This is a genomic window from Pseudomonas sp. UMAB-40 (genome assembly GCF_900095275.1).
GTDB classification, from domain to species: Bacteria; Pseudomonadota; Gammaproteobacteria; order Pseudomonadales; family Pseudomonadaceae; genus Aquipseudomonas; species Aquipseudomonas mandelii_B.
Window position 1 is genome coordinate 57,087 of the sequence record NZ_LT607551.1, and the last position, 56,410, is coordinate 113,496.

53 protein-coding genes and 2 pseudogenes (1 of these 55 running past the window's edge) are annotated in these 56,410 nt (G+C 59.7%); 22 read left to right on the forward strand and 33 right to left on the reverse strand.

Features of this window, described 5'->3' with window-relative positions:
- Positions 1–199, reverse strand: a 199-nt coding sequence (locus K0F88_RS32185) for an Mpo1-like protein (RefSeq protein WP_374039692.1), incomplete at its 3' end; no start/stop codon positions are given.
- Between the two features lie 84 nt (positions 200–283).
- On the opposite strand from K0F88_RS32185, the gene K0F88_RS00290 reads away from it, so the two are divergent.
- Positions 284–970 carry a Crp/Fnr family transcriptional regulator gene (locus tag K0F88_RS00290; RefSeq protein ID WP_219093166.1) on the forward strand — a complete coding sequence of 229 codons (687 nt, stop codon included), beginning with the start codon at positions 284–286 and terminating at the stop codon, positions 968–970.
- 104 nt (positions 971–1,074) lie between these two features.
- Positions 1,075–1,440, forward strand: coding sequence for a response regulator (locus tag K0F88_RS00295; RefSeq protein ID WP_094469694.1), 366 nt, complete (start codon positions 1,075–1,077; stop codon positions 1,438–1,440).
- Between the two features lie 154 nt (positions 1,441–1,594).
- On the opposite strand, the gene K0F88_RS00300 is transcribed toward K0F88_RS00295, so the two are convergent.
- Positions 1,595–2,599, reverse strand: a complete 1,005-nt coding sequence (locus tag K0F88_RS00300; RefSeq protein WP_219093168.1) for an AraC family transcriptional regulator — start codon at positions 2,597–2,599, stop codon at positions 1,595–1,597.
- Positions 2,600–2,699: 100 nt separating this feature from the next.
- Here K0F88_RS00300 and K0F88_RS00305 point away from each other — a divergent pair, with 100 nt between their 5' ends.
- The 8 genes from K0F88_RS00305 to K0F88_RS00340 all read left to right on the forward strand — a co-directional run bounded on the left by K0F88_RS00305 (position 2,700) and on the right by K0F88_RS00340 (position 10,149).
- On the forward strand, positions 2,700–3,773 hold the full coding sequence (locus K0F88_RS00305) for a fatty acid desaturase (protein WP_219093171.1): 1,074 nt from the start codon (positions 2,700–2,702) through the stop codon (positions 3,771–3,773).
- Positions 3,774–4,158: 385 nt separating this feature from the next.
- The gene (locus K0F88_RS00310) at positions 4,159–4,740 is read left to right on the forward strand and encodes an alpha/beta hydrolase (RefSeq protein ID WP_219093173.1); all 582 of its coding nucleotides are present in this window, start codon (positions 4,159–4,161) and stop codon (positions 4,738–4,740) included.
- A gap of 59 nt (positions 4,741–4,799) precedes the next feature.
- Positions 4,800–5,732 carry a sigma 54-interacting transcriptional regulator gene (locus tag K0F88_RS00315; protein ID WP_219093174.1) on the forward strand — a complete coding sequence of 311 codons (933 nt, stop codon included), beginning with the start codon at positions 4,800–4,802 and terminating at the stop codon, positions 5,730–5,732.
- A gap of 161 nt (positions 5,733–5,893) precedes the next feature.
- Positions 5,894–6,676: a MetQ/NlpA family ABC transporter substrate-binding protein gene (locus K0F88_RS00320; RefSeq protein ID WP_219093176.1), complete on the forward strand. Its 783-nt coding sequence runs from the start codon at positions 5,894–5,896 to the stop codon at positions 6,674–6,676.
- A 528-nt stretch (positions 6,677–7,204) separates the two neighbouring features.
- Positions 7,205–7,870 (forward strand): amino acid ABC transporter permease, encoded by a 666-nt coding sequence (locus K0F88_RS00325; RefSeq protein ID WP_219093178.1) that lies wholly within the window; start codon positions 7,205–7,207, stop codon positions 7,868–7,870.
- A complete protein-coding gene (locus K0F88_RS00330; RefSeq protein WP_219093180.1) occupies positions 7,851–8,510 on the forward strand; it encodes an amino acid ABC transporter permease in 660 nt (219 codons plus the stop codon). The genes K0F88_RS00325 and K0F88_RS00330 overlap by 20 nt, the downstream gene beginning before the upstream one ends.
- On the forward strand, positions 8,507–9,289 hold the full coding sequence (locus K0F88_RS00335) for an amino acid ABC transporter ATP-binding protein (RefSeq protein WP_219093182.1): 783 nt from the start codon (positions 8,507–8,509) through the stop codon (positions 9,287–9,289). Before K0F88_RS00330 ends, K0F88_RS00335 begins: the two co-directional genes overlap by 4 nt.
- Positions 9,286–10,149 (forward strand): transporter substrate-binding domain-containing protein, encoded by an 864-nt coding sequence (locus K0F88_RS00340; protein ID WP_219093184.1) that lies wholly within the window; start codon positions 9,286–9,288, stop codon positions 10,147–10,149. Before K0F88_RS00335 ends, K0F88_RS00340 begins: the two co-directional genes overlap by 4 nt.
- Before the next feature lie 144 nt (positions 10,150–10,293).
- Here the strand turns inward: K0F88_RS00340 and K0F88_RS00345 are convergent, their stop codons facing one another.
- The gene (locus K0F88_RS00345) at positions 10,294–11,454 is read right to left on the reverse strand and encodes an AAA family ATPase (protein WP_219093186.1); all 1,161 of its coding nucleotides are present in this window, start codon (positions 11,452–11,454) and stop codon (positions 10,294–10,296) included.
- A gap of 244 nt (positions 11,455–11,698) precedes the next feature.
- Here K0F88_RS00345 and K0F88_RS00350 point away from each other — a divergent pair, with 244 nt between their 5' ends.
- Genes K0F88_RS00350 through K0F88_RS00360 form a run of 3 tightly spaced genes read left to right on the forward strand, consistent with a single transcriptional unit; the run spans position 11,699 to position 16,913 of the window.
- The gene (locus K0F88_RS00350) at positions 11,699–12,802 is read left to right on the forward strand and encodes an efflux RND transporter periplasmic adaptor subunit (RefSeq protein ID WP_094469688.1); all 1,104 of its coding nucleotides are present in this window, start codon (positions 11,699–11,701) and stop codon (positions 12,800–12,802) included.
- Positions 12,799–13,866 carry an efflux RND transporter periplasmic adaptor subunit gene (locus K0F88_RS00355; RefSeq protein ID WP_219093188.1) on the forward strand — a complete coding sequence of 356 codons (1,068 nt, stop codon included), beginning with the start codon at positions 12,799–12,801 and terminating at the stop codon, positions 13,864–13,866. The genes K0F88_RS00350 and K0F88_RS00355 overlap by 4 nt, the downstream gene beginning before the upstream one ends.
- Entirely contained in the window at positions 13,863–16,913 is a 3,051-nt protein-coding gene (locus K0F88_RS00360) for an efflux RND transporter permease subunit (protein WP_219093190.1), read from the forward strand. Before K0F88_RS00355 ends, K0F88_RS00360 begins: the two co-directional genes overlap by 4 nt.
- A gap of 144 nt (positions 16,914–17,057) precedes the next feature.
- On the opposite strand, the gene K0F88_RS00365 is transcribed toward K0F88_RS00360, so the two are convergent.
- The 13 genes from K0F88_RS00365 to K0F88_RS00425 form a co-directional block, all read right to left on the reverse strand.
- Entirely contained in the window at positions 17,058–17,684 is a 627-nt protein-coding gene (locus K0F88_RS00365; protein WP_219093192.1) for a bifunctional 2-polyprenyl-6-hydroxyphenol methylase/3-demethylubiquinol 3-O-methyltransferase UbiG, read from the reverse strand.
- Between the two features lie 157 nt (positions 17,685–17,841).
- Positions 17,842–18,195, reverse strand: coding sequence for a DUF6124 family protein (locus K0F88_RS00370; protein ID WP_094469684.1), 354 nt, complete (start codon positions 18,193–18,195; stop codon positions 17,842–17,844).
- A 448-nt stretch (positions 18,196–18,643) separates the two neighbouring features.
- The gene (locus K0F88_RS00375; RefSeq protein ID WP_219093194.1) at positions 18,644–19,288 is read right to left on the reverse strand and encodes a methionine ABC transporter permease; all 645 of its coding nucleotides are present in this window, start codon (positions 19,286–19,288) and stop codon (positions 18,644–18,646) included.
- Positions 19,278–20,438: a methionine ABC transporter ATP-binding protein gene (locus K0F88_RS00380; protein WP_219093196.1), complete on the reverse strand. Its 1,161-nt coding sequence runs from the start codon at positions 20,436–20,438 to the stop codon at positions 19,278–19,280. The genes K0F88_RS00375 and K0F88_RS00380 overlap by 11 nt, the downstream gene beginning before the upstream one ends.
- A gap of 2 nt (positions 20,439–20,440) precedes the next feature.
- Positions 20,441–21,250 carry a MetQ/NlpA family ABC transporter substrate-binding protein gene (locus K0F88_RS00385; protein ID WP_219093198.1) on the reverse strand — a complete coding sequence of 270 codons (810 nt, stop codon included), beginning with the start codon at positions 21,248–21,250 and terminating at the stop codon, positions 20,441–20,443.
- Positions 21,251–21,368: 118 nt separating this feature from the next.
- A complete protein-coding gene (locus tag K0F88_RS00390) occupies positions 21,369–22,727 on the reverse strand; it encodes an LLM class flavin-dependent oxidoreductase (protein WP_219093200.1) in 1,359 nt (452 codons plus the stop codon).
- Positions 22,727–23,920 (reverse strand): SfnB family sulfur acquisition oxidoreductase, encoded by a 1,194-nt coding sequence (locus tag K0F88_RS00395; RefSeq protein ID WP_219093202.1) that lies wholly within the window; start codon positions 23,918–23,920, stop codon positions 22,727–22,729. Before K0F88_RS00395 ends, K0F88_RS00390 begins: the two co-directional genes overlap by 1 nt.
- Before the next feature lie 23 nt (positions 23,921–23,943).
- Positions 23,944–25,185: an SfnB family sulfur acquisition oxidoreductase gene (locus K0F88_RS00400; RefSeq protein ID WP_219093204.1), complete on the reverse strand. Its 1,242-nt coding sequence runs from the start codon at positions 25,183–25,185 to the stop codon at positions 23,944–23,946.
- Between the two features lie 375 nt (positions 25,186–25,560).
- The gene (locus tag K0F88_RS00405) at positions 25,561–26,325 is read right to left on the reverse strand and encodes a hypothetical protein (protein WP_094469677.1); all 765 of its coding nucleotides are present in this window, start codon (positions 26,323–26,325) and stop codon (positions 25,561–25,563) included.
- Between the two features lie 488 nt (positions 26,326–26,813).
- Positions 26,814–27,569, reverse strand: coding sequence for an L-cystine ABC transporter ATP-binding protein TcyN (gene tcyN / locus K0F88_RS00410; RefSeq protein ID WP_219093206.1), 756 nt, complete (start codon positions 27,567–27,569; stop codon positions 26,814–26,816).
- A 4-nt stretch (positions 27,570–27,573) separates the two neighbouring features.
- The gene (tcyL, locus tag K0F88_RS00415; protein ID WP_010464804.1) at positions 27,574–28,239 is read right to left on the reverse strand and encodes a cystine ABC transporter permease; all 666 of its coding nucleotides are present in this window, start codon (positions 28,237–28,239) and stop codon (positions 27,574–27,576) included.
- Entirely contained in the window at positions 28,239–29,039 is an 801-nt protein-coding gene (tcyJ, locus tag K0F88_RS00420; RefSeq protein WP_219093208.1) for a cystine ABC transporter substrate-binding protein, read from the reverse strand. The genes tcyL and tcyJ overlap by 1 nt, the downstream gene beginning before the upstream one ends.
- 306 nt (positions 29,040–29,345) lie before the next feature.
- Positions 29,346–30,338, reverse strand: a complete 993-nt coding sequence (locus K0F88_RS00425; RefSeq protein ID WP_219093210.1) for a D-cysteine desulfhydrase — start codon at positions 30,336–30,338, stop codon at positions 29,346–29,348.
- Between the two features lie 190 nt (positions 30,339–30,528).
- Here K0F88_RS00425 and epsC point away from each other — a divergent pair, with 190 nt between their 5' ends.
- Both epsC and betT read left to right on the forward strand, forming a co-directional pair.
- The gene (gene epsC / locus K0F88_RS00430; RefSeq protein WP_219093212.1) at positions 30,529–31,455 is read left to right on the forward strand and encodes a serine O-acetyltransferase EpsC; all 927 of its coding nucleotides are present in this window, start codon (positions 30,529–30,531) and stop codon (positions 31,453–31,455) included.
- A 537-nt stretch (positions 31,456–31,992) separates the two neighbouring features.
- Positions 31,993–33,948 (forward strand): choline transporter BetT, encoded by a 1,956-nt coding sequence (betT, locus tag K0F88_RS00435; RefSeq protein ID WP_219093848.1) that lies wholly within the window; start codon positions 31,993–31,995, stop codon positions 33,946–33,948.
- An 18-nt stretch (positions 33,949–33,966) separates the two neighbouring features.
- On the opposite strand, the gene K0F88_RS00440 is transcribed toward betT, so the two are convergent.
- Both K0F88_RS00440 and K0F88_RS00445 read right to left on the reverse strand, forming a co-directional pair.
- Entirely contained in the window at positions 33,967–34,227 is a 261-nt protein-coding gene (locus tag K0F88_RS00440) for a hypothetical protein (protein ID WP_094469670.1), read from the reverse strand.
- 68 nt (positions 34,228–34,295) lie between these two features.
- A complete protein-coding gene (locus tag K0F88_RS00445; RefSeq protein WP_094469669.1) occupies positions 34,296–35,036 on the reverse strand; it encodes an SDR family oxidoreductase in 741 nt (246 codons plus the stop codon).
- Between the two features lie 130 nt (positions 35,037–35,166).
- Here K0F88_RS00445 and K0F88_RS00450 point away from each other — a divergent pair, with 130 nt between their 5' ends.
- Both K0F88_RS00450 and mgrA read left to right on the forward strand, forming a co-directional pair.
- Complete coding sequence (locus tag K0F88_RS00450; RefSeq protein ID WP_219093214.1) at positions 35,167–36,057, forward strand: LysR family transcriptional regulator; 891 nt, start codon at positions 35,167–35,169, stop codon at positions 36,055–36,057.
- 179 nt (positions 36,058–36,236) lie between these two features.
- Positions 36,237–37,274 carry an L-glyceraldehyde 3-phosphate reductase gene (gene mgrA / locus K0F88_RS00455; protein ID WP_219093216.1) on the forward strand — a complete coding sequence of 346 codons (1,038 nt, stop codon included), beginning with the start codon at positions 36,237–36,239 and terminating at the stop codon, positions 37,272–37,274.
- Between the two features lie 163 nt (positions 37,275–37,437).
- Here mgrA and tauD read toward each other — a convergent pair whose 3' ends face one another.
- The 7 genes from tauD to K0F88_RS00490 all read right to left on the reverse strand — a co-directional run bounded on the left by tauD (position 37,438) and on the right by K0F88_RS00490 (position 45,829).
- Complete coding sequence (gene tauD / locus K0F88_RS00460) at positions 37,438–38,280, reverse strand: taurine dioxygenase (protein WP_219093218.1); 843 nt, start codon at positions 38,278–38,280, stop codon at positions 37,438–37,440.
- A gap of 65 nt (positions 38,281–38,345) precedes the next feature.
- Entirely contained in the window at positions 38,346–39,179 is an 834-nt protein-coding gene (tauC, locus tag K0F88_RS00465; protein WP_219093221.1) for a taurine ABC transporter permease TauC, read from the reverse strand.
- Positions 39,176–39,970, reverse strand: coding sequence for a taurine ABC transporter ATP-binding subunit (gene tauB / locus K0F88_RS00470; protein WP_219093222.1), 795 nt, complete (start codon positions 39,968–39,970; stop codon positions 39,176–39,178). The genes tauC and tauB overlap by 4 nt, the downstream gene beginning before the upstream one ends.
- A 16-nt stretch (positions 39,971–39,986) precedes the next feature.
- Complete coding sequence (gene tauA, locus K0F88_RS00475) at positions 39,987–40,964, reverse strand: taurine ABC transporter substrate-binding protein (RefSeq protein WP_219093226.1); 978 nt, start codon at positions 40,962–40,964, stop codon at positions 39,987–39,989.
- Positions 40,965–41,267: 303 nt separating this feature from the next.
- Positions 41,268–42,851 (reverse strand): glutamate--cysteine ligase, encoded by a 1,584-nt coding sequence (gene gshA, locus K0F88_RS00480; RefSeq protein ID WP_219093228.1) that lies wholly within the window; start codon positions 42,849–42,851, stop codon positions 41,268–41,270.
- A 270-nt stretch (positions 42,852–43,121) separates the two neighbouring features.
- Entirely contained in the window at positions 43,122–43,505 is a 384-nt protein-coding gene (locus K0F88_RS00485; RefSeq protein ID WP_094469662.1) for a PaaI family thioesterase, read from the reverse strand.
- On the reverse strand, positions 43,505–45,829 hold the full coding sequence (locus tag K0F88_RS00490; protein ID WP_219093230.1) for a Tex family protein: 2,325 nt from the start codon (positions 45,827–45,829) through the stop codon (positions 43,505–43,507). Before K0F88_RS00490 ends, K0F88_RS00485 begins: the two co-directional genes overlap by 1 nt.
- 360 nt (positions 45,830–46,189) lie before the next feature.
- Between K0F88_RS00490 and ompR the strand changes: the two genes are divergently transcribed.
- Positions 46,190–46,930, forward strand: coding sequence for a two-component system response regulator OmpR (gene ompR / locus K0F88_RS00495; RefSeq protein WP_010464774.1), 741 nt, complete (start codon positions 46,190–46,192; stop codon positions 46,928–46,930).
- A gap of 101 nt (positions 46,931–47,031) precedes the next feature.
- Positions 47,032–48,345 carry an ATP-binding protein gene (locus tag K0F88_RS00500; protein WP_219093232.1) on the forward strand — a complete coding sequence of 438 codons (1,314 nt, stop codon included), beginning with the start codon at positions 47,032–47,034 and terminating at the stop codon, positions 48,343–48,345.
- Positions 48,346–48,429: 84 nt separating this feature from the next.
- Here K0F88_RS00500 and rimK read toward each other — a convergent pair whose 3' ends face one another.
- The 3 genes from rimK to K0F88_RS00515 all read right to left on the reverse strand — a co-directional run bounded on the left by rimK (position 48,430) and on the right by K0F88_RS00515 (position 50,609).
- Positions 48,430–49,335, reverse strand: a complete 906-nt coding sequence (gene rimK / locus K0F88_RS00505) for a 30S ribosomal protein S6--L-glutamate ligase (protein WP_007949201.1) — start codon at positions 49,333–49,335, stop codon at positions 48,430–48,432.
- Positions 49,332–49,751, reverse strand: a complete 420-nt coding sequence (locus K0F88_RS00510; protein WP_229801818.1) for an ATP-dependent zinc protease — start codon at positions 49,749–49,751, stop codon at positions 49,332–49,334. Before K0F88_RS00510 ends, rimK begins: the two co-directional genes overlap by 4 nt.
- A 78-nt stretch (positions 49,752–49,829) precedes the next feature.
- Positions 49,830–50,609, reverse strand: coding sequence for an EAL domain-containing protein (locus K0F88_RS00515; protein WP_219093850.1), 780 nt, complete (start codon positions 50,607–50,609; stop codon positions 49,830–49,832).
- A 116-nt stretch (positions 50,610–50,725) separates the two neighbouring features.
- Between K0F88_RS00515 and K0F88_RS00520 the strand changes: the two genes are divergently transcribed.
- Positions 50,726–51,133: an RNA-binding S4 domain-containing protein gene (locus tag K0F88_RS00520; protein ID WP_094469655.1), complete on the forward strand. Its 408-nt coding sequence runs from the start codon at positions 50,726–50,728 to the stop codon at positions 51,131–51,133.
- Between the two features lie 170 nt (positions 51,134–51,303).
- Here the strand turns inward: K0F88_RS00520 and K0F88_RS00525 are convergent.
- Positions 51,304–51,516 (reverse strand): annotated as a pseudogene (locus K0F88_RS00525) (phosphoesterase); the annotation flags it as partial.
- A gap of 102 nt (positions 51,517–51,618) precedes the next feature.
- On the opposite strand from K0F88_RS00525, the gene hslO reads away from it, so the two are divergent.
- The gene (gene hslO, locus K0F88_RS00530; RefSeq protein ID WP_219093234.1) at positions 51,619–52,521 is read left to right on the forward strand and encodes an Hsp33 family molecular chaperone HslO; all 903 of its coding nucleotides are present in this window, start codon (positions 51,619–51,621) and stop codon (positions 52,519–52,521) included.
- A 182-nt stretch (positions 52,522–52,703) separates the two neighbouring features.
- Entirely contained in the window at positions 52,704–54,245 is a 1,542-nt protein-coding gene (locus K0F88_RS00535; protein WP_219093236.1) for a phosphoenolpyruvate carboxykinase, read from the forward strand.
- A gap of 62 nt (positions 54,246–54,307) precedes the next feature.
- Here the strand turns inward: K0F88_RS00535 and K0F88_RS00540 are convergent, their stop codons facing one another.
- From K0F88_RS00540 to K0F88_RS32190, 4 genes and pseudogenes are all read right to left on the reverse strand, one after another.
- Entirely contained in the window at positions 54,308–55,162 is an 855-nt protein-coding gene (locus K0F88_RS00540; RefSeq protein ID WP_219093852.1) for an EamA family transporter, read from the reverse strand.
- Between the two features lie 187 nt (positions 55,163–55,349).
- Positions 55,350–55,787 carry a helix-turn-helix domain-containing protein gene (locus tag K0F88_RS00545; protein WP_219093238.1) on the reverse strand — a complete coding sequence of 146 codons (438 nt, stop codon included), beginning with the start codon at positions 55,785–55,787 and terminating at the stop codon, positions 55,350–55,352.
- A 64-nt stretch (positions 55,788–55,851) separates the two neighbouring features.
- The gene (locus K0F88_RS00550; RefSeq protein WP_094469651.1) at positions 55,852–56,223 is read right to left on the reverse strand and encodes a DUF1493 family protein; all 372 of its coding nucleotides are present in this window, start codon (positions 56,221–56,223) and stop codon (positions 55,852–55,854) included.
- 101 nt (positions 56,224–56,324) lie between these two features.
- A pseudogene (locus tag K0F88_RS32190) lies at positions 56,325–56,410 on the reverse strand (transcriptional regulator) (its annotated part continues 34 nt past the right edge of the window); the annotation flags it as partial.

The following is a 56,410-nucleotide window of genomic DNA, read 5'->3' on the forward strand; positions in this document are numbered from 1 at the left end:
CCAGGCGCAGGTAAAACCATGCCGAGGCCAGTGCCACCAGCACCGCCGGTGAAACCCAGCCTCCAACCCATTGCGGCCGTGACAGCAACACCGCCACGGCCACCACAATCAGTGGAATCCCGATAAAGTGGCTGGCAATGTTGCGCGGGTCACGGTGGTAAGCGGCGTATTGACTGAGATGGTCAACGAGGCTTTTCATTGTTATTCCTCCTGTAGGGTGATTGATCATGCCTCGGGTTCACGTTTCGCTCTGTCAGGCAGGCGACAATCTCCAGGAGTTTAAATGGACATGCAGGTTTGGCGTTCGCGCCTGGAGTCGGGGCAGTGGTTCAGTCATTTACCTGTTCCACTACAGGATAGTCTGCTGGCAGCGGCCCGGCTGCGACGGTTGTCGACGGGGCAATTGTTGTTCAAGCGCGGTGACCCGCCGTGCGGGTTGTATGCGGTGCTCGAAGGCTCGGTGCGCATCGGCGCGGTCAGCGAACAGGGCAAGGAAGCGTTGCTGAGCCTCGTGGAGTCGCCGCATTGGTTCGGCGAAATCTGTCTGTTCGATGGCCAGCCGCGCACCCACGATGCTTTCGGTGTGGGCCAGTGCACGCTGTTGCACATCCCACAGACCGCGCTGCTGGCGTTGCTCGACGAACAACCGGTGTATTGGCGGCAGCTGGCATTGCTGATGAGCCACAAACTGCGCCTGACCTTCATCAACCTCGAACAGCTGAGCCTGATGCCGGCCCCGGCACGCTTGGCTCACCGCTTGCTGATGATCGCCGAGGGCTACGGCGAATACGATCCGCCGCGCCGGGTGCTGCAACTGCCCCAGGAACAATTGGCATCGATGTTGTCGCTGTCGCGCCAGACCACCAACCAGATCCTCAAGGACTTGCAGGGGCAGGGGGTTCTGAATTTGAAGTATGGCGAGATCGAGATTGTCGATGCCGAGCGGTTGCGGGTTCTGGCGACAATCTGACGTGTTGAACACTCGCTCCCACAATTGATCAGGGTGAAAAAAATATTTGATGGGCAACCGCTGCGAAGGCGCCTAGCCTGTGATGACGATAATCGAGGTGTGCCATGCGTGTGCTGTTAGTAGAAGACGAACCGGAGATCGCCAAACGCCTGGCCAACGGCCTGAACGAGGCGAGTTATACGGTCGATGTGGCGCTCAACGGTATGGACGGGCGTCGCTTTATCGAGTCCGGCGAATACGAACTGATCATCCTCGACGTGATGCTGCCGGGGCTCAACGGCTGGCAGTTGCTGCAACAGATCCGCAAGCTCGGCGAAACGCCGGTGCTGTTGCTGACCACCAAGGATGGCATCGAAGATCGCCTGCGTGGGTTGGAGCTGCATGAGGATGATTACTTGCTCAAGCCGTTTGCCGTGAGTGAACTGGTGACGCGGGTGCGCAAGTTGTTGCGGCGGGATCGGGGGCGTTAAGTATTTCTGCGGTGTCTGGAAAAACGCCATCGCGAGCAAGCTCGCTCCCACAGGGGGTTCGTGTTTACCAATAAGTCCGCGCCTGGCACAAATCCCTGTGGGAGCGAGCTTGCTCGCGATGAGGCCGGAACAGGCAACCCACCTTTCGGATCTATCACCGCAACCCATCCCGAAACTGCCCCGGTGTCATCCCGGTCCAGCGTTTGAACGCGCGGCTGAAGCTGCTGGTATCGGCGAACCCCAGCAAATAACTGACTTCACTCAACGAGCATTGCGGGTCACGCAGGTGCAGCAGCGCCAGGTTTTCGCGGCTTTCATTGAGCAACGTGTCGAATCGACAACCTTCGTCTGCCAGATGCCGTTGCAGACTGCGCAAGCTCAGGTGCAGGGCCTTGGCGATGTGTTCGGCGCTCGGTTCGCCTTCGGGCAATTGTTCTTCAATGGCATCGCGGACCTTGCGTTCCCACGTCAGCGGCTTGAGTTGCGCCAACGTGCGCTTGAGCACCGCTTCGTTGTGTTCGGCCAGTTCCGGGTTGGCATCGTCCAGGTGACTGTCGAAGTCCACGAGGGCAAATTCCAGTCGGTCCTCGTCGGCGGCGAAGTGCACTGGCGAACGAAAGACTTTGTGCCATTGATGCGGGTCGGCCGGTTCCGGGCGGCGCAGGTACACCGCCAGCGGGGCATATTCGCGGCCCAGGCGATTGCGGCAGGTGCGCACGTAAATCGCCGTGAAGGCATCGATGGCTTCGAACGCGGGGGCCGGGTTGCCGGCAGGGATTTTCAGGCAGAAGCGGTAGCGATCTTCAGCGCGGGTCAGCTCCAGTTCCAGCGCATCGCTGACCACTTGGTGATAACGCACGATGCGCTCGAACACTTCGCGCAGGCTGCCGCTGGCCACCAGCGCATAACCGAGCGCATGGAACGTGGTCGGGCTGACAAAGCGTGAGACGCGCAAGCCAATCGCCGGGTCGCCGCTGACCTGCACCGCGATTTCCCACAGGCGCGTGGTGCCCGACAACGGGTAACGGGCGTTCGGGTCGTCCATCAATTGCGGATCGAGCCCCGCCTGTTGGCACAGGGCGGTGCTGTCGAGGCCTAGCGCATCGAGTTGCTTGCGCAGGGCACGGGTCCAGCTGGCGAGGGAGGTCGGTTCAGTCATGCTGATTGGCGCTTCCGGTCAACAGGTTGGCGTTCACGGCTACCGCGTTGTGAGGCTTCACAAGGCAAGATGCGAACATCAATAACCAGAGGATGGAAGCATGGACGGTACTTCTGCAAGTCCCCAGCGACTGAATGCAGCCCAACGATCAGCCCATATTCGCGAAGTGGTGTTGGCCAGAGGGGTCGAACTGCGCAAACGCTACCCGATTCTTAACCATCAGGACGCCTTGGGCGCGGGCATTCTGGCCTTCGCCCTGGCTGGAATGATCGGTTCAGCGGCGCTCTACCTGACCGGGCACATGGCCTGGTGGGCGTGCCTGTTGCTCAACGCGTTCTTCGCCTCGTTGACCCACGAGCTGGAGCACGACCTGATTCATAGCATGTACTTCCGCAAACAACGGGTGCCGCACAACCTGATGATGGGTCTGGTGTGGCTGGCGCGCCCGAGCACGATCAATCCATGGATTCGCCGTCATCTGCACCTCAATCATCACAAGGTGTCCGGTACGGAAGCCGACATGGAAGAGCGCGCGATCACCAACGGCGAACCTTGGGGATTCGCGCGGTTGTTGATGGTCGGCGACAACGTGATGTCGGCATTCATTCGCATGCTGCGAGCCAAGACCTGGGCGCATAAATTCAGCATCATCAAACGCACGCTGAAGGTCTACGCGCCGCTGGCGCTGGTGCATTGGGGTGCCTGGTACGTGTTCCTCGGTTTTCATGGGGCGAATGGCATTGCCGATCTGCTGGGTACGCCGATCGAATGGTCGACGACCACGTTGTCGGTGATGCAGGTGATCGATATCGCGGCGGTGGTGATCATCGGCCCGAACGTGTTGCGCACGTTTTGCCTGCACTTTGTCAGTTCGAACATGCATTACTACGGTGATGTGGAGCCGGGTAACGTGATTCAGCAAACCCAGGTGCTGAACCCTTGGTGGATGTGGCCGATGCAGGCGTTCTGCTTCAACTTCGGCAGCAGCCACGGGATTCATCACTTTGTGGTGAAGGAACCGTTTTACATCCGCCAGATGACCGTGCCAGTGGCGCATAAAGTGATGCGCGAGATGGGTGTGCGGTTCAATGATTTCGGGACGTTTGGGCGGGCGAACCGGTTTGTGCGCAAGGAAACAGCAGAGGCGCAGGAGGTGCGTGCCGCTCAGGCTTGATCGATATTCTCGGAAACTCAAAACGGCAAAGGCGCCCGTCATCAATCTGACCCAAAGGGGCGGTATGTTATGACCCAGGCAGGATGGCTTGGTAGTTGTTGTATCGCTGATCTACATATGCATTTTGGATCTAGTAAAGTAATTAAATATTCCTTTATTGGATAAGCGTTTCAGTCAATCATCGCATCCAGTGATGTTGATTAGCGATAGCAGATTTTGAGTTTCCGGGGCCGTCTCCTTGGCAGGGTGCGGTCCCTTTTTTTATCCATTCAAAACGGCTTCATATTCCTTATGGGTCTTAATAAATAGCTTCTTATTCCTTAACGAATATAACTCTCCTCCCTATACTCGACCGGGAACAGACACGCAGCAGGAGAGTTCCCCCATGCGCAACGAATCAATTCGCTACCTGATTGTGCCGGGCTGGCAAGGATCGCCGGAAGATCATTGGCAAAGCCACTGGCAGAACAGTCTGCCGAATAGCGCGCGGGTGGAGCAGGCCGACTGGCTGACGCCGCGTCGTGAAGACTGGGTCGCGGCGCTGGCCGAAGCGATTGCTGCCGACAGCACGCCGGTGATCTTGATTGCGCACAGTCTGGGTTGCATTACGGTCGCCCATTGGGCCGCCACTGCGCCGCTGCATTTCTTGCGTCAGGTGCGTGGCGCCTTGCTGGTCGCACCGGCGGACGTTGAACGTCCGGCATGCGCTCCAGCCTTGCGCAACTTCGCACCGATTCCCACAACTCTTTTGCCCTTCCCGAGCCAGGTCGTCAGCTCCGACAACGACAGCGCCGTGAGTGCGCCGCGAGCCCTTGAACTGGCCCGCAACTGGGGCGCGGAGGCGGGGATTCTGGCGGGTGCCGGACACATCAACGTGAAGTCCGGGCATCAGCGCTGGGAGCAGGGCTTTGCCTATCTCTATCGCCTGCAAAACCGAATGGAACACCACGCCCTGCGACGCGCTTGAACCTTTTTATTTTTTAGCACGCCTACCCGTCTCCCGGCGGTTTTGGGCGGGAGTCTGCCATGAGTTTTGAAGCCTTCGGCCAGCCACTGCTGACCTTTCCCGACGCAGAAAAAAGCCCCCTGAGCATTCGCGCCAAGGCGCTGGTGTTTGTCGATCCACGGTCCCGGCAGTTGCGCCAGGAGCTGGAACAACTGGCGCCGCGCTCGATCTCGGTGTTGATCCGTGGTGAAACCGGCAGCGGCAAGGAATTGCTCGCGCGGCACATCCATCGTGCGAGTGATCGCGGCGGGTTGTTCGTCTCGGTCAATTGCGGCGCCATCAGCCCGACCTATGCCGACGCCGAACTGTTCGGCTATGCCGCCGGCAGTTACAGCGGATCGGCCAGTAGTCGCGCGGGGTGGTTCGGTTCGGCCAACGGCGGCACGCTCTATCTGGATGAGATCGGCGACTTGCCGCTGCCGATCCAGATCAAATTGCTCGCCGCCCTGGAAAACCACGAAGTCACCCGCGTTGGCGCTCAGCAACCGAGCCCGGTGGACGTGCGTCTGGTGGCGGCCACCAGTATCGATCTGGCCCAGGCGGTGGCGGCCGGGAAATTCCATGAGCGGCTTTATCACTACCTCAGCGAAGGCCAGCTCGAACTGCCGGCATTGCGCGAGCGGGTCGGCGATATCCTTTCGTTGTCCGAATATTTTCTCGGCATCTACAGTCAGCGCCTCGACCTGCCGGTGCCGCTGATCAGCGAGGCTGCGCAGCTTGTACTGGAGCGGCACAGTTGGCCGGGCAATACCCGGGAGCTGGAGAATGTCATTCACTTCGCGCTGCTGGTCAGCACCGGTGACGAGATTTTGCCGGAGCATTTGAATCTGCCTGAAGTACCTGTGTCGTTGGTGCAGATCGAGTGGCAAATCGCGCAAGTGAGCAAAAATGGCACGGCTGAAGAGCGTTCGGCACTCAAGCGTTTGCTGGAAAGCCTGACCCAGACGCTGTAGTGATCTTTATGAACAAAATGGAATATGAAAGTGAATAAAAGATATTGTTCGGGAATAAAAAATCCCGGTATTGTCCGCTTCACGCCAGCGATAGCACTTCACTGGCACACGTACTAATAGCCGTCGTCGATGACGACCGTGATTTTCGATAAGGACACTGCATGAAAAAGGTTCTGTTGTTCACCGCACTGGCGGCTGCCCTGACCGCGGGCCTGGCCCAGGCTGGCGAGAAACTGGTGGTTGCGGCGACCCCGATTCCACACGCCGAGATTCTTGAACTGATCAAGCCAACCCTCGCCAAAGAAGGCGTGGACCTGGAAATCAAAGTGTTCACCGACTACGTTCAGCCGAACGTGCAGGTCGCTGAAAAGCGTCTGGATGCCAACTACTTCCAGACCAAGCCGTATCTGGATAGCTTCAACAAAGGCAAAGGCACCAACCTGGAAACCGTCATCGGTGTTCACGTTGAACCGTTCGGCGGCTACTCGAGCAAATACAAATCCCTGGCCGAGCTGCCAAACGGCGCGACCATCGCTCTGCCAAACGAAGGCAGCAACAGTGGCCGTGCCCTGCTCCTGCTGCAGAAGGCTGGACTGATCGAGTTGAAAGACCCGAAAAACGCCCTGTCCACTCCGAAAGACATCGCCAAGAACCCGCACAACTTCAAGTTCAAGGAACTGGAGTCGGCCATGTTGCCGCGCGTTCTTAAGGAAGTGGATCTGGATCTGATCAACACCAACTACGCGCTGGAAGCAGGCCTGAACCCGGCTAAAGACGCGCTGGTCATCGAAGGTGCCGATTCGCCTTACGTGAACTTCCTGGTGGCTCGTCCGGACAACAAGGACAGCGTTGCCATCCAGAAACTGGCCAAAGCCTTGACCAGCCCGGAAGTGAAAGCATTCATCGCCAAGAAGTACAGCGGCGCGGTACTGCCGGCGTTCTGATTCGCGAGGTAAACCCCTTCAAGGTTTCGAACGCCGACGGCTAGCAATAGCGTCGGCGTTTTTTTGCGTGCGAGAAACCTGTGGCGAGGGAGCTTTTGTGGCGAGGGGGCAAGCCCCCTCTCCACAGGGGAATCTGCTCGCCTCACGAGCGTTAGGCCGCCCTGGCCTCCAGCGCCCGGCGCAACGCCACCAATAACTTCACGATTTCCTGCGGATCCAACCGCTTTGGCACTTTCAAGTCAGCCATTTTTCTCTTCCTTGTGAGGGTTCGGCCAGGGAGTCTGGCCAAAAGCTGTGCGTCCTTGGAGGGTCTTTTTGAAAAAAAGATCCCTCCTACAGCTGCAAGGAAAATAGTCGTGTTCCTTCGCCACGGCAAATCCGCAGGATAGTTTTTTGCGTGATATCAATATGCTTTAACGGTATTTAAATTCTTCTTTTTATACCTTTAAAGTCGGTGTCTGCCGGGAAGTTATCCACTGCCCATGGACTGCACCACCGTCGCTTACCCCGCGACGTCCAGGATGTTCAATGAACTTCGATTACGCATTTATCCTCAGCACCCTGCCGGCGTTTCTCAAAGCCGTGGGCGTGACGCTGCAGGTCGGCTTTATCGCCATCGGCACATCGCTGCTGGTGGCCTTGCTCAACGCAACGATTCTGGTGTTTCGCACGGCCTACCTGCAGCGGTTGGTCGGGCTCTACGTCGAGTTGGCGCGCAACACGCCGCTGCTGATCCAGTTGTTTTTCGTTTACTTCGCCTTGCCGGCACTGGGCATCAAGGTTTCGGGGTTTGCTGCGGCGATCATCACCATGACCTTTCTCGGCGGCGCTTACCTGACTGAAGTACTGCGCGCCGGGGTCGATGCAGTGCCGCTGGCTCAACTCGAATCCGGCCGCTCCATCGGCTTGTCCCGAGGGCAATTGCTGCGCTACGTAATCCTGCCGCAAGCCGGGATTCTCAGCCTGCCGTCGCTGTTCGCCAATTTCATCTTCCTGCTCAAGGAGACCACCGTGGTCTCGGCGGTGGCGGTGCCGGAGATTCTCTACACCACCAAGAGCTACATCGCGCTTTACTACAAAACCTACGAAATGCTCGCCGTGCTGACGCTGATTTGCGTGCTGCTGTTCTTGCCACTGTCGCTGCTGCTCAGCCGCCTGGAAAGGAGGCTCCAGCATGGCCAGTTCGGGTCTTGAGTTGCTCTGGGTGTCCTTGCCGCAACTGGGCAAGGGTGCGGCGCAAACCTTGTCGATCTCTCTTCTGAGCATCGCCATCAGCACCGTCGGCGGCGTGCTCTACGGTGTGTTGCGCACACTGAATGTCAAATGGCTGAACGCGATCCTGCGGGTCTACCTGGAATTGTTCCGGGCGATCCCGGTGCTGGTGTGGCTGTACCTGCTGTTTTTTGGCCTGCCGATTTTTTTCGGCCTGAGCATTCCGAGCTTCTGGTGCGCGGTGCTGGTGCTGTCGCTGTGGGGCGCCAGTGAAGTCGGCGAAGTAGTGCGTGACGCGTTGCATTCGTTGCCACGCGGGCAGCGTGAAGCGGGGTTGTCGATTGGCCTGGACGGCCCGCAACTCTACGGTTACGTGCTGCTGCCCCAGGCGCTGAAACGCATGACGCCGCCGACCATCAACGTCTACACGCGCATCATCAAGACCAGCTCCCTCGCAGTGCTGATCGGCGTGGTGGACGTGATCAAGGTCGGCCAGCAAATCATCGAACGCACTTACGAATCCGTGCTGATCTACGGCGCGTTGTTCCTGTTTTTCTTTTTCATCTGCTACCCGCTGTCGGCCGCCTCGCGTGTGCTGGAGCGGCGCTGGACGCAAGCATGAGCGCATTGATCGAGTTCAAGGGATTCAACAAGTTTTTCGGCGACCAGCAAGTGCTGGACGGTATCGACCTGCACGTGAAGTCAGGCGAAGTGATCGTCATCCTCGGCCCCAGCGGCTGCGGCAAAAGCACCTTGCTGCGCTGCCTCAACGGCCTGGAAGTCGCGCACAGCGGCAGCTTGAAATTCAACGACCGCGAGTTGCTGGACAAGGGCACCGACTGGCGCGAAGTGCGCCAGCAGATCGGCATGGTGTTCCAGAGTTATCACTTGTTCCCGCACATGAGCGTGCTCGACAACCTGCTGCTCGGCCCGGTCAAAGTACAGAAACGCGACCGCCGCGAAGCTCGCGATCAGGCCGAAGCCTTGCTGGCGCGCGTGGGCCTGCTGGACAAGCGCGATGCCTTCCCGCGTCAGCTCTCCGGTGGTCAGCAGCAACGCATCGCCATCGTCCGTTCGCTGTGCATGAACCCCAAGGTCATGCTCTTCGACGAAGTCACCGCCGCCCTCGACCCGGAAATGGTCAAGGAAGTGCTGGAAGTCATTCAAGGCCTGGCCCGCGAGGGCATGACCCTGCTGATCGTTACCCATGAAATGGCCTTCGCCCGCGCCGTGGCAGACCGAATTGTGTTCATGGATGCCGGGCGAATCCTCGAACAAAACCCACCCGAGATTTTCTTTACGAACCCGCAAACCGCACGAGCGCAGCAGTTCCTGGAGAAGTTCTCCTATGTCGCCGCTTTACCCAAAACGACTCAAACAAAGGAACTGGAACCGCTATGAAAACTGCCAAGACTTCACTGCTGCTACTCCCGCTGCTCGGCCTCGCTTTGCTGGCCGGCTGCAACAAAACCGAAGAACCCGCCAAGCCTGCGGCCACCGCCAGTTATCTGGAAAAAATCAAGGCTCGGGACAAGCTGATCGTCGGCGTCTTCACCGACAAACCGCCGTTTGGTTTCGTCAATGAAGCCGGGCGTTATGTGGGTTTCGATACTGACATTGGCCGTCAATTCGCCAAGGACCTGTTGGGCGACGAGAACAAAGTCGAGTTCGTCGCGGTGGAACCTGCCAGCCGGATTCCCTTCCTGCAAAGCGACAAGGTCGACCTGATCCTGGCCAACATGACTGTCACCCCGGAGCGCAAGGAAGCGGTGGAATTCACCAACCCGAACCTCAAGGTCGCGGTGCAGGCGCTGGTTCCGCAAGCCAGCACGGTGAAGAACCTCGATGACCTGGCGACTCGCACCACCATCGTCACTACGGGCACCACGGCCGATATCTGGCTGACGAAGCATCACCCGGACTGGAAACTGCTGAAATTCGAGAAAAACTCCGAGTCACTGCAAGCGCTGGCCAATGGGCGCGGCGATGCGTATGCGCAGGACAATCTGGTGCTGTTCAGCTGGGCCAAGCAGAACCCTGGCTATCGCGTGCTGAGCCAGACGTTGGGTGCCGAAGCACCGATTGCACCGGCGGTGAAAAAGGGCAACATCGAGCTGCGTGATTGGGTGAATGCCGAGCTGGCGAAGCTGGGCGAGGAGAAGTATTTGCTCAAGCTGTATGACCAATATGTGCGTAAAGAGCTGAGCGATGACACCAAGCCTGAGAGCGTGATTGTTGAAGGTGGGAAGTGGCAGGGGTGAGTCACTGACCTTTTCAGCGATCTTTCGGTCCTCATCGCGGGCAAGCCCGCTCCCACAGTGATCTTCAGTGGACACAAATTCTGTGACCAGACCCAAATCCTGTGGGAGCGGGCTTGCCCGCGATAGCGGGTTGTCAAACGCCGACTAATCCGGCCAATGCCAGGCTGGTTCATCCAGCATCCGCTGACCCACGATCCCCGTCTGGCCCAATGTCTTCTCCAACACAATGCAATTGCACTCCAGGTCCTCCTGCAACGCCGAAATCAACCGCCGCGCATGGGACACCACCCACACCTGACACTGCTCCGACGCTCGGATAATCAACCGGGCCAACGCCGGCAACAGGTCCGGGTGCAAACTGGTTTCCGGCTCGTTCAGCACCATCAGCGTCGGCGGCCGAGGCGTCAGCAGCGCCGCCACCAGCAGCAAATAGCGCAAGGTCCCGTCCGACAACTCGGCCGCGGACAACGGTCGCAGTAACCCTTCCTGGAAAAACTCAATCGCAAACCGCCCACCCTGCAACGGCGCGATGTTCAGTCGTGCGCCGGGGAATGCGTCGCTGATTGCGGACTGCAACGCCTCGGGGTCGCCGATTTCACGAATCGTCTGCAACGCAGCGGCAAGGTCGCGACCGTCGTGGTGCAACACCGGCGTGCGGGTGCCCAATTGTGGTTGGCGCACCGGCGCATCGGCATCGCTGCGAAAGTGATCGTAGAAGCGCCAGCGGCGGATGAATTCTCGCAGGTGCATGACTTCCGGGGAGGTACGGAAGCTGCCGACCTGATCGAACAGGCTGTCGAAATTCGGCGTGTGGTGGGCCAGCACGTCCCAGCTGCGACCGGCCCGGATGCGGATCATCGGGCCGTCGCGATCCACCAACAGACTGGCCGGGCGGTAAACCGGGCCGTTCCAGATGCATTCCTTCTTGATTTCCGGGTCCAGGGAAAACGCGGATTCGCTCGGCTCCGGCAAACCCAGCGCGATCGAGTAGCTGAAATCCTCACCGGCAAACCCCAGGCGCAGGCGTTTGACGCCGTGGCGCACGGTTGCCTCGATCGGGACTTCACCATTACGCATGCGCCGGGTGATGGTTTCCGGCCCGGCCCAGAACGTCGAATGCAGCCCGCCCTCGCGGGCCAGGGCATTGACGACGCCGCCCTGAGCGGTTTCCGCCAGCAGGCGCAACGCGCGGTACAGGTTGGACTTGCCGCTGCCGTTGGGGCCGGTGATCAGGTTCAACCGACCGAGCGGAATCACCAACTTGTTGATCGAGCGGTAATTGGCCACCGCGAGGGTTTTGAGCATGGGAAGCTTCCTGCTGCGTAGTCGGCCAGTTTGCCTTATTGTCGCAAACACCGTGATCCCCTGTGGGAGCGAGCTTGCTCGCGATAGCGGTGTATCAGCCAACATTGATGCCGACTGAAACTCCGCCATCGCGAGCAAGCTCGCTCCCACGGTATGTATGGCAAACCTGTGCACCCGTGGAACCCTGTTCTAAGCTCACAGTCGTATCGCCATTGGCACGTCCGTACAACGCAAAGGAGTCTGCATGGCTGGTCCCGGATTGAACATAGTGGTTGGTCTGAGCCTCCTTGCGCTGCTGACCGCGTGCGGCGATAAAAAACCGGTCGAGAAGGACCGTCCACGGGTTTTCGTCCAGGAGGTCAAACCCTTGGATTACGCCGCGTCGGTGACGCTCACTGGCGATGTTCAGGCCAGGGTCCAGACCGAATTGTCGTTCCGCGTGGGCGGCAAGATCATTCAGCGCATGGTCGATGTCGGTGACCGGGTGTCGGCCAGACAAGTGCTGGCCAAGCTCGATCCCAAGGACCTGCAGACCAACGTCGATTCGGCCCAGGCCCAAGTCACCGCCGAACAGGCCCGGGTCAAACAGACCGCCGCCGCGTTCGTCCGCCAGCAAAAACTCCTGCCCAAGGGCTACACCAGCCAAAGCGAATACGATTCCGCGCAAGCCGCCTTGCGCAGCAGTCAGAGCGCGTTGACCGCTGCCCAGGCGCAATTCGCCAACGCCCGTGAACAGCTCGGCTACACCGCGCTGATTGCCGAGGCACCGGGTGTGATTACGGCGCGTCAGGCCGAGGTCGGCCAAGTGGTGCAGGCGACGGTGCCGATTTTCAGCCTGGCGCGCGATGGTGAACGTGATGCGGTGTTCAACGTCTACGAATCGCTGCTGGCCGAGGCGCCGGAGGATAAAACCATCGTGGTCAGCCTGCTCGACAACCCGGCGATCAAAACCACCGGCACCGTGCGGGAGATCACACCGGCGGTGTCCGCACAGACCGGCACCGTGCAAGTCAAAGTCACCCTGGCCAGCCTGCCCGAGGGCATGCAACTGGGCTCGGTGGTGAGCGCCACGGCCAAGACGCCGGGCAAGTCCGCCGTGGAACTGCCGTGGTCGGCGCTGACCAAAAACCTCAGCGATCCGGCGGTATGGCTGGTGGACGGTGAAGGGAAGGCGCAACTGCACACCGTCACGGTCGGTCGTTACCTGACCGGCAAAGTGATCATCAGCGCCGGCCTGCAGGGCGGCGAAAAAGTCGTCATCGCGGGCGGTCAGTTGCTGCACCCCGGCGTGAAAGTTGAAATCGCCGAAAACACCTACAAGGATCTCGCTGTGGAAGCCCAGCCATGAAGCGTCTGTTACTGGTGTGCACGGCGGTGATGCTGGCGGCCTGCTCGGAAGAAGAACCGCCACCGGAGCCGATACGCCCGGTGCTGTCGGTCAAGGTCCAGTCGCTGGACGAGGAAAATCTCGGCCGCTTCGCCGGCAGCATCCAGGCCCGCTATGAAAGCAATGTCGGGTTCCGCGTGCCGGGGCGCATCGCCAGCCGTAACGTCGATGTCGGTGCCGAAGTGGAAAAGGGCGCGCTGCTCGCCACCCTGGACCCCACCGATCAGCAGAACCAGTTGCGCTCCGCTCAAGGCAATCTGGCCAGCATCCAGGCGCAATTCATCAACGCCCAGGCCAACGCCCGGCGTCAGCAGGCGTTGTTCGATCGTGGCGTGGGTGCCCAGGCGCAACTCGACTCCGCACAGACTGACCTCAAGACCACCCAGGCCTCCCTCGATCAAGCGAAGGCGGCGGTCGATCAGGCCAAGGACCAGCTCAACTACGTCGAACTGCGTTCCGACCACAAAGCCGTGGTCACCTTGTGGAATGCCGAGGCCGGGCAAGTCGTCACGGCCGGCCAGCAAGTGGTGACCCTGGCGCAACCGGACATCAAGGAAGCCGTGATCGACCTGCCGGACACCCTGGTCGACCAACTGCCGACCGATGTCGTGTTTCAGGTCGCGGCGCAACTGGACCCGAGCATCAACACCACCGCCATCGTTCGTGAAATCGAGCCCCAGGCGCAGAGTGCGACCCGAACCCGTCGAGCCCGCCTGACCCTGACAGACACACCGCCCGGTTTTCGCCTGGGCACTGCGATCAGTGTCACCCTCAGCTCCGCGATCAAGCCGCGTATCGAATTGCCGCTGAGCGCGCTGCAGGAGATCGATGGCAAATCGCGCATCTGGGTGATCGATGCGCAGACCCAGACTGTTTCCCCACGGGACGTCAGCCTGGTCAGCCGCACGGATTCAACGATGATCCTGGCCAGTGGCGTGAAGTCCGGTGAACGGGTGGTCAGCGCGGGTGTGAACAGCCTGAAACCCGGGCAAAAAGTGAAAATCGACGAGGACAACCCCCAATGAAAGGGAGTTTCAACTTATCCGAATGGGCTCTCAAACATCAGTCGTTTGTCTGGTATTTGATGTTCGTCGCACTGTTGATGGGCGTGTTCTCGTACATGAACCTGGGCCGCGAGGAAGACCCGTCGTTCACCATCAAAACCATGGTCATCCAGACCCGCTGGCCGGGCGCGACCCAGGAAGAAACCCTCAAGCAGGTCACTGACCGCATCGAGAAAAAACTCGAAGAGCTCGACTCCCTCGACTACGTGAAAAGCTATACGCGGCCCGGGGAATCGACGGTGTTCGTCAACCTGCGCGACACCACCAGTGCCAAGGACATCCCGGAAATCTGGTACCAGGTGCGCAAGAAGATCAACGACATTCGTGGCGACTTCCCCCAGGGCCTGCAAGGGCCGGGGTTCAACGACGAATTCGGTGATGTGTACGGTTCGGTCTACGCCTTTACCGCCGACGGCTTGTCGATGCGCCAGTTGCGCGATTACGTGGAACAGGTTCGCGCTGAAATTCGTGAAGTGCCGGGGCTGGGCAAGGTCGAGATGGTCGGTGAGCAAGATGAAGTCCTGTACCTGAACTTCTCCACCCGCAAACTGGCGGCGCTGGGCATCGATCAGCGCCAGGTGGTGCAAAGCCTGCAAACCCAGAACGCGGTGACCCCGGCCGGTGTGATCGAGGCCGGTCCGGAGCGCATCTCGGTGCGCACCTCGGGGCAGTTCGCTTCCGAGAAAGACCTGGCCAACGTCAACCTGCGGCTCAATGACCGCTTCTACCGCCTGGCCGACATCGCCGACATCAGCCGTGGCTACGTTGACCCGGCGACCCCGGAGTTCCGTTTCAACGGCCACCCGGCCATTGGCCTCGCCATCGCCATGAAGAAGGGCGGCAACATCCAGGCGTTCGGCAAGGCGTTGCACCAGCGCATGACCGACCTGACCGCCGACTTGCCGGTGGGCGTCGGTGTGCACACGGTGTCCGACCAGGCCGAAGTGGTGGAAAAAGCCGTCGGCGGCTTCACCAGTGCCTTGTTCGAAGCGGTGGTGATCGTCCTGATCGTCAGTTTCGTCAGCCTCGGGGTGCGCGCCGGGCTGGTGGTGGCGTGCTCGATCCCGCTGGTGCTGGCCATGGTGTTCATCTTCATGGAATACAGCGGCATCACCATGCAGCGGATTTCCCTCGGCGCGCTGATCATCGCCCTCGGCCTGCTGGTGGACGATGCAATGATCACGGTCGAAATGATGGTCACGCGCCTGGAGATGGGCGAGACCAAGGAGCAGGCGGCGACGTTTGCCTACACCTCTACGGCGTTCCCGATGCTCACCGGGACGTTGGTGACGGTGGCCGGTTTCGTGCCCATCGGGTTGAACGCCAGCTCGGCGGGCGAGTACACCTTCACCCTGTTTGCCGTTATCGCGGTGGCGATGCTGGTGTCGTGGGTTGTCGCCGTGTTGTTTGCCCCGGTGATCGGCGTGCACATTCTCAGCACCAACGTGAAACCCCATGACGCCGAGCCGGGCCGCATCGGCCGGGCATTCAATTACGGGATGTTTTGGGCCATGCGTAATCGCTGGTGGGCGATCGGTATCACCATTGCGCTGTTCGTGGCCTCGGTGTTTTCCATGCAGTTCGTGCAGAACCAGTTCTTCCCGTCGTCGGACCGCCCGGAAATCCTCGTCGACCTGAACCTGCCGCAAAACGCCTCGATCGCCGAAACCCGCAAGGCGGTGGACAAGCTCGAAGCGACGCTCAAGGACGATCCGGACATCGTGCGCTGGAGCACTTACATCGGCGAGGGGGCGATCCGTTTCTACCTGCCCCTCGACCAGCAATTGCAGAACCCGTACTACGCGCAACTGGTGATCGTCAGCAAAGGCCTGGAGTCGCGTAACGCCCTCAGCCAACGCTTGCGCGAGCGGCTGCGCAAAGATTTCGTCGGCATCGGCAGCTACGTCCAGGCGCTGGAAATGGGGCCGCCGGTGGGTCGCCCGATTCAGTACCGGGTCAGCGGCAAGGACATCGATCAGGTGCGCAAGCACGCCATCGCCCTGGCCACCGAGCTGGACAAGAACTCGCACATCGGCGAGATCATTTACGACTGGAACGAACCGGGCAAAGTCCTGCGCATCGAGATCGCTCAGGACAAGGCGCGGCAATTGGGGCTGTCGTCGGAAGACGTGGCCAACCTGATGAACAGCATCGTGGTCGGTTCGCAGGTCACTCAGGTCGATGACGATATCTACCTGATCAACGTCGTGGGACGTGCGGTGGACGCGGAGCGCGGCACGCCGGAAACCCTGCAGAACTTGCAGATCGTCACCCCGAGCGGCACGTCGATTCCGCTGCTGGCTTTCGCCACGGTGCGCTATGAACTCGAGCAACCGCTGGTCTGGCGCCGTGACCGTAAACCAACCATCACCATCAAGGCGGCAGTGCGCGACGAGATTCAGCCGACTGACTTGGTGAAACAGCTCAAACCCGCCATCGATAAATTCGCCGCCGGTTTGCCGGTGGGTTACTCGGTCGCCACGGGCGGCACGGTGGAGGAGAGCGGCAAGGCCCAGGGGCCGATTGCCAAGGTGGTGCCGTTGATGTTGTTCCTGATGGCGACCTTCCTGATGATCCAGCTGCACAGCGTGCAGAAGCTGTTCCTGGTGGCGAGTGTCGCGCCGCTCGGCTTGATTGGCGTGGTGCTGGCGCTGATCCCGACGGGCACGCCAATGGGCTTTGTGGCGATCCTGGGGATTCTGGCGCTGATCGGCATCATCATCCGCAACTCGGTGATTCTGGTGACCCAGATCGATGCCTTGGAGAACGAGGGCGTTTCACCTTGGGATGCCGTGGCGCAGGCCACGGAGCATCGGCGCCGGCCGATTCTATTGACCGCTGCGGCGGCCAGCCTGGGGATGATCCCGATTGCCCGGGAAGTGTTCTGGGGGCCGATGGCCTACGCGATGATTGGCGGGATCATTATTGCGACGTTGCTGACGTTGCTGTTTTTGCCGGCGCTTTACGTTGCCTGGTACAAAATCCGCGAGCCGCAGAAAGAGACTTAAAATCGAGCGCTACGCGCTCATCGGGGGCAAGCCACGCTCCCACAGGATTTGCGTCGATCACAATTTCCAGGATCGACACAAAAACCTGTGGGAGCGCGGCTTGCCCGCGAAGACGTCAGCCCAGGCACCACAAGTCTGAAGGCTTCACACTTTGCGCCAGACACTCGCCAACCAAGGCTGCTGCTCTCGCGGCAGCCCCGCCGGCCGATAGTAATGCTCCAACTCCACAAACCCCGCCTCCGTCAGCAATTGCTGCCAAGCCTCAAGATCGTGATACGCCCCATACCGCGGCCCATTCCACCCTTCCTGATTCTCGCCGCGAGGATTGGAACTGAACAACACGCCACCCGGCTTCAACGCCCCGCGCAATTCCTTCAACACCCGGGGCAATTCCTGGCGCGGGATATGAAACAGCACCGCATTGGCAAAAACCCCGTCAAAGCGTTCGGCCGGCAGATCCAGCTTCAGAAAGTCCTGCTGCCACACCTCACAACCACTGTCCTCACGCGCCATCTGCGCAAACTTTTCCGACCCGTCGAGCCCGACAGCCGTGTGGCCCATACGTGTGAACGTCTGCAAATCACGCCCCGGCCCACAGCCAAAATCGAGAATGTCGAACGGCGCCTCGCCCTGAATATGCCGCAGCAGGGCGTCGATGTTCTGGCTGACATCATGATCGCGAGTCCCCTCGCGAAAATCTTCGGCCACCGAGTTGTAATGGCCCAGGGTGGTGGCGGTGATCTTCTGGAGGTCGTCGGGGGTTTGTTTCATGGTCGGCTGCGCAGGCAATTGAGGTTTGCCGAATATACGCCATGAGCCGGGTGGCTGCTGCGCAGCCAATCGCGGGCAAGCCCGCTCCCACAGTCGATCGCGCACACCTGTGGGAGCGGGCTTGCCCGCGATAGCGATGTAACTACCGACCGACGTCTCAGCCTTGCTTCATCCCCAAACAATCAATGGAGCGATCAACCATGGCTTTGGCAATCTCCAGCAAATGCCAAACGGAAAACACCATGGCTCGGTCCGCGCCTTTCAGGTGTTCACCACATTGATACGCCGAAACAGAAGCACAACGAAGCAGGTCAGCGAGGTGGAGCTGCGCATCTTCGAAACTGACATCTTCGCTGACGTTGTAGAACCGCAATTCATCCGGTGGAGAGGGCTGGTTGCCGGTGAGGTAGAAATCGATGGCGCGGTAAAGCGCGGAGCGATCTCTGAGTGGATCGGAGGGTTTGCTTTCGGTGGTTGTCTCGGGCGGTGGATCGGGGACAGATCTTTTCATGGGTAAAACTCCGGTGATTAGTTGGAGCCAACCGATCTCGCGACTAAACGAATTAGGGGTGGCGGCTGCACGCAGGTTAGTCGACCGGACACCGGGAACCGGCGCACCCGAAGGTGCCCTACGCACAGCCACCATTAAATTTCAGGCAAAGGAAATGCCTGAGAATGGGTGGCGCTATGCGTCCGGTCCGGGCGACTAAACCCGATCACTGATGAGCAGTGACGGACGGAGACTAGCCACGAGAATCCACCGGCGCAAGCGAGCGGAATGATCTAGGAAATGTCCTGCAAATGAAAGGGAGCAGGCCTGTAGGCACACTGATTTTCCTGTGGGAAATGTTCCCCTCTGAAGTGGCTCATTACCCACGGTAGCCGACGCTTTTGTGGCGAGGGGGCAAGCCCCCTCGCCACAAAAGCTCCTTCACCCACAGTAAGTGTTCGCAATTGGCTTAGCGTTTGTTAAGGCCTCGCGCCAAGCGGTCCCCGCCGAGCTGGATAATCGCGACCAACACCACCAGCAGCACAATCACCGTCAGCATGATCTGGCTATCAAACCGCTGATACCCATACCGGTACGCAATGTCCCCCAACCCGCCCGCACCAATCGCGCCGGCCATGGCCGACGAGTTGATCATGGTCACCAGTGTGATGGTGAAACCACCGACAATCCCCGGCAGCGCCTCGGGCAACAGCACATGCCAGACAATGTGCCAGCGCCGGCAGCCCATCGCTTGCGCCGCTTCGATCAAACCGTGGTCCACCTCGCGCAAACTGACTTCTGCAATACGCGCAAAGAACGGCGTGGCCGCAATCGTCAGCGGCACTACGGCGGCCCAGACACCGTAAGTGGTGCCGACGATCAACCGGGTAAACGGAATCAGCGCCACCATCAGAATCAGGAACGGAATCGAGCGGAACAGGTTCACGAAGGCACCCAGTGCGCGATTCAGCGCCGGTGCCTCATAGATGTCGCCCTTGGTGCTGGTAACCAAAATTACCGCCAGCGGAATGCCCGCCAGCAGCGCAATCAGCGACGACACGCCCACCATCAGAAACGTGTCGATGAAGCCTTGCAGCAAGCGATCAAACCACATAACCGAGCACCTCCACCTGTTGCGCCCAGTGGCCGGCGCGCTGACGCAATTCTTCAGCGCCGAGCGACGAACCGGTCACTGCCAGCAGCAATTGCCCCAGCGCGTGGCCCTGAATCCGTTCCACACCACCTTGCAGCAACCTCACGCGGCCACCGAGGGCGCTGAACAAGGCCGCCAGATCTGGTTCGTCCGTGGCGCTACCGGTGAATTGCACACGCAACACAACCGCTGCGTCTGAGGACTGAGGTTGCGGGCGCAAGCGGCTTTGCAGTTCTTCCGGCAGCGCATGTTGCAGCGGTGCGAGCAAGGTCTTGCTGACCTCATGCTGCGGGTTGCCGAACACTTCCCACACCGGCCCTTGCTCGACGATTTTTCCGTGTTCCAGCACCACCACCCGATCACAGATATCGCGGATCACCGCCATCTCGTGGGTGATCAGCACGATGGTCAAACCCAGGCGCTGATTGATCTCGCGCAGCAGGCCGAGAATCGATTGCGTGGTCTCCGGGTCCAGCGCCGAAGTGGCTTCGTCGCACAGCAGGATTTCCGGGTCGTGCACCAGGGCGCGGGCGATGCCGACGCGCTGTTTCTGTCCGCCGGACAGCTGCGCCGGACAGCTGCGCCGGACAGCTGCGCCGGACAGCTGCGCCGGATAGGCGTTGTGCTTGCCTTGCAGGCCGACCAGTTCCAGCAGTTCGCGGACTTTCTGTTCGCGTTTTTCCTTGGGCACGCCGGCGACTTTCAGCGGCAACTCGACGTTCTGCCAAACGGTCTTGGCCGACATCAGGTTGAAGTGCTGGAAGATCATGCCGATCCGTCGGCGCAGAGCCACCAGGCGGTCTTCGTCGAACTCGCCGATGTCCACTTGATCAATCAGCACTCGGCCGCTGCTCGGTTGTTCGAGACGGTTGATGGTGCGGATCAGCGACGACTTGCCAGCGCCGCTGCGACCGATGATGCCGAACACTTCACCGCGCTGGATCGCCAAGTCGATGCCGTGCAACGCCGCCACCGGACCCTGCTGGCCGGTGTAGGTTTTGCCCAGACCGATGAAGCGTACGTGAGCGCGGTTCAGGTCCGGGTGCAGTTCGGTCTGTTCGGCTTTATGTGGCTCTGGAATATCCAGTCGCCGTTGGATCGCAGCCGTCATCCTCAGCTTTCCCAACCGGCTTGATAGAGCTTGCCGTGGGCCTTGTCCAGCGCCGCACGAACGGCCGGCGAATGCTGGTAGATATCGACGAACTTGATCAGGCGCGGGTCGGTTTTGCTCTTGGGCTGGATCACGAACTGAATCACGTATTCCTTGTGATCGAGACCGTCGAACAGCAACGCCGAACCGGCATCGAAGGTCTTCGACAACCGGATGTAGGCCGGGTAGCCCTGCACCAGATCGGCGTCGTCATAGGCGCGCACCAGTTGCACGGCTTCGACCTGGAGGATTTTGATTTTCTTCGGGTTGGCGATGATGTCTTCTTCGGTGGCCTTGTAGCCGACGCCCGGTTTGAGGGTGATCAGGCCAGCCTTGGCCAGCAGTTGCAGGCCGCGACCGCTATTGATCGGGTCGTTGGCAATGGCGACGCTGGCGCCTTGCGGCAACTCGTCAAAGCTTTTGTATTTTTTCGAGTAGAGGCCGACGTTGTTGATGATCCCCGGCGCGAATGGCACCAGGTCAAAACCGGCGGCGGCCTTGGCGTTTTCCAGGAACGGGACGTGCTGGAAGTAATTCACGTCGATGTCGCCGGCCGCGAGGCTGACGTTGGGGGCGATCCAGTCGCTGAACTCCACCAAGTCGACTTGCAGGCCTTGTTTTTTGGCTTCCTCGACGGCGGCTTCCAGCGGGATGGCGAAGGCGGCGGTGGTGCCGACTTTCAGCGGCGCGTCGGCGGCGAAGGTGACAGAGCTGAAGAGGCCGAGGGCCAGGGCCAGTGCTTTGACTGGGTGGGAGAGGGAGTTCTTTTTCATGAGGTTTTTTCCAGTCAGGGCATAAATTTGGAGTGTTTGTCAGGGCCTCATCGCCAGCAAGCCGGCTCCTACAGGGGAATGCGTTGTCCTTGTAGGAGCCGGCTTGCTGGCGATGCTTTTAGCGGCGAAACGCCGAGCCCGTATGTTGCTCAGGCAAATGCGCCTCGCCGTGAAACAGCTTTTCCCGCAGGCTGCCGTCGTCATAAGCGGTCTTGTACGACCCACGCCGCTGCAACTCCGGAATCACCAGCTCAATGAAATCCACATAGCTTTCCGGCGTGACAATCCGTGTCAGGTTGAAGCCATCGAGCCCGGTTTCGGCGATCCACGATTCGAGTTCGTCCGCCACTTGCTCAGGCGAACCGACCACCGTGATGTAGCGGCCGCCGAGGGCGTGTTGCTCGAGCAATTTGCGCCGGGTCCAGTCGTTGTTCTGCAGGTTTTTGGTCGCTGACTGGATGGCGTTGCTCTTCACGTACTGGATCGGTTCGTCGATCTCGTACTCGGAGAAGTCGATCCCGGTCGACGCCGAAAAATGCGCGACACCGGCCTCGGCGCTGGCGTAGCTCAGGTACTCGGCGTGCTTGGCCCAGGCCAGTTCTTCAGTGGCGCCGACAATTACGTTCAAGCCCATGAACACTTTGATGTCCTCGGGATTGCGCCCGGCCTCAACAGCGCTAGCGCGAACCTTGTCCACCTGGACCTTGGTCGACGGTTTGTTCTGCCCGCTGATGAACACGCACTCGGCATGACGTCCGGCAAACAGCAAACCGCGATCGGAACTGCCGGCCTGGAACAGCACCGGCGTGCGCTGCGGCGACGGCTCGCAGAGGTGATAACCCTCGACCTGATAGAACTCGCCCTTGTGCTCGACCTTGTGCACTTTTTCCGGTTGGGCGTAGATCCGTTGCTGCGGATCGTTGAGCACCGCACCGTTTTCCCAGCTGCCTTCCCAGAGTTTGTAGAGCACTTGGAGGTATTCATCGGCCTGGTCGTAACGGCGGTCGTGTTCCACCTGTTCGCTCAAGCCCATGGCTTTGGCGGCGCTGTCGAGGTAACCGGTGACGATGTTCCAGCCGACCCGGCCGCGACTCAGGTGATCGAGCGTCGACATGCGGCGGGCGAACAGGTACGGCGGTTCGTAAGTCAGGTTGGCAGTGAGGCCGAAGCCGAGGTTTTTCGTCACCGCCGCCATGGCCGAAACCAGCAGCAGCGGGTCGTTGACCGGCAACTGGATCGACTCTTTCAGCGGCACGTCGACCGAGTTCTGGTAGACGTCGTAGACGCCGACGATATCGGCGATGAACAGGCCGTCGAACAACCCGCGCTCCAGTAACTGCGCCAGCTCGGTCCAGTATTCAATGGTTTTGTACTGGGTGGAGGTGTCCCGTGGATGCGTCCACAGGCCGTGGTTGATGTGCCCGATGCAGTTCATGTTGAACGCGTTGAGCAGGATCTTCTTTTTCGCCTCGGCCATCAGATGGTCCCTCGCAGCGGAGGGTTTTCATCGTTGAGGTAGTAGTTGCCGACGGCGTGATACTTCCAGCGCACCGGGTCGTGCAGCGTGTGCACCCGGGCGTTGCGCCAGTGGCGATCGAGGCCGTGTTCGATCAGCGTCGCCTGGCTGCCGGCCAGTTCAAACAGCGTACTGCCGGCAGCGAGGGAGATTTCGGTGCTGATGGCGCGGGCTTCGGCAACGGCAATCGACGCGGCGGCGACGGTCTCGGCGTTGGTGTCGGCCTGAGCTTTGTCGAGGAATTCGCCGGAGCGTTCCAGCAAGGCTTCGGCGGCGTGCAGGCGAATGCTCAGGTGGCCGAAACTCTTGAGGGTCAGCGGGTCGTCAGTGGCTTTTTCATGGGTGGCGTCGATCCACGGCCGGGTTTTGGTACGCACGAAGTGCAGGGCATCTTCATAAGCGGCGCGGGCGATGCCGGTGTCGATGGCGGCGTGAAGAATCTGTGCCAGCGGGCCAACGGTGGTCGGGCGCTCGAACGCACTTTGAAACGGGATGACGTCTTCGGCTGCGACGTAGACGTCTTCGAACACCACCGAACCGCTGCCGGTGGTGCGCTGGCCAAAACCACTCCAGTCGTCGATGACGGTCAGGCCTTTGCTGTTGTGGGGGACGAACGCCAGTTGCTGCACGCCGTTTTCATCCACTACCGACGTCGGAATGCGTTGCGCATAGATCGCGCCGGTCGCGTAGAACTTGCGACCGTTGATGCGATATCCGTCACCGTCGCGGGTCAGGCTGGTGACGCGGTCATGGGCGGTTTTGGTGCCCAGTTCCGCCAAGGCATTGCCGAAGCGCTGGCCGGCGAGCACTTCGGCGTACAGGCGCTTTTTCTGCTCTTCGCTGCCGTTCACGCGCAGCACTTCGAGGGCGTAGAAATGGTTCTGCGGGATCTGTCCGAGCGAGCCGTCAGCCTGGGCAATCAGTGCGATCACTTTGGCCAGGGTCACGTTGGAAACGCCCGCGCCGCCGTACTCCTTGGGCACGCTGATGCCCCAAAGACCCGAGCGGGAAAACACTTCCAGCTCCGGGTGCGGCAGGCGACGTTCGCGGTCGCGCAGGGCGCTGTCGCGTTTGAAATCTTCGGCCAGATCGGTGGCGACGATCAGGGCTTGCTCATCGCTGGTGATGACCGCGACGTGGTGAGAAAGAGTCATGTGTTTCTCCAGAGATCTGGTCGTTAAATCCAGGAGTGGCGCGCCGGCAGCGTGCCGTTCAGGTGATAGCTGCCGACGGCGTGATATTTCCAGCGCACCGGGTCGTGCAGCGTGTGCACACGGGCGTTGCGCCAATGGCGGTCGAGGTTGAATTCGGCGAGGGTCGCGCGGCTGCCGGCCAGTTCGAAGAGCTTTTCGCTGGCGAGCAGCGAGATTTCGGTGGTCAGCACTTTCGCTTCAGCGACGGCAATCGAAGCGCGCGCGGCGGACTCGGCAGTGAGTGGCGCGGCGCTGACCTGATCGAGCACTTGCCCGGCCTTGCGCAGCAGCGCTTCGGCGGCGTGCAGTTCGATTTTCAACTTGCCAATATCGGCGATGACGTAAAGGTCGTCGCTGGCCCGTTCGACCTTGGCGTCGATCCATGGCCGGGAGCGAGTTTTCACGAACTCGATGGCGTCGTCGATGGCACCCCGGGCGATGCCGGCGTCGATGGCGGCTTGAATCAATTGCGACACGGCACCCTGGATGTTCGGGCTGTCGTTGATCTTCCAGTTATCCACCACCAGCTCGGCGTCGACCCGCACGTTGTTGAGCAAAATGGTGCCGCTGGCGGTGGTGCGCTGGCCGAAGCCTGACCAGTCATCCACGATGCGCAGGCCCGGTGTGCCGCGACGGACGAAGGCGAGCACTTGCTTGCCGTCGTCGTTCAGCGCCTTGACCGCCACCCAATGGGCGAACAGTGCGCCGGTGGAGTAAAACTTCTGCCCGCTGATGACAAAACCATCCCCGTCAGCGGTGATCCGCGCTTTGAGTTCCAGGGTATTTTTGGTACCGCGTTCGGGCCCGGCATTGCCGATGCGCCAGCCTTCGAGCACGCTTTTGAACAGCTGTTTTTTCTGCGCCTCGGTGGCGCTGCCGAGTACCAGGTTCAGGATGCCGAACTGGTTCTGCGGGATCTGTCCCAGTGCCGGGTCTGCCGCGGAAATGATCGCGAAAACTTCGGCCAGGGTGAAAAACGAAACTTGTGGGCCACCGTACTCGCGCGGGATGGCAATGCTGCCCAATCCGCTGCGGGTGAACTGTTCGATTTCCGACCATGGCAACTTGCGCTGCCGGTCACGTTTGGCCGCTTGCAGGCGGGCGACTTGCGCCAGCTCATGGGCGGCCTTGATGGCTTGTGCGTCGTTGCGCAAGACCTGCGCGGGCAACAACAGGGGGGCGATGTCCAGATCACTCTGAACGATTGCATCTGCCAGACTGGACATCAGTGCCGCTCCTTGGCTGCACGCAATGCCCTGGCGATCTGCACTGGGGTGATTGTGTTCCGGACCATACCTACCTCACATCTCATGGGTCGCCGCGATGGTTGCGGCGAAATAAAAACAAGAATGTCCGGTGGTCCGGTTTATATACCCTAAACGCGTATAAATAATTAATAAACTAACTTTTAGGAATATGCATAGAAGGGTGTCTGTTCGTAGCGCAACACATGTTTATGCAGCAACACTTGCCTCGTAGCCGCTGGAAACGCCCTGTGGGAGCGGGCTTGCTCGCGAAGGCGGTGTGTCAGGCAACATTGATGGCGACTGACATGACCTCTTCGCGAGCAAGCCCGCTCCCACAGTGGGACGGCGGTGTTTTCACTTCTTGCGCGGTTCGGCGGCCATGAGCATCTCTTTGGGCCGGGCCTTCAGGTAGGGATTGGCGCAACCGATCTTCAACCTGCGCGGCGGTGCCCAGCCGGAGTTGTTGCCCACGCGATCGAGGATGCAGTAAGTCACTTCCAGCCGAAGGTCTTCGCCCGCTTCGAGGATGATCGCCGGCGGCACCCAGACTTGAATCGGCTTACCCACTCCATCAGCCTTGAGCGGCGGCAGGTCCATGCGCACATCCCCCCAGCGCAGGGTGATTTCATCGTCGACGGCCATGTTCAGGTAAGGCTCGATGGTCAACGGTACGCCGCGTTTGATCTGGTTCGGATTGACCCCCTGACGGCGAATGGTTTCGGGGATGCCCACTGGCGCCAGGTGCTCGTTTTCATGACCGCACAGCGTGAGTGGCTGACCGCCCGGGCAATCGAGCTTGATCTGTACCCGTGTGGCGAGCGACAGCGCCGGCCCTTGTCCGACCTGCATGATGCGGTAGTGAATGCAGGAGGAGCCATTGGCAATGAAGCTTTGCGGTACACGCAGGCTGACGACTTCGCCGACATCGTCGGCCATGAGGACGCGGGAAGCGACGTAGCAGTTGTCCCAGAACAGTTCGATCAGGTCGCCTTCGTCCATGCCGGGGTAGGGCGCCACATCGATCAGCAGGTGGGCCGCCGAAGTGACATTGATGCCGGTCTTGTGGGATTGCGCCAGGGTAGGGGCCGCAAGTCCGGATTTATTCGAGGTGCTTGTCATGGGTTTCTCCTTGAAGCCTTGCAGCGAAGTCCGTTTCTGAAAAATCAAAAGGCGTGTATTACCGAGCAACAAAGTTGTTCACTATTTGCAAGTTTAAATAATGATTTTGAACGATGGCTGACGCCTGCTGGAGACTAGATAAGAGTGAGCTTGAATGGGTGTCAATAGAACTGGCTAGTTAAGTAGTGCATTCAGCGTTATTCAGAAAAATCCTACGCATTGAAGTTAATAAGCCGCACTGCTCCGTCGAATTTCGCCGCGTATTTGTCGATTTTCAAGGGTGGGTGGCGGCGAACGTGTGCTCATCGAGGGCACTGGATTTGGCGGATTTTAGGCGCGTTGAATCTGTTGCAGGACATATATATGTACCGCATGCAGTTGTAAAAACTGATCTATTGTTCGAGTGAACGAAAAGAGAGTGTTGAACGATGTGGGGGTGGGGGAGTTGTCACTTCCATCCATGGAAGTTAACAAGCAGTGAAGCGATGTTAATGGTGGGCGTTATTCAGGAACTTGCTGAGGAACTGCTTAGTCCGTTCTTCTTTCGGGTTGGCAAACAACGCTTTGGCTTCGCCTTGCTCGACGATCACACCCTTGTCGAAAAACACCACACGGTTGGCCACGTCCCGGGCAAAGCCCATTTCGTGGGTGACGATCACCATGGTGCGCTTCTCTTCGGCCAGGCTGCGGATGGTCGCCAGCACTTCACCCACCAGCTCCGGATCGAGCGCTGAGGTGGGTTCATCGAACAGGATCACTTCCGGCTCCATCGCCAGCGCACGGGCAATCGCCACACGCTGTTGCTGACCACCGGAAAGGCGTCGCGGGTAAGCGTCTTCCTTGCCCGCCAGGCCAACCCTGGCCAACAGCTTTTTACCCAGGGCAACGGCGTCGGCGTGCGGGATCTTCTTCACGATGATCGGGCCTTCGATGACGTTTTCCAGGGCGGTGCGATGGGGGAACAGGTTGAAGTTCTGGAACACGAAGCCGACGTGCTGACGCAAGCGCCGCACCAGGCTCTGCTGCTGATTCAACGGGCGGCTGCCATCGATCTCGATGTCACCGACCTTGATCCGGCCGCTGGTAGGTTCTTCCAGAAAATTCAGGCAACGCAGGAACGTGGTTTTACCCGAGCCGCTAGGCCCGATGATCGCCACCACCTCACCTTCCTTCACTTCCAGATCGATGCCGTTGAGCACCACTTGACCCTTGAACTGCTTTGTCAGTTTTTCCACGACAATCATTGGGTCAGGACTCCTGGTCATGCCGATTGACCCGCTCTTCCAACTTGTTCTGCAGGTGCGAGAGCACCGTGGCCAGAATCCAGTAGATCAGCGCGGCGGCAAGGTACATGGTGAACACTTCGAAGGTGCGTGCTGTGATCAGCTGCGCCTGGCGGAACAGCTCCGGCACCTGGATCGTGGCGGCCAGCGCGGTGTCCTTGACCAGCGAAATGAAGCTGTTGCCCAGCGGCGGCAATGCGGTACGCATCGCTTGCGGGATGATGGCCCGGCGCAGGGTCTGCGCACGGGTCATGCCGATGCTGGCGGCAGCTTCCCACTGACCGCGTTCGATGGAGCTGATCGCGGAACGCAGGATTTCACAGGCGTAAGCGGCCATGTTCAGCGAGAAGCCGATCAGGGCTGCCGGCAGCGGATCGAGTTCCATGCCCAATTGCGGCAAGCCGTAATAGATCACGAACAGTTGCACCAGCAACGGCGTGCCGCGAAAGAACGACACGTAGATGCGGGCGATCCAGCTCACCAGCTTGAAGCGCGACAGGCGCATCAGTGCCAGGCCGAAACCCAGCATGAGGCCAAAGAACATCCCGCCCAGGCTCAAGATGACCGTGTAGTAGGCCCCCTTGAGCAGGAAAGGCAGGGAGTCCAGTGCAAGTTGGAAAGCTTCTTCCATTATTGAGTGACGTCAGCGCTGAAGTATTTTTCCGAAAGCTTTTTCAGCGTACCGTCGGCACGCAGCTTGTCGATGGCTTTGTTCACCGCCGCCAGCAACTCAGGCTCGCCTTTGCGCAGGGCAATACCGGCTTCCTGACGGGAGAACGCTTCGCCGGCGGCGGTGGTGTCCTTGGCTTTCTTGGCGTATTCCAGCGCGGCCAGACGGTCGATCAGAATGGCGTCGATGCGGCCGACGCGCAGGTCCTGGAACTTGGTCGGATCATCGTCATAGGTCTTGATAATGGCTTTAGGCTGATTGTCTTTGAGCCATTGCTCGTAGTTGGTGCCCAGGCCTACGCCGACTTTTTTGCCGGCCAGATCGGCGGCAGTCTTGATGTTCAGCTCCGCGGCCTTCTTGGTCAGCACCAGCGCCTGAATCCCGGAAACGGTGTACGGCTCGGAGAAGTCATACTTCTTCTTGCGCTCTTCGGAGATGGTCACCTGGTTGATTACTGCGTCCAGACGCTTGGATTCCAGCGCCGCGAGGATGCCGTCCCATTTGGTCGGTTGCAGTTTGACCTTCACGCCCAGTTCTTTGGCCAGGGCTTCGGAGAACTCGACTTCGAAACCGGCCAGTTTGCCGTCGGCGTCGACGAAGCTGAACGGTGGGTAGGTGCCTTCCAGGCCGACGTTGATCACGCCTGCGTCCTTGATTTTTTGCAGCTGCTCACCGGCAACCGCTTGCCCCAGCAGACCGGCGCTCAGCGCCAGGCCCAGCGAACCGACCAGCAGATTTCGACGTAGTGCGGAAAAATTCATGACAAGCCCCTGTGTTTTCTTATGAAGACGCTTTTAGGAATGTTGGCAAAATCGGGATTTGGACGACTGCAATATCCTGCCCTAAAGCAGCGTATGCGTCTCGCTGCAAATTCGCCTGCGGCGTGACTATATGATGGCGCTTTTAGATAGGAAAATAATAAATATTGAGTTTGTTATTCTTTATTCGAATATGTCAGCGAGATTGTTCCCACGCTCTGCGTGGGAATGCCTCAAGGGACGCTCCGCGTTCCAATGGGACGCAGAGCGTCCCGGGCTGCATTCCCACGCAGAGCGTGGGAACGATCACTACAGGAAGTCTTTATAGGCAAACAACGCCGGCGCCCCGCCCGTGTGCAGGAAGATGATCGGGCCGTCGTTGAAGCGCTGACGACCGATGCCATCGAGCAATCCGGCCATCGCCTTGCCGGTGTAAACCGGATCCAGCAACAACCCTTCCTGACTTGCCACCAGCTTAACCGCCGCCAGCGTTCCGGCATTCGGTTCGCCATAGCGCGGGCCAAAATATTCGTCCCACAACTCGACCTTGAAACTCGCCGGCAGGCTCACGCCCAGCAACTCGGCAGTGCGCTCGGCCAGGCCCTGGACTTTCGGGCGCTGATCTTCATCGCTACGGGAAACCGTGACACCAATCACTGGCAAATCCGGCAGTACTTCACTCAGTGCCAGCGCCAGACCACTGTGGGTCCCGGCACTGCCCGAGGCCAGGACCACGGCGGCGAATTGCAGACCGGTGTCCTTGATCTGTTCGGCCAGTTCCAGCCCGGCGCGCACATAACCCAAAGCGCCCAGCGCATTGGAACCGCCAATCGGCACCAGATACGGCTTCTTGCCGTTGTTGCGCAGACGGTCGGCCAAGGCCTGCAGTTGTTCGTCGGCGTTGTCGAGGTTTTCCACCAGTTCGACCTTGGCATCGAACAGGTCGAGCAGCAGCCGATTGCCGTTGCCCAGGTAGTTGGCGTCGTCGGTGCCCAACGGGTTTTCCAGTAGCGCGACGCAGCCCAGGCCAAGCCTGGCTGCAATGGCGGCAGTCTGGCGCACGTGGTTGGACTGAAGCGCGCCAGCGGTAATCAATGTGTCGGCGCCCTGGGCCAAGGCATCGGCCGCCAGGTATTCGAGTTTGCGCAGCTTGTTGCCGCCCATTGCCAGCGGTGTCAGGTCATCGCGTTTGACGTACACATCACGGCCGAGCCAGGTCGACAGCCGTTCGAGTTTTTCAAGTGCGGTAGGGTGGCCGAGGAGGTCGAGGCGGTTAAAGCGGGCAAGCTGTTGTTTGATCATGGGTCCGTACTGGCCAAGGGAGATGTCAGGACTATAGGCACGCCTATATGCATGGGCAACCGCCAATCGCTTATATCCAAACGTGCGGAACACAGCACAATTGGTTCTTAATTCGGCTTCCAGCCCTTGCCGTAAAGTAATCGCCGACAACGCGGCCAGACAGTCCGGCCGCCCGTGAGGAGTTTTTACCGTGAGCGAGCGTTCCAGCCATTGGCAATTGCAGACCATCGTCAGTCAACTGCGTACTGCGCGTGACCAGTGGCGCGCACAAAACGGCCGCGCCAGCGGCGAGCAGGGCGGTCGCGAGTTACCTTCCCGGGCCGCCATGGCAGAAATTCTTGAAGCGCTGTGCGGTGCCTTGTTTCCGATGCGTCTGGGGCCGGTGGATTTGCGTGAGGAGAGTGAAGACTTCTACGTCGGCCACACGCTGGACGTCGCGTTGAATGCGTTGCTGGCCCAGGCGCGACTCGAACTGCGTTACGCCGCGCGCCACAGCGCCGAGGCCGACACTGAAGTCGAGGCCAAGACCATTGCGATCATTCAAGACTTTGCCCTCGCGTTGCCGGGGCTGCGTAGCTTGCTGGACACCGATGTGCTGGCGGCCTATCACGGCGACCCGGCGGCCCGCAGCGTCGATGAAGTGCTGCTGTGCTATCCCGGGATTCTGGCGGTGATCCACCATCGTCTGGCGCACCATTTGTACCGCGCGGGGCTGCCGCTGCTGGCACGGATCAGCGCAGAAATCGCCCACTCGGCCACCGGTATCGACATCCATCCGGGCGCACAGATCGGTCGTAGCTTCTTCATCGATCACGGGACCGGTGTGGTGATCGGCGAGACGGCGATCATTGGTGAGCGTGTGCGGATTTATCAGGCCGTGACCCTGGGCGCCAAGCGCTTCCCGTCGGATGAGGACGGCCAGTTGCAGAAGGGCCATCCGCGGCATCCGATCGTTGAGGATGATGTGGTGATCTATGCCGGCGCGACGATTTTGGGGCGGATCACCATCGGCAAGGGCTCGACCATTGGCGGCAACGTCTGGCTGACCCGTAGCGTGCCACCGGGGTGCAACCTGACGCAGGCGAACTTGCAGCATGATGATGGGACGCAGAAGTAAATCCCTGAATTTCTAGTGGTCTTGCTGACGCCATCGCGGGCAAGCCACGCTCCCACAGGTTTTGTGTCGGTCGCAAAATTTCCGTTCAACACAAAACCTGTGGGAGCGGGCTTGCTCGCGATGGGTTTAAAGCCGAACCGTAATACTCGCATCTAGCTAATTTCCCGCTGAACGAATCCTCCAAATCCCCCGTCATACTCATCCTTGAACTAGCGTAAAGGCACAAGATTTTGTGGCGAGGGAGCTTGCTCCCGCTCGGGTGCGAAGCCGCCGTAATTTTGCAAAAAACCGGGTGCCGCTGCGCGGCACAACGGGAGCAAGCTCCCTCGCCACAGGGAACCGCCGAGCCCTGCGATTAGTCCTTAGCACCCTATTCATGTTTAACTTGAACGCTCATTCAAGTTAAACCGCCGGTTTGCTGCCCGTTCACAACAGGAGGCTTGCCTTGCCGAGTCCGTTACTGATTGCCCTGTTTCACCCCCTCGAGGTGCGCCTTTCATGAGTGCATCGTCCGTCCCTCCAAGCGGCCAGGTCCGCATGAATCCGCCGGTGTTTTATTTCGCGGCGACCTTCATTCTGCTGTTCGGCATCGTCGTCATTGCCATGCCTGAACAGGCCGGCGCCTGGCTGCTGGAAGCGCAAAACTGGGCGGCCAATACGGTCGGCTGGTATTACATGCTCGCGATGACGCTGTATCTGGTCTTCGTGGTGGTCACCGCCTTGTCCGGCTACGGCAAGATCAAGCTCGGTGCCGACCACGACGAGCCCGAATTCAGTTACCTGTCCTGGGCCGGCATGCTGTTCGCCGCCGGGATCAGCATCACGCTGTTCTTCTTTTGCGTGTCCGAACCGCTCACTCACTTGGCCCAACCACCGCAAGGCGAGGCCGGCACGGCGGATGCGGCGCGTCAGGCGATGCAGATTCTGTTTCTGCACTGGGGCCTGCATGGCTGGGGCGTGTTCGCCTTTGTCGGCATGGCGCTGGCCTACTTCGCCTACCGCCACAACCTGCCGCTGGCCTTGCGTTCGGCGCTCTATCCGCTGATTGGCAAGCGCATCAACGGCCCGATCGGTTACGCCGTGGACGGCTTCGGCATCATCGCCACGGTGTTCGGCCTCGGTGCCGACATGGGCTTTGGCGTGTTGCACCTCAACTCGGGCCTGGACTACCTGTTCGGCATCGCTCACACCCAGTGGATCCAGGTCGGCCTGATCACGTTGATGATGGGCGCGGCGATCATCGTCGCGGTGTCCGGCGTCGATAAAGGCGTGCGGGTGATGTCCGACATCAACATGCTGCTGGCCTGTGCGCTGTTGCTGTTCGTGCTGTTCGCCGGTCCTACCCAGCACTTGCTCAACACCCTGATCCAGAACATCGGCGACTACCTCGGCGCCTTGCCGATGAAGAGTTTCGACCTGTACGCCTACGACAAACCCAGCGACTGGCTGGGTGGCTGGACCGTGTTCTATTGGGCTTGGTGGATCGCGTGGTCGCCGTTCGTGGGCCTGTTCATCGCCCGGATTTCCCGTGGCCGGACCATCCGCGAATTCGTCTTCGGCGTGTTGCTGATTCCGCTCGGTTTCACCCTGGCGTGGATGTCGATCTTCGGCAACAGCGCCATCGACCAGGTCATGAACCACGGTATGAGCGCCCTCGGCATGTCGGCCATCGATAACCCGTCGATGACCCTCTACCTGCTGCTGGAAACCTATCCGTGGAGCAAAACCGTCATTGCGGTGACGGTGTTCATCAGCTTCGTGTTCTTCGTCACCTCGGCTGACTCCGGCACCGTGGTGCTGTCGACGCTCTCCGCCAAGGGCGGCAACCCGGATGAAGACGGGCCGAAATGGCTGCGGGTGTTCTGGGGCGCGATGACGGCGCTGGTGACCAGTGCGCTGCTGTTCTCTGGCAGTATCGATGCGTTGAAATCAGCGGTGGTGCTGACCTCGTTGCCGTTCTCGATGATCTTGCTACTGATGATGTGGGGGCTGCACAAGGCGTTCTATCTGGAGTCGCAGAAGCAGATCGCGCAACTGCACTCCCTGGCGCCGGTGTCCGGGTCAAGGCGTGGTGGCTGGCGTCAACGTTTGACTCAGGCTGTGCATTTCCCGTCTCGCGATGAGGTGTACCGCTTCCTTGATACGACGGTGCGCCCGGCGATCGAAGAGGTGAGCGCTGTGTTCGTCGAGAAAGGGTTGAACGTGGTCACTCAGCCGGACCCAGCCAACGATAACGTCAGCCTGGAGATCGGTCACGGCGAGGAGCATCCGTTTATCTATCAGGTGCAGATGCGTGGCTACTTCACGCCGTCGTTCGCTCGTGGTGGCATGGGTTCCAAGGAACTCAACAACCGTCGTTATTACCGGGCCGAAGTGCATTTGAGCGAGGGCAGTCAGGACTACGATCTGGTGGGTTACACCAAGGAGCAGATCATCAACGACATCCTCGATCAGTACGAACGGCATTTGCAGTTCTTGCATCTGGTGCGTTGATCGCCAGGGCGGTGGTGCTCATGGTTCAGTGCTCAGGACCATGAACAGCACCAGCGCCGCCACCGGTACACCGAACACGGCGCTGCCAACGACCAGTTCCGTGCTCAACGGCTGGCCGGCATTGACCATGCCGACCGCGCCGTTGATCAGCGTCAGGGCCAGCCACAGGACCACAAAACTGTAGGCCAGGGTCTCGCGGCTGAAGCCGATTTTGTCGCCGATGAACAGCATCAGCGCCAGCAGGATCAGGCCGAAGGTGATGATGATCGTGGTGTGCATGATGCATTCCGTCCTTTAGATGTGTGCTGCCCTCAAGACCGCCTTCGCGGGCAAGCCTGCAAACCAGCTTAAACCAATCCACCATTAGCCCGCAGAATCTGCCCATTGACCCACGCCGAATCCGGCCCAACCAGAAACGACACCACGCGAGCAATGTCCTCCGGCTGACCGAGACGCTCCAGCGGCGGCATCTTGGCGAAGTTCTGGATCTGCTCTTCGCTCTTGCCGTGCAAAAACAATTCGGTCGCCACCGGTCCGGGGGCGACTGCGTTGACGGTGATGTTGCGCCCGCGCATTTCTTTGGCGAATACCTGGGTCAGGGATTCCACGGCCGCTTTGCTGGCGATGTACACCGCGTAGCCTGGCAGGTTGAGGCCGACGGTGCTGCTGGAGAAGTTGACGATCCGCCCGCCGTTATTCAAACGCGTGGCCGCTTCGCGCATGGTGTTGAAGGTGCCGCGCGCATGGATGTTGAAGGTCTGGTCGAACAGTTCATCCGTGTGTTGCGCCAGCGGCATCACTTTGAGAATGCCGGCGTTATTGATCAGCACATCGACCTTGCCCAACTGCGCTTCGGTTTCGTCGAACATCCGGCGCATGTCGTCGGCATTGGCCACGTCGGCCTTGATCGCTATGGCTTGATGGCCGGCCTGGCGCAATTCAACAACCAGTTTTGAGGCTTCGGTGGCGCTGCTGGCGTAATTGATGGCGACGGCAAAACCTTCGCTGGCCAGTTGTTTGGCGATCACCGCGCCGATGCCGCGGGAGGCGCCGGTCACGATGGCAACTTTTGAAGTTTGAGTAGTCATGGCGGTGATTCCTTTGAAGGTGTTTGTTGGGTGTGGAGCCAGATTCACATGTTTACTCAGGCCGATAAATGCACGAGAGTTGCCTTGACTGTTCAATAATCGCCAACAATCAAGCTTCAGGAGCCATGTCGTGGATCAAGTCAAAGCGATGAAGGTCTTCGTGCGGATCTACGAGCGCAGCAGCTTCACGCTGGCCGCCGAAGACCTGAACCTGCCGCGGGCGACATTGACCCATACGTTGAATCAATTCGAAGCGTGGCTCGGTACGCGTTTGCTCGAACGCAGCACGCGTAAGGTGCGCCCGACACTGGATGGCGAGGCCTACTACCTGCGTTGTGTGCAACTGTTGGCGGAACTGGAAGAGGCCGAACTGGCGTTTCGCGGCTGCGCACCCAAAGGCCGCTTGCGCGTTGACCTGCACGGCACCCTGGCCAGGCATTTTGTGATCCCGGCATTGCCACAATTCATGGAGCGTTACCCGGACATCGAATTGTCCATCAGCGAGGCCGACCGCTTTGTCGACTTGATTGCCGAAGGCGTTGACTGCGTGCTGCGCGCCGGCACCTTAAGTGATTCGGCGCTGATCGGAAAACGCATCGCCAACCTGCGCCAGATCACCTGCGCCAGCCCCGCCTACCTGCGCAAATACGGCGAACCGCAAAGCCTGGAAGACCTGAGACACCATCGCGCAGTGAACTACGTCTCGCGCACCACCGCCAAGTTGTTCCCCTTCGAATTCATGGTCGATGGTGAGCTGAAAGAAGTCGCTATCGAAGGCGCGGTCTCAGTGTTCGGCGCGGAAATCTACGCGGCGTCGGCGATTGCCGGGCTCGGCCTGATCCAGTGTCCGCATTACCGAATGGAAGCGCAGATTGCCCAAGGCCTGGTGCGAGAAGTCCTCATCGACACGCCCCCCCCGCCGATGCCGGTGTCGGTGTTGTACCCCCACAACCGACACATGTCGCCACGGGTTCGGGTGTTTGTGGATTGGTTAGGGGAGGTGTTTGCGGGGGCTGTTTGACCTCGCTTCGCTGCTCTTGATCGTTCCCACGCAGAGCGTGGGAACGATCATCAAGATGAAACTTGTGAAACGTTTCAGCATTTTCTCGAGTCGGAGGTTTATCGGCGTTTGTCTGGGCGTATGCTGGGCAACTTGCGAAGCAGTCGATATCAAGTTCAAGACAGACAAGAGAGGATTCGATGACTTACACCGCTGCCGAAAACCGCTATGACGCTATCCCTTACCGCCGCGTAGGCCGCAGCGGTCTGGTGCTGCCGGCGCTCTCCCTGGGACTGTGGCACAACTTCGGTGACAGCACGCCGATCGACACTCAGCGCTCGCTGTTGCGCACCGCCTTCGACCTGGGCATCAACCACTTCGACCTGGCCAACAACTATGGCCCGCCATATGGCAGCGCCGAGATCAACTTCGGCCGTTTGCTGCGTGAAGACTTCAAGCAGTACCGCGACGAGTTGATCATTTCGAGCAAAGCCGGTTGGGACATGTGGCCCGGCCCTTATGGCCAGGGCGGCGGTTCGCGCAAATACGTGCTGGCCAGCCTCGACCAGAGCCTGCAACGCCTGGGCCTGGATTACGTGGACATCTTTTATTCCCACCGCTTCGACCCGGACACGCCGCTGGAAGAAACCGCCAGTGCGCTGGCCACCGCCGTACAGCAGGGCAAGGCGCTGTACATTGGCATCTCGTCGTATTCCGGGGTGAAAACCCGCGAAATGGCGGCGCTGCTGAAAGAGTGGAAAGTACCGTTGCTGATTCACCAGCCGGCCTACAACCTGCTCAATCGTTGGGTTGAAAAGGATCTGCTGGAGGTCACCGACGAACTCGGCACCGGCGTGATTGCGTTCACGCCATTGGCGCAGGGCCTGTTGACCGATAAATACCTCAATGGCATTCCGAAGGATGCGCGGGTCAATCGTCCGGGCGGTGGTTCGTTGCAGGAATCTCATTTGTCCGAAGCCAACATCGCCCACGTGCGCGGGCTCAACGAAATCGCCAAGCGTCGCGGTCAGAGCCTGGCGCAACTGGCGTTGGCGTGGACGCTGCGCGATCCGCGTGTGACCTCGGCGTTGATCGGTGCGAGCCGGCCGGAGCAGATTATCGAGAACGTCGGAGCGTTGAAGAATTTGAGCTTTAGCGCGGAAGAACTGGCGGAGATTGATCGGTTTGCCCAGGAAGGCGGGATCAATCTTTGGAAGAAGCCTTCGACGGCTGAGTAAGTGTTCCGGCGCTACATCTTCTGGCGCCTGTTGGATCGCCATCGCGAGCAAGCTCGCTCCCACAGGGTTATGGGTTGGCCGCAGAATCTTGCTCAACACAGATCCACTGTGGGAGCGAGCTTGCTCGCGATGGGGCCAGAACAGGCAGTAAAGAACTCAGGGCTCACCGAAAAAACGGCACATCCCCCAACACCGTCGCCCGCTGCATCACCCGCCGCGCCGGCCGGTAATCATCCACGGCGTAATGCTGTGTCACGCGGTTATCCCAGAACGCCACGTCATCCTTCTGCCAACGCCAGCGAATCGTAAATTCGGGCCGCGTTGCGTGAGCAAACAGAAACTTCAAAATCGCTTCGCTCTCGGTGTCCGACAGCTCGTTGATCTTCGACGTGAAGCCTTCATTGAGGAACAACGAGCGGCGCCCGCTCACCGGGTGTGTGCGGATCACCGGGTGCGACAGCGGCGGATTCTTTCTGCGTGCTTCTTCCCACTGGGCCAGTGCTTCAGGCGTGTTGCCATAACGTTCCAGGGGGAACGAGCGGGTGAAATCGTGAGTGGCCGTCAGGCCTTCGAGCAAACTTTTCATCGGCGCGGACAACGCTTCATACGCCGCAATGCCACTGGCCCACAGCGTGTCGCCACCAAATTCCGGCAGCAGCTTGGCGCTCAGCACCGCGCCCATGGCCGGGGTGGGCAGGAAGGTCACGTCGGTGTGCCAGATTGCGTTGTCGCGCACGTCGGTGACGGCGGTGTCGAGGATCAGCACCTCCGGTTGCTCCGGCACATTCGGGTAGATCGGATGGATGTGCAGATCGCCAAAATTCGCAGCGAATCGCGCCTGCTGTTGTGGCGTGATCGGCTGGTCGCGGAAGAACAGCACTTGATGCTTGAGCAGCGCTTGCTCGATGGCATCGCGTTGTTCCTGATGCAGCGGTTGGCTGACGTCGATGCCGCTGATTTGCGCGCCGAGGGCAGAGCTGAGGGGGACGATGGTCAGGTTACTCATGGTGATTCTCTTCAATCCAGAGCGCTGAGCTCTTTGTGGAAGCAAGCTCGCTCCCACAGGGTTATTTAGTGGGCCTGGCCGTGCCACGGCACCAGTTTGCGTTGCAGGGCGCGCAGGCCCATTTCCATGGCGAAGGCGATCAGTGCGATGACCAGAATCCCCAGCACCACCACATCGGTGACCAGGAATTGCGCGGCCGACTGCACCATAAAACCCAAACCGCTGGTGGCCGCGATCAGTTCGGCGGCAACCAGCGTCGACCAACCCACGCCCAAACCGATGCGCACGCCAGTCAAAATATCCGGCAACGCGCTCGGCAGAATCACATGGCGAATCAACTGCGCCCGGGTCGCGCCCAGCGACTGCGCGGCACGCAGCTTGGCCGGGTCGACGGTGCGCACGCCCGTCGCGGTGGCGATGGCGATCGGGGCAAAAATCGCCAGGTAGATCAGCAAGACTTTCGACAACTCACCGATGCCGCACCAGATCACGATCAGCGGCAGATAAGCCAGCGGTGGAATAGGGCGGTAGAACTCGATCAACGGATCGAGAATGCCGCGCGCGATGCGGTTGTGGCCGATGGCGATGCCGACGGGCACGGCGGTCAGCACTGCGAAACCGAGGCCCAGACCGATACGGCTGAGACTCGCGCCCAAGTGCTGCCACAACGTTGAATCCATGTAGCCAGTGGTCACCAACAGCCAGCCTTTTTGCAGGACGGCGGAGGGTGGCGGCAGGAACAGCGGTTCGATCATTCCGGTGGCGGTAACGGCCCACCAAATGACAACGAGCGCCACCAGCGTCAGCACGCTGATCCAGCGCGTACTCAAACTGCGGCGTACAGGAATGACCGTCGAACCTGGTTTCACCGCAACGGCGGGAATTTGATAGCTGCTCATGCGCGCTCCTGCCGCTGGGCGGTGCTGCGTTGGGAGAACACTTTGGCGAGTACGTGTTCGCGAGTTTCGATGAAGCGCGGGTCGGACTTGATCGAACGAGCCGACTCCCCGGCCGCATACCGTTGACCGAAATCCAGGCTCAGGCGCTCGACGATTTGCCCCGGGTTCGGCGCCAGCAGAATCAAGTCCGTGGCGAGGAACACCGCTTCTTCGATGTCGTGGGTAATCAGGAATACCGGTTTGGCGGTGCGCTGCCAGACTTGCAGCAGCAGCTCCTGCATCTGTTCGCGGGTGAAGGCGTCGAGAGCGCCGAAGGGTTCGTCCATCAGCAAAACGCGTGGGTCGGCGGCCAGCGCGCGGGCCAGGCCGACACGCTGTTTCTGGCCGCCCGAGAGCTGCCAGATGCGGCGACTTTCGAAGCCTGAAAGATCCACCAGTGCGAGCATTTCCCGAGCGCGCAGTTCACGTTTTTCCCGCGCAATGCCGGCCAGCTCCAGGCCGAAACCGACGTTGGCCAACACGTCCTGCCAAGGCAGCAGGGCGTCGTCCTGGAACACCACGCCGCGTTCGGCGCTCGGGCCTTTGACCGGCACGCCGTCAAGGGTGATGCGCCCGGCACTGGGCTCGACGAAACCGGCAATCAGGTTCAACAGCGAAGTCTTGCCACTGCCGGACGGGCCGAGGGCAACCAGCAACTGCTGGGGGCCCAGGCTTAGGGAAATATCCGCCAGTACCGGTTCCGGGCTGCCGGGGTACTGTGCGCAGATGCGCTCCAGCTGTAGCAAAGCCATTGCGGTTAACTCCCGATCAGTTGGTGATGTACTTGGCGCTGACGTAAGGGGCGTAGTCCGGCAGCACAGCCTCGACCTTGCCTTGTTCCTTGAGGAAGGCGGCGGTGTCGGTGATGGCCTTGGTGGTCGGCGCGCCGAGGGTGATCACCTGGTCAGCCGCCAGCGGGAAGACGTTGCCTTGCAGCAGCAACGGAATGTCGCTGGCCTTGGCGCCGGAGAGTTTCACCAGTTTGTCGACGTTGCTTTGATTGGCCAGCCAGGCTTTCGGGTCTTTTCGGTAATCGGCGTAGGCGTCCAGGGTCACTTTGGCGAACGCCGTGACGATCTCCGGGTGCTTCTCTGCGAAGTCTTTACGCACAATCCAGGCATCGAAGGTCGGCGCGCCGAACTTGGCCAGTTCGCCGGAAGTGATCAGCACTTTGCCGTTTTCCTTGGCCACACCGAGGGCTGGATCCCACACGTAAGTGGCGTCGATGTCACCGCGTTTCCACGCGGCAATGATGGCTGGCGGAGCGAGGTTGAGCACGGTGACTTTCGACGGGTCGATGTTCCAGTGTTTCAGCGCGGCGAGCAGGCTGTAATGGCCGGTGGAAACGAACGGCACGGCGATTTTTTTGCCGATCAGGTCCTGCGGGGTTTTGATCCCGGAACCGTCGCGGGCGACCAGGGCTTCAGCGGCGCCGATCTGGGTGGCGATGAGGAAGGTTTCTACCGGGACTTTGCGGGTGATCGCCGCCGTCAGGGGGCTGGAACCGAGGTAGCCGATCTGCACGTCGCCGGAAGCGATGGCGGCGATGATGTCGGCGCCGTTGTCGAATTTGCGCCAGTCGATCTTGGCGTTGGTGGCTTTTTCGTAAGCGCCGTCGGCCTGGGCGACTTTCGCCGGGTCAACGGTGGTCTGGTAGGCGACGGTCACGTCAGCCGCCTGGGCAAAGAAACTCGCCGCAGCCAGAGACGCGGCCGCCAGGAGGCGAAGAGGGAAATTCAGTTTCATTGAGAAGCTCCTTGTCAGGCGACCGAGAGTCGGCGTGAAAGGAGACTAAATGATCTAAGAATTCGAAAATAAATAACTTTTTCGAATGAGCTTATGAGCGGAAAATTCTAAGCGAGCATAGTCGCGGATCGCTTTTGTGGCGAGGGAGCTTGCTCCCGCTGGAGGCCGAAGGACTGCCAATCCAGACAATCGCATTTTTGAAGGTTAAACATGGTTGTCTGATTTTGCGGCTGCTTCGCAGCCGAGCGGGAGCAAGCTCCCTCGCCACAATGATTTGCAGTGACTTGAGGGAGCATTGGCAGATTAGTTGCTGATCGACAGAATGCTCGCCTGATACGACCCGACAAACACATCGAAATCGCCGACTTCGTTCTGCTCCAGCTCCACTTGCTCAGCCAGCGAGGAGCGCGCGCGTTCTTCAAACTTCGCCTGATCTTCGCTATTCAACGGCTCACTACGGAAAAACTCCGCATGCACCTGGCTCTGACGCAGAGAGAACTGGGCAAAGCTCTCCTTGTGCTCGGCCATCGCCGCCAGCACTTGGGCCGATGGCGTCAGGGACGAGTCCTTGACCTTGGCCAGTTGCACATCCAATGCTTTGCTGTGGGCATCGCCGCCATGGCTTTGATCAAGCAGCGCTGCGAGCGGAGCTATTTTTTCCAACAATTCGGCAGCCCACTCCTTCAGGTCGACCGGTTGACCGTCACGCTGCAGTTGCAGGCCCGGACGACGACCTTCCTTGACCACGCTGAGGAAGTTCGAGGTCGCGTTGCCGCACGAAGTATTGGTCAGCAGTGGGCTGTCGTTCAGCGCGCAATACAGCAGGAATGCGTCGAGGAAGCGCGACTCTGGCAGGTCGATGCCCATCGGCAGGAACGGGTTGATGTCCAGGCAACGCACTTCGACGTACTGAATGCCACGGGCCACCAGCGCCTGGATCGGCCGTTCGCCGGTGTACGTCACGCGCTTCGGGCGGATGTTGGAGTAGTACTCGTTTTCGATCTGCAGGATGTTGGTGTTGAGCTGAACCCACTCACCGTCCTGATGCGTACCGATTTCGACATACGGCGCATACGGCGTGGCGACCGCTTTGCGCAGGCTGTCGGTGTAGCTGACCAGATCGTTGTAGCACGGCGTCAAGCCGGCCTGGGCGTTGCTCTGGTAACCCAGGTCACTCATGCGCAGGCTGGTGGCGTATGGCAGGTACAAGGTGTCCGGGTCCAGTTGTTCCAACTGGTGCGAACGACCGCGCAGGAAACCGGCGTCCAGCGCAGGGGAGGCGCCGAACAGGTACATGAGCAGCCAGCTGTAGCGGCGGAAGTTGCGGATCAGCGCGATGTAGGCCGACGACTGATAGTCGCGGTCGGTGCCGACAAAGCCTTCAGTCTCTCTGAGCAGTGGCCAGAGCTTTTCCGGCAGGGAAAAGTTGTAGTGAATCCCGGCGATGCACTGCATGGTCTTGCCGTACCGCAGGGCCAGGCCCTTGCGGTAGACGTACTTGAGCTGACCGATGTTGGACGTGCCGTAATAGGCGATCGGGATGTCTTCCTCGGCCGGCAACGGGCACGGCATCGATGGACTCCACAGAAACTCGTTGCCGAGCTTGCTGTAGGCAAAACGGTGGATCTTGTCCAGGCTCGCCAGCGTATCCGCCGGGTCGGGCAGGGCAGGCGTGATGAACTCCAGCAGCGACTCGGAATAGTCGGTGGTGATTTGTTCATTGGTCAGCGCGGAACCCAATTCTTCCGGGTGCGGCGTTTGCGCCAGGCGACCTTCGCCGGTCACGCGCAGGCATTCACGTTCGATGCCGTGAAGGCACTGTTCGAGCAGAGAGAGGTTAGCGCGCTCGCCGAGCAGAGCCAGGCGGCGGTTGAGAAGTTCGCTCAAGTTGGATTCCTTCACGCGTCAGTCGCCCCAATATGGGGGTGGGCAAGACGGTCTACAAGGGTGAAGTTAAAACTGGCGTTTTCGCCTGGTTTTTGAGCAGCTCAGACTAATGTCAGTCAGCCAAGTCGCCACAATCCCTGTGGGAGCGAGCTTGCTCGCGATGGCGGTGTATCAGACGACATAGATGTTGACTGACACGCCCTCATCGCGAGCAAGCTCGCTCCCACAGGTTTTCTAGCGCTGAAATTAACTCAAATCGATGACATCTAGCTACAGGACAGCGAACGTGCCTTGTGCTTTTGCGACGAGTTTGTCGCCTTGCATCACGTCGGCTTCGACCACCAGCGTGCGGCGGCCCGGGTGAATCACCCGCGCCGTGCACATCACTTCACCGTCGGAAACGGCGCGAATGTAGTTGATCTTGCACTCGATGGTCGCGCTCTGCTGGTCAAAGCCGTGGGTGCTGGAACAGGCCAGCCCCATGGCAATGTCCACCAGGCTGAACAAGGCCCCGCCATGCAGCTTGCCGCCGCGATTGCGCAGCTCTGGCGCAAGCTCCAGGGCGACTTGCGCCACCCCGGTTTCCAGACTGTGCAAGCGACACCCAAGCAGCTTGAAAAAAGCGCTTTCGGTCAGCCCGGCGGGGATCTCCATCAGCGTTTCTTCAACTGCTTGGCGTTGGCGAACAACGAAGCCATGGCGTTGTTGGCCGGGGCAGCCGCCGTGGTTTCTTTACGCGGTGCGTTGTTCTGGGACTGGCGTGGCGCCGACCCCGGACGTGCACCACGAGCACCGTCGATTTTCTCGCCCGGGGTGTCGCTCATGCGCATCGACAGACCCACGCGTTTACGCGGTATATCGATTTCCATGACCTTCACTTTCACCACGTCACCGGCCTTCACTGCTTCGCGCGGATCCTTGATGAACTTCTCCGAAAGCGCAGAGATGTGCACCAAACCATCCTGATGCACGCCGATATCGACGAAAGCGCCGAAGTTGGTCACGTTGGTGACAACGCCTTCGAGGATCATGCCCAGTTGCAGGTCCTTGAGGTCTTCGACGCCTTCCTGGAACTCGGCAGTTTTGAACTCCGGACGCGGGTCACGGCCCGGTTTTTCCAGCTCTTGCAGAATGTCGGTGACCGTTGGCAGACCGAAGGTTTCGTCGGTGTACTTCTTCGGGTCGAGACGCTTGAGGAAACTCGCGTCGCCAATCAACGAGCGAATATCGCGGTCGGTCTCAGCAGCAATGCGCTGCACCAGCGGATAGGCTTCCGGGTGAACCGCCGACGAATCCAGCGGGTTGTCGCCGTTCATGACGCGCAGGAAACCGGCGGCCTGTTCGAAGGTTTTCTCGCCCAAACGAGCGACTTTCTTCAGCGCTGCACGGGTTTTGAACGCGCCATGCTCGTCGCGGTGGCTGACGATGTTTTGCGCCAGGGTCGCGTTGAGACCGGAGATGCGGGCCAGCAGCGCCACGGAGGCGGTGTTCACGTCGACGCCCACGGCGTTCACGCAGTCCTCCACCACGGCATCCAGGCCACGCGCCAGTTTCAGCTGCGACACGTCGTGCTGGTACTGGCCGACGCCGATGGATTTCGGATCGATCTTCACCAGTTCGGCCAGCGGGTCCTGCAGGCGACGGGCAATCGACACGGCGCCACGGATCGACACGTCGAGGTCCGGGAATTCCTTGGAAGCCAGTTCCGACGCCGAGTAAACCGATGCACCGGCCTCGGAGACCATGACTTTGGTCATCTTCATGGCTGGGTATTTCTTGATCAGCTCAGCGGCGAGCTTGTCGGTTTCGCGGCTGGCGGTGCCGTTGCCGATGGCGATCAGGTCCACCGAGTGCTTGGCGCACAGGGCGGCAAGAATCGCGATGGTCTGGTCCCACTTGTTGTGCGGCACGTGCGGGTAAACCGTGGCGTGGTCCAGCAGCTTGCCGGTGGAATCGACCACGGCGACCTTGCAGCCGGTGCGCAGGCCCGGGTCGAGACCCAGGGTGGCGCGCGGGCCGGCCGGGGCCGACAGCAGCAAGTCGTGCAGGTTGTGCGCGAACACGTTGATCGCTTCAGTTTCTGCGCCATCGCGCAGTTCGCCGAGCAGGTCGGTTTCGAGGTGGGTATAGAGCTTGACCTTCCAGGTCCAGCGCACCACTTCGCCCAACCATTTATCGGCGGCGCGGTTCTGGTTCTGGATGCCGAATTGCTGGCCGATCATGCCTTCGCACGGGTGCATGGTGCCCGGCAGCTCGTCGCCGACTTTCAGCGCGGAGCTGAGAATGCCTTCGTTGCGGCCACGGAAAATCGCCAGTGCACGGTGCGACGGCATGCTTTTCAGCGGTTCGTCGTGTTCGAAGTAATCGCGGAACTTGGCGCCTTCCTCTTCCTTGCCGGCAATCACGCGGGCACTGAGGGTCGCTTCCTGCTTGAGGTAGCTGCGCAGTTTGTCCAGCAAACCGGCGTCTTCGGCGAAGCGTTCCATCAGGATGTACTTGGCACCTTCGAGGGCAGCCTTCACATCGGCGACGCCTTTTTCGGCGTTGATGAAGCGGGCGGCTTCGGCGTCCGGCGTCAGGGTCGGGTCGTTGAACAGGCCGTCGGCCAGCTCGCCGAGGCCGGCTTCCAGGGCGATCTGGCCCTTGGTGCGGCGCTTCTGCTTGTACGGCAAGTACAAGTCTTCGAGGCGGGTCTTGGTGTCGGCGAGTTTGATGTCGCGTTCGAGTTGCGGGGTCAGCTTGCCTTGCTCTTGAATGCTGGCAAGGATGCTGATGCGCCGTTCGTCGAGTTCTCGCAGGTAGCGCAGACGCTCTTCCAGATGACGCAACTGGATGTCATCGAGGCTGCCGGTCACTTCTTTCCGGTAACGGGCGATGAAGGGAACGGTAGAGCCTTCATCGAGTAGCGCGACGGCCGCTTCGACCTGTTGTGGGCGTACACCGAGTTCCTCGGCGATGCGGCTGTTGATGCTGTCCATAAAACCACCTGACAAATTGTGAAAGCAGGCTCGCAGGCGCAGGGATAAAGGCTCGGCGAGTCTGGTTGAGCGGCCTGGCGTGCGCCGCTACCTGGATCAACAGGTATCCCGTTGACCCGTGAAATCGAACAATGACTGCCGGCGCCATGAAAATAAAAAGCGGCCACTTGCAGCCATGATCAGACGTTGCCTGACACAAAAGGCCGCGCATTATAACCAGCGTTCTATCATTCAGGGGCATCGCAGGCATTAGCGCGAAGGCTGGATTTCTGGCAGTGAAGGAAAAATCTGCTAACAATGCACACGGTGCGTATAACGGCAGCTACGCCATAATGCGCGCCGAGATCAAAGGAGCATCTAATGAGCAGCACTGCAAACAATGCTGAAGGCGAAAAAATTCTTATTGTTGACGACGATCCAGGGCTGAGCAGCCTGCTGGAACGTTTTTTCGTCAGCAAGGGCTACCGCGCCCGCGCCGTGCCGAACACCGAACAAATGGATCGCCTGCTGGCGCGTGAAGTGTTCAACCTGGTCGTCCTCGACCTGATGCTGCCCGGCGAAGACGGTCTGACCGCCTGCCGCCGGCTGCGCACGGCGAACAATCAGATCCCGATCATCATGCTGACCGCCAAAGGCGATGAGCTGAGCCGCATCAAGGGCCTGGAACTGGGCGCCGACGATTACCTGGCCAAGCCCTTCAACCCGGATGAGCTGATGGCCCGTGTCAAAGCGGTCCTGCGCCGTCAGTCGACACCTGTGCCGGGCGCACCGGGCAGCGAAGACGAAAGCGTGACCTTCGGTGACTACGAGCTGTCCCTGGCCACCCGCGAACTCAAGCGCGGTGACGAAGTGCACATGCTGACCACCGGTGAATTCGCGGTGCTCAAGGCCTTGGTCATGAACGCTCGTCAGCCACTGACTCGCGACAAGCTGATGAACCTGGCCCGGGGCCGCGAATGGGATGCCCTGGAGCGTTCCATCGACGTGCAGATCTCCCGTCTGCGCCGGATGATCGAGCCTGATCCATCCAAACCGCGTTACATCCAGACGGTCTGGGGCGTGGGCTACGTGTTCGTACCGGATGGCGCCGCCACCAAGTGATCGGCGATTTGTAGGAGCGGGTCTTGCGGACAATTGTCCGCAGACTCGCGATCCGCAATATGCGAGCATCGCTCGCTCCTGCAAGTGTGTAGCGGTTATTCATGAAAACCCCCGTTTGGTTCCCCCAGAGTTTCTTCTCCCGCACCCTGTGGCTGGTGCTGATCGTCGTCCTGTTTTCCAAGGCACTGACCCTGGTTTATCTGTTGATGAACGAAGACGTACTGGTGGACCGCCAATACAGTCACGGCGTCGCCCTGACGCTGCGCGCTTATTGGGCCGCTGATGAAAAGAACCGTGAGAAAATCGCTGACGCCGCCACCCTGATCCGGGTCGTGGGCGCGGGTGTGCCGGAAGGCGAACAACATTGGCCTTACAGCGAGATCTATCAGCGGCAGATGCAGGCGGAGTTGGGTGCCGACACCGAAGTGCGATTACGCATGCACTCACCGCCGGCCCTGTGGGTTCGGGCACCTAGCCTGGGCGATGGCTGGCTGAAAGTGCCGCTGTATCCGCATCCGTTGCGCGGCCAGAAAATCTGGAACGTGCTCGGCTGGTTCCTCGCTATCGGTCTGCTGTCCACCGCCTCGGCGTGGATCTTCGTCAGCCAGCTCAATCAACCGTTAAAGCGTCTGGTCTATGCCGCACGGCAACTCGGCCAGGGGCGCAGTGTGCGCCTGCCGATCAGTGACACGCCGAGTGAGATGACCGAGGTGTATCGCGCCTTCAACCAGATGGCTGAAGACGTTGAGCAGGCCGGTCGCGAGCGCGAGCTGATGCTGGCCGGGGTGTCACACGACCTGCGTACACCGCTGACCCGTTTGCGCTTGTCCCTGGAATTGATGGGCGACCACAACGACCTCACCGACGCGATGGTGCGCGACATCGAAGACATGGACGCTATCCTCGACCAGTTCCTGGCGTTTATCCGCGATGGTCGTGACGAGTCTGTCGAAGAAGTGGACCTGAGTGACCTGGTTCGTGAAGTCGCTGCGCCTTACAACCAGAACGAAGAAAAAGTACGTCTGCGCCTGGAACCGATCCAGGCGTTTCCCCTGCGTCGGGTGTCGATGAAGCGGTTGCTGAACAATTTGATCGGCAACGCTTTGCACCATGCTGGCAGCGGGGTTGAGGTGGCGGCTTATGTCTCCGGCGATACCAGCGCCCCGTATGTGGTATTGAGCGTCATGGACCGTGGGGCGGGGATTGATCCGTCGGAGCTGGAGGCGATTTTCAACCCGTTCACCCGGGGTGATCGTGCCCGGGGCGGGAAGGGGACAGGGTTGGGACTGGCCATCGTGAAGCGGATCGCTTCGATGCATGGCGGGAATGTCGAGTTGCGCAACCGGTCGGGTGGCGGGCTTGAAGCGCGGGTGCGATTGCCGCTTGGGTTGATGCTGCCGCGGGATGCTGTTTAGAGGCTGGTTTTTTCAGTGGGGCTGATGGCCTCTTCGCGGGCTTGCCCGCGAAGGCGGCCTTCCAGCCGCCACATGCTTCAGGAGTCAGCCCTTGCCTTTGGTCCGGGTCATATTCGGCCCACCATTCTTCTCAAGATGCTCGATGATGATCCCCGCCACATTCTTCCCGGTGGTGGTCTCGATCCCTTCCAGCCCCGGCGACGAGTTCACTTCCATCACCAGCGGCCCGTGATTGGAACGCAGGATATCCACCCCCGCCACCGCCAGCCCCATGACCTTCGCTGCGCGCAACGCCGTCATGCGTTCTTCCGGGGTGATCTTGATCAGGCTGGCACTGCCACCGCGATGCAGGTTGGAGCGGAACTCCCCCGGCTTGGCCTGGCGCTTCATCGCCGCGATCACCTTGTCGCCCACCACGAAGCAGCGAATGTCCGCGCCCCCGGCTTCCTTGATGTATTCCTGAACCATGATGTTCTGCTTCAGGCCCATGAAGGCCTCAATCACCGACTCTGCCGCCGTCGCGGTTTCACACAACACCACACCGATGCCTTGCGTACCTTCCAGCACTTTGATCACCAGCGGTGCGCCGTTGACCATGTCGATCAGGTCGGGAATATCATCCGGTGAGTGCGCAAACCCGGTCACCGGCAAACCGATGCCGCGGCGCGAGAGCAATTGCAACGACCGCAGTTTGTCCCGCGAACGGGCGATGGCCACCGATTCATTGAGTGGGAAAACCCCCATCATTTCGAACTGACGCAACACCGCGCAGCCATAAAACGTCACAGACGCACCGATCCGCGGGATCACCGCGTCGAAACCCTCCAACGGCTTGCCGCGGTAATGGATCTGCGGCTTGTGGCTGGCAATGTTCATATAGGCGCGCAGGGTGTCGATCACCACCATTTCATGGCCGCGCTCGGTACCGGCTTCGACCAGACGACGAGTGGAATACAGACGCGGGTTCCGCGACAGCACAGCGATCTTCATGCAACACCTGTGGAAGAGGTAGATACCGGGAACACCGGCTTGTCTTGTACATATTTGATGCCCGGATTGACCACCAGCTGGCCGTCGATCAGGGCTTTGGAGCCGAGGAGCAGGCGATAACGCATGGACTTGCGGCAGGCAAGGGTGAATTCGACCCGCCATACCCGATCACCCAGAGCCAGTGTGGTGCTGACCACATAGCGCATCTGCGCGTGACCGTTGGAGCTCTTGATGGTTTTGCGCGTCACCAGTGGCGCCTCGCAGCGTCGATGGCGCAACTGCACCACCGTGCCCAGGTGTGCGGTGAAGCGCACCCAGCTTTCACCGTCGCGCTCGAACGGCTCGATGTCGGTGGCATGCAGGCTTGAGGTGCTGGCGCCGGTGTCGATTTTTGCGCGCAGGCCCGCGACTCCCAGGTCCGGGAGCGCCACCCACTCGCGCAGACCGATAACGGTCAAATGGTCAAATGTCTTCAATAGGAAAAAAACCGGCGATTAACGCGTCCAGGCCTCAGGTGTTACCTGGGCCAACGCTTTGAATGCAGGCTTGGCGAACCAGTAACCCTGCATCAGAAATATTCCACAGTCCGCCAGGAAATCCCGTTCTCCAGCGCTTTCGATGCCTTCGGCAATGACTGTAACGTTCAACTCCGCACACATTGTGACAACCGCTCGAACGATAGCCTGACGAACACGGTCACGATCGACATCGCGGATCAGTGCCATGTCGAGTTTGATCAGGTCCGGTTGGAAATCAGCCAGCAGATTGAGCCCCGAGTAGCCCGCGCCGAAATCGTCGATGGCGGTCTTGAAGCCGAATTCGCGGTATTCACGCAGAATATTAGTCAAATGGCGATAGTTATCTACGTGCTCGCTTTCCAGCGTTTCGAAAATCAGCCGGTTGATGGGGAAGTTGTGTTTTTTCGCGGCCTCCAGAGTGGTGCGGATGCACAGCTCCGGGCGGTACACGGCGTTGGGCATGAAGTTGATGGACAAGTGTGTCTGCATGTTTAGATTGGCCGCCCCTTCAATGGCGCGGGTCCGGCAGAGCTGGTCGAAGCGGTAGCGATTCTCCTCGTTGACCTGGTCGAGCACCGACAGCGCGCCTTCCCCGGCACTGCCGCGTACCAATGCTTCATGAGCAAAAATCGACCGGTCGCGCAGATCGACGATCGGTTGGTAGGCAAAAGAAAAATCGAAGCCCAGCGGCTCGCTTTGCTGACAGCCCTGGCAGCCGCCCAGCGGCGAGGTCAATGCAGACGGAAATATAGTCACTCGATCACTCCATGCCGATACGCCGGCCAAGTTCACAGTCTATCTGGACGGCCGAGTTCTTGCGCCCGACAGAAACGGTAGTACAGTTCCGACTATGGGCTGAAAGAGGAATTCAAGTGGCACAAAAAAACGAAGAGGACGACAAGGTCCGTCTCGATAAGTGGTTGTGGGCCGCGCGTTTTTATAAAACACGTGCCTTGGCCAAGGCAGCGATTGAAAGCGGCAAGGTGCATTGCCGGGGGGAGCGCTGCAAGCCGGGCAAGGAGCCGAGGGTGGGGGACGAGTTTCAGATTCGTGTGGGGTTCGAGGAGCGCACGGTAGTGGTTCAGGCGCTTTCGATTGTGCGCCGTGGCGCGCCAGAGGCTCAGACGCTGTACGCGGAAACCGATGCCAGCATCGCCAAACGCGAAGCGGCTGCGGCCATGCGCAAGGCTGGCGCGTTGGGCGTGAGCACCGACGGCAAGCCGAGCAAGAAACAGCGGCGGGATTTGTTCAAGTTTCGGGGGAGCAGTAACGACGATTGAGGTAGACGCTTCTGTGTCGTCTGGGCTGAAGTCTTCGCGGGCACGCCACGCTCCCACAGGTATAGCGCAGACCTTTGTGGGAGTGGGCCTGCTTGCGATCGAGTGCGCAGCACTCGCCGGCAGCACCACAAAATCAAGCGCTAAGCACCACACTCATCCGCGAAACTCCCCACATCGAACGGGCGCAGACTTGCAATCGCCCAGATGCGTAGCCATATCGGGTAACTGCCCAGCGGCGCATTCAGCAGATGAATTAACCACTCGTCGAAAATCAAACACAGCATCTGACCCGTAGGCCATAACCAGAAGGCCAGCAGTGCCATAGGCACGAATTGCCAGCCGGCGCAGGTCCACCTTGCTTGGAACAAACCCGGATTGTTCATAAAATGCCTCCCATGGCTGAACATCGCGCACCAAAACGGTGCTGCAAAGGCGCAATTTCCACGATTTGTAACCATTTTGTCATTACTTCAGAACCCAGACCTATGACCGATCTAACGGATACCGACTACACCCAACGCTTCATCTTTGATGACAGCGACACCCGCGGCGAGCTGGTTTCGTTGGAACGGAGTTACGCCGAAGTCCTCGCCAAACACCCGTATCCGGAGCCCGTCGCGCAGCTGCTCGGCGAGCTGATGGCGGCTGCGTCGTTGCTGGTCGGTACCTTGAAGTTCGATGGCTTGCTGATTCTTCAGGCCCGTTCCGACGGTCCGATTCCGCTGCTGATGATCGAATGCTCCAGCGAACGTGAAATCCGTGGCCTGGCCCGTTATGAAGCCGACCGGATTGCCCCCGACGCGACACTCGCCGACCTGATGCCCAACGGCGTTCTGGCACTGACCATCGACCCGACTCAAGGTCAGCGTTACCAAGGCATTGTTGATCTGGATGGCGAAACCCTGTCGGAGTGCTTCACTAATTACTTCGTCATGTCGCAACAGATCGGCACCCGTTTCTGGTTGTACGCCGATGGCCGTCGCGCCCGAGGCCTGTTGTTGCAACAACTGCCTGCCGACCGCTTGAAAGACCAGGAAGAGCGCGACGCCAGCTGGCAGCACATCACCGCGCTGGGCGGGACCCTGACCGCTGACGAATTGCTGAGCCTGGACAACGAAACCGTGCTTCATCGCCTCTACCACGAAGAGCAGGTGCGCCTGTTCGATGTGCAGAGATTGCGTTTCCGTTGCAGCTGCTCGCGAGAACGTTCGGCCAATGCTCTGGTCAGTTTGGGTATGGAAGATGCGCAGGCGCTGGTCATCGAGCACGGCGGCAGCATCGAGATCGATTGCCAGTTCTGCAATCAGCGCTACCTGTTTGACGCGGCCGATATCACCCAATTGTTCGCTGGTGCGGGTGTCGAGACGCCGTCAGATACCCGTCACTAAAACGGTTCAGCGCAGGTAAATTCACTGCTTAGCGCCGGAATAACGCCGTTACGACGGGAGGGCCCTACTATTTTTGGGCGTTTCTGGCATAATCCGGCCCACTTTTTGTCGCGGTAGTAGTGCACGACTTTCTACTACAAAACGTTTGGAGCACACTCGGCCACTGGCCGACGGGGAATCTCATGACGCAAGCCAATAACGCCGTGTACACCGATCTGAGTGTTGATGATCTGGTAAAAGAAGCTCTGAATCGCGGTGAAGGCGAGCTTGCCGACACTGGCGCACTGGTTGTTCGCACCGGTCACCGTACCGGCCGTTCGCCAGTCGACCGTTTCATCGTTGAAGAGCCGTCCACTCAGGCCGCCATTGCCTGGGGCCCGATCAACCGCAAGTTCCCGGCCGACAAGTTCGATGCCCTGTGGGACCGCGTCGAGGCCTTCAACAACGCGCAAGAACATTTCGTTTCCCACGTTCACGTAGGTGCGTCGGAAGATCACTACCTGCCCGTGAAAATGACCACGCAGACTGCCTGGCAGAACCTGTTCGGTCGTTGCCTGTTCATCAACCCGGCCCAGTACAACCCGGCGGGTCGTGATGAGTGGCAGGTGCTCAACGTCGCCAACTTCGAATGCGTTCCAGAGCGTGACGGCACCAACTCCGATGGTTGCGTGATCCTCAACTTCGCCCAGAAGAAAGTGCTGATCGCCGGCATGCGTTACGCCGGTGAAATGAAGAAAGCGATGTTCTCGGTGCAGAACTTCCTGCTGCCGGCCGCCGACGTGCTGCCAATGCACTGCGCTGCCAACATCGGTGAAGCGGGCGACGTAACCCTGTTCTTCGGCCTGTCGGGCACTGGTAAAACCACCCTGTCCGCCGACGAGAGCCGTTACCTGATCGGTGACGACGAACACGGCTGGGGCGAAGGCGTTGTCTTCAACATCGAAGGCGGCTGCTACGCCAAGTGCATCGACTTGTCCGAGAATAACGAGCCGGTCATCTGGAAAGCCATCAAGCACGGCGCAGTCCTGGAAAACGTCGTCATCGATGACGCCAAGCACGCCGACTACGCCGACGTCAGCCTGACCCAGAACAGCCGCGCCGCTTACCCGCTGGAGCACGTTGCCAAGCGTTCCGAGAAGAACCTCGGTGGCGAGCCAAACGCTGTGATCTTCCTGACCTGCGACCTGACCGGCGTACTGCCGCCAGTCTCCATCCTCAGCGAAGAACAAGCGGCCTACCACTTCCTGTCCGGCTACACCGCACTGGTGGGCTCGACCGAAATGGGTTCCGGCAGCGGCATCAAGTCGACGTTCTCCACCTGCTTCGGCGCACCGTTCTTCCCGCGCCCGGCCGGCGAATACGCAGAACTGCTGATCAAGCGCATCCGCGGCTTCGGCTCCAAGGTCTACCTGGTCAACACCGGCTGGACCGGCGGCGGCTACGGCGTAGGCAAGCGCTTCAACATCCCGACCACCCGTGGCGTGATTGCAGCGATCCAGAGCGGCGCGTTGATCGGTGCTGAAACCGAGCACCTCGACACCATCAACCTGGACGTGCCGTTGGCAGTGCCGGGCGTTGAGACTGGCCTGTTGAACCCACGTAATACCTGGGCTGACAAGGCTGCTTATGATGAAGCTGCCAAGGCTCTGGCCGGGTTGTTTGTTGAGAACTTCAAGAAGTTTGAAGTGAGCGACGCGATCAAGGCTGCGGGTCCTAAGCTGTAAGGCTTGGATTTAGCGAATGTAAAAGCCGCCCTTTGAGGGCGGCTTTTTTGTGGGCGTTCGGTTCAGGTTTTCAGGTGTAAAACGAATGCTCCGACCAACACCAAAACCACGCCCAGCACTTGCACTTTCGCCAGCCTCTCCTTGAAGAATACGTACCCCAGAATCGCCGCAATGCCTCCGGATAGCGTGCTGATGACTGTTACCACGGAAACCGATCCCGCCACCGCGCCCCAGGCGAATGATGAGAATCCACCAAGGTTCATGAGACTGGCGCCGGTCAGCGTCATGCAGTTTTTCAGTGGTGGAATTTTCAGGCCGTCCTTTACCCTCAACACGATGACCACCAGCACGATCAGCCCGATCAGATACGCCAGCCAAAGCATTGTCACCGGGCCAAGCACCGGAAGCACGAAGCGACCTTGCAGCCAGAAACTGGTGCCATAAAAGACAGCCGCCAACAATGCATAGGCAATCGAACTGCTGGCTTGGGTGGTGTGTGGAAGTTTCGAGTCCGAGTGGATGCTGGAAAGGACAACCCCGATCACGCACAGCGCGATGCACAGCAGTTGGATCAGGCTGATCTGTTCACCGCCCGCCCAAGACAGCAGCGTGGTAACCACGCCGTAAGAGGTCACCAACGGCGCGACGATAGACGCTTTGCCGAGGGCGAACGCCTTGGACAAGGCCAGCGCTCCAGACACGGTCAACACAGCGGCGACAATGCCGATCAGCCAGACATCGAGCGATGCCGACATGGATTTGAGAATGAAGGCAGGAAAGGCGATCAACAGCAACGTCATGATGCTAAAGCCCAGTGCCTGACCGAAATACACCGCGCGTTTGACGCCGACTGCGCGGGCGTTCAAACCCACCAGAAAATCCGTGCCGCCCCAGAGTAGGGCGGCGAGTAAACCCATCAATACGTCCACGCTATGTCCTTATAGGTGTGTTTGGGGAGCGCATCGTAACCTTTGGGTTGGCAGTGGCGATAGCTGGTGAAATCGAGGTGAGCGGTTTCTCGTATTAAAGCCGCGCCCCAATCTACATGCCTCGTTATGTGTAGGATGCAGGCTTCTTTTTTTCCGTAAATAAAGCGGAAAAAGCTTAGGTATTCAGTGGGAAGTCGTCCGGGTCAAACCCGCAGTAATCTGACCCACGAATAACACTACCTGTCTGAGAGCCGAATGGTTTGCTTACCTTGGCGGTAGTGGTGCTTTGGTCGTGACTGGTTTTTTTGATCTTTGGACTTGAGGCTCGACTTAACTGAGCATCTTGTAATCGACGTCCCATCTCATCGGATTCGCCAAGCTTGTTTAAGTCTTGCTCCAGGCTCAATGCCTGCATCACTGACAGATACGCCCCCATCGTCACCCCTGCACCACCCGACTCCAGTGAACGCAAGGTCATGACAGACATGCCGGCCCGCTCTGCCACCATTTTAGCGGTCAACCTTCGACGCAAACGTGCCAGTTTCAGGCGTTCGCCGAACTCGGTAAGCAGTCGTTTGGTACGAGGAAGCAGTGGCGCTGTTTTTCTAGCCATGCAGCTAATATTCCTTCACTTATGAGGTGATAGCGCCAGAATAATTGCAGTTATACAGGCCGGTTCAGATGCTGCGGCTGCTTTGTTGGCTTTCCAATTCCTGTGTATCCCAGCGTTGCACCTTGACCGCGTGGTAAAGCATGCCGATGGTCAGTGGGACTTTGTCGCCGCGCCCCTTTGCCCTCCGCTTGAGATGCACATCAAATCCTTCCGGATGAAAGTAGCGATAGGCGTCGTAGTCCACGAAGTCGATCCCGAACTGTTCTTCCAGCGCCTCCATCAAATGCCGCGCATCAGCGCCATTGCAGCCCAGGTCGAAGTTGATCGAGGTAGTGAGGCTGATGGTTTTGCGTTCGGGCAGGCCGAGTTCTTCGTGCAGCAACTGCATGAGCAGGTGCATGGTGTGGTCGTCGGGGAAGTTAGGGGCGAGGATCATGGTTCAGGGGTCCGGTTGGGCTTGCGCGGATCTTATTGGGCGTCAGGCGTGGGGGGAAGGGAGGATCTGTTGCTCGCTTCCACCCAAGCATCTGATCGACCCCGGTTTTCTTTCACTGGCGACGCATCGATATGAAATTCGCGGGAAGGCTCTCGCTCACCGCTTATGATTTCGTTCATCTGTCGCA

Bases quoted from the DNA above. Each gene is read 5' to 3' on its own strand.
- K0F88_RS00290 (WP_219093166.1), top strand. From the start codon at position 284: ATGGACATGCAGGTTTGGCGTTCGCGCCTGGAGTCGGGGCAGTGGTTC.
- K0F88_RS00295 (WP_094469694.1), top strand. From the start codon at position 1,075: ATGCGTGTGCTGTTAGTAGAAGACGAACCGGAGATCGCCAAACGCCTG.
- K0F88_RS00300 (WP_219093168.1), bottom strand. From the start codon at position 2,599: ATGACTGAACCGACCTCCCTCGCCAGCTGGACCCGTGCCCTGCGCAAG.
- K0F88_RS00305 (WP_219093171.1), top strand. From the start codon at position 2,700: ATGGACGGTACTTCTGCAAGTCCCCAGCGACTGAATGCAGCCCAACGA.
- K0F88_RS00310 (WP_219093173.1), top strand. From the start codon at position 4,159: ATGCGCAACGAATCAATTCGCTACCTGATTGTGCCGGGCTGGCAAGGA.
- K0F88_RS00315 (WP_219093174.1), top strand. From the start codon at position 4,800: ATGAGTTTTGAAGCCTTCGGCCAGCCACTGCTGACCTTTCCCGACGCA.
- K0F88_RS00320 (WP_219093176.1), top strand. From the start codon at position 5,894: ATGAAAAAGGTTCTGTTGTTCACCGCACTGGCGGCTGCCCTGACCGCG.
- K0F88_RS00325 (WP_219093178.1), top strand. From the start codon at position 7,205: ATGAACTTCGATTACGCATTTATCCTCAGCACCCTGCCGGCGTTTCTC.
- K0F88_RS00330 (WP_219093180.1), top strand. From the start codon at position 7,851: ATGGCCAGTTCGGGTCTTGAGTTGCTCTGGGTGTCCTTGCCGCAACTG.
- K0F88_RS00335 (WP_219093182.1), top strand. From the start codon at position 8,507: ATGAGCGCATTGATCGAGTTCAAGGGATTCAACAAGTTTTTCGGCGAC.
- K0F88_RS00340 (WP_219093184.1), top strand. From the start codon at position 9,286: ATGAAAACTGCCAAGACTTCACTGCTGCTACTCCCGCTGCTCGGCCTC.
- K0F88_RS00345 (WP_219093186.1), bottom strand. From the start codon at position 11,454: ATGCTCAAAACCCTCGCGGTGGCCAATTACCGCTCGATCAACAAGTTG.
- K0F88_RS00350 (WP_094469688.1), top strand. From the start codon at position 11,699: ATGGCTGGTCCCGGATTGAACATAGTGGTTGGTCTGAGCCTCCTTGCG.
- K0F88_RS00355 (WP_219093188.1), top strand. From the start codon at position 12,799: ATGAAGCGTCTGTTACTGGTGTGCACGGCGGTGATGCTGGCGGCCTGC.
- K0F88_RS00360 (WP_219093190.1), top strand. From the start codon at position 13,863: ATGAAAGGGAGTTTCAACTTATCCGAATGGGCTCTCAAACATCAGTCG.
- K0F88_RS00365 (WP_219093192.1), bottom strand. From the start codon at position 17,684: ATGAAACAAACCCCCGACGACCTCCAGAAGATCACCGCCACCACCCTG.
- K0F88_RS00370 (WP_094469684.1), bottom strand. From the start codon at position 18,195: ATGAAAAGATCTGTCCCCGATCCACCGCCCGAGACAACCACCGAAAGC.
- K0F88_RS00375 (WP_219093194.1), bottom strand. From the start codon at position 19,288: ATGTGGTTTGATCGCTTGCTGCAAGGCTTCATCGACACGTTTCTGATG.
- K0F88_RS00380 (WP_219093196.1), bottom strand. From the start codon at position 20,438: ATGACGGCTGCGATCCAACGGCGACTGGATATTCCAGAGCCACATAAA.
- K0F88_RS00385 (WP_219093198.1), bottom strand. From the start codon at position 21,250: ATGAAAAAGAACTCCCTCTCCCACCCAGTCAAAGCACTGGCCCTGGCC.
- K0F88_RS00390 (WP_219093200.1), bottom strand. From the start codon at position 22,727: ATGGCCGAGGCGAAAAAGAAGATCCTGCTCAACGCGTTCAACATGAAC.
- K0F88_RS00395 (WP_219093202.1), bottom strand. From the start codon at position 23,920: ATGACTCTTTCTCACCACGTCGCGGTCATCACCAGCGATGAGCAAGCC.
- K0F88_RS00400 (WP_219093204.1), bottom strand. From the start codon at position 25,185: ATGTCCAGTCTGGCAGATGCAATCGTTCAGAGTGATCTGGACATCGCC.
- K0F88_RS00405 (WP_094469677.1), bottom strand. From the start codon at position 26,325: ATGACAAGCACCTCGAATAAATCCGGACTTGCGGCCCCTACCCTGGCG.
- tcyN (WP_219093206.1), bottom strand. From the start codon at position 27,569: ATGATTGTCGTGGAAAAACTGACAAAGCAGTTCAAGGGTCAAGTGGTG.
- tcyL (WP_010464804.1), bottom strand. From the start codon at position 28,239: ATGGAAGAAGCTTTCCAACTTGCACTGGACTCCCTGCCTTTCCTGCTC.
- tcyJ (WP_219093208.1), bottom strand. From the start codon at position 29,039: ATGAATTTTTCCGCACTACGTCGAAATCTGCTGGTCGGTTCGCTGGGC.
- K0F88_RS00425 (WP_219093210.1), bottom strand. From the start codon at position 30,338: ATGATCAAACAACAGCTTGCCCGCTTTAACCGCCTCGACCTCCTCGGC.
- betT (WP_219093848.1), top strand. From the start codon at position 31,993: ATGAATCCGCCGGTGTTTTATTTCGCGGCGACCTTCATTCTGCTGTTC.
- K0F88_RS00440 (WP_094469670.1), bottom strand. From the start codon at position 34,227: ATGCACACCACGATCATCATCACCTTCGGCCTGATCCTGCTGGCGCTG.
- K0F88_RS00445 (WP_094469669.1), bottom strand. From the start codon at position 35,036: ATGACTACTCAAACTTCAAAAGTTGCCATCGTGACCGGCGCCTCCCGC.
- mgrA (WP_219093216.1), top strand. From the start codon at position 36,237: ATGACTTACACCGCTGCCGAAAACCGCTATGACGCTATCCCTTACCGC.
- tauD (WP_219093218.1), bottom strand. From the start codon at position 38,280: ATGAGTAACCTGACCATCGTCCCCCTCAGCTCTGCCCTCGGCGCGCAA.
- tauC (WP_219093221.1), bottom strand. From the start codon at position 39,179: ATGAGCAGCTATCAAATTCCCGCCGTTGCGGTGAAACCAGGTTCGACG.
- tauB (WP_219093222.1), bottom strand. From the start codon at position 39,970: ATGGCTTTGCTACAGCTGGAGCGCATCTGCGCACAGTACCCCGGCAGC.
- tauA (WP_219093226.1), bottom strand. From the start codon at position 40,964: ATGAAACTGAATTTCCCTCTTCGCCTCCTGGCGGCCGCGTCTCTGGCT.
- K0F88_RS00485 (WP_094469662.1), bottom strand. From the start codon at position 43,505: ATGGAGATCCCCGCCGGGCTGACCGAAAGCGCTTTTTTCAAGCTGCTT.
- K0F88_RS00490 (WP_219093230.1), bottom strand. From the start codon at position 45,829: ATGGACAGCATCAACAGCCGCATCGCCGAGGAACTCGGTGTACGCCCA.
- ompR (WP_010464774.1), top strand. From the start codon at position 46,190: ATGAGCAGCACTGCAAACAATGCTGAAGGCGAAAAAATTCTTATTGTT.
- K0F88_RS00500 (WP_219093232.1), top strand. From the start codon at position 47,032: ATGAAAACCCCCGTTTGGTTCCCCCAGAGTTTCTTCTCCCGCACCCTG.
- rimK (WP_007949201.1), bottom strand. From the start codon at position 49,335: ATGAAGATCGCTGTGCTGTCGCGGAACCCGCGTCTGTATTCCACTCGT.
- hslO (WP_219093234.1), top strand. From the start codon at position 51,619: ATGACCGATCTAACGGATACCGACTACACCCAACGCTTCATCTTTGAT.
- K0F88_RS00535 (WP_219093236.1), top strand. From the start codon at position 52,704: ATGACGCAAGCCAATAACGCCGTGTACACCGATCTGAGTGTTGATGAT.
- K0F88_RS00540 (WP_219093852.1), bottom strand. From the start codon at position 55,162: ATGGGTTTACTCGCCGCCCTACTCTGGGGCGGCACGGATTTTCTGGTG.
- K0F88_RS00545 (WP_219093238.1), bottom strand. From the start codon at position 55,787: ATGGCTAGAAAAACAGCGCCACTGCTTCCTCGTACCAAACGACTGCTT.
- K0F88_RS00550 (WP_094469651.1), bottom strand. From the start codon at position 56,223: ATGATCCTCGCCCCTAACTTCCCCGACGACCACACCATGCACCTGCTC.